This window comes from Butyrivibrio sp. INlla16 (assembly GCF_900104155.1).
Taxonomy (GTDB): Bacteria; Bacillota; Clostridia; order Lachnospirales; family Lachnospiraceae; genus Butyrivibrio.
On record NZ_FMYB01000014.1, the window covers coordinates 1 to 57,671 of the forward strand.

Annotated in this window: 49 protein-coding genes and 2 pseudogenes (1 of these 51 running past the window's edge); 10 read left to right on the top strand and 41 right to left on the bottom strand. The window is 45.7% G+C overall.

The window, feature by feature from the left end:
- Window positions 1-240: pseudogene (locus BLR42_RS23270) on the top strand (IS110 family transposase); the annotation flags it as partial.
- A 118-nt stretch (window positions 241-358) separates the two neighbouring features.
- Here BLR42_RS23270 and BLR42_RS08360 read toward each other — a convergent pair.
- From BLR42_RS08360 to mtaB, 18 genes and pseudogenes are all read right to left on the bottom strand, one after another.
- Window positions 359-1,471: an ABC transporter ATP-binding protein gene (locus BLR42_RS08360; RefSeq protein ID WP_170832689.1), complete on the bottom strand. Its 1,113-nt coding sequence runs from the start codon at window positions 1,469-1,471 to the stop codon at window positions 359-361.
- 33 nt (window positions 1,472-1,504) lie between these two features.
- A complete protein-coding gene (locus tag BLR42_RS08365; RefSeq protein WP_091820028.1) occupies window positions 1,505-2,506 on the bottom strand; it encodes an ABC transporter permease in 1,002 nt (333 codons plus the stop codon).
- Window position 2,507: 1 nt separating this feature from the next.
- Window positions 2,508-3,440, bottom strand: a complete 933-nt coding sequence (locus BLR42_RS08370) for an ABC transporter permease (protein WP_091868222.1) — start codon at window positions 3,438-3,440, stop codon at window positions 2,508-2,510.
- An 18-nt stretch (window positions 3,441-3,458) separates the two neighbouring features.
- Window positions 3,459-4,148 carry a cytidylate kinase-like family protein gene (locus tag BLR42_RS08375; RefSeq protein ID WP_091820024.1) on the bottom strand — a complete coding sequence of 230 codons (690 nt, stop codon included), beginning with the start codon at window positions 4,146-4,148 and terminating at the stop codon, window positions 3,459-3,461.
- Window positions 4,149-4,177: 29 nt separating this feature from the next.
- Window positions 4,178-5,284, bottom strand: a complete 1,107-nt coding sequence (locus tag BLR42_RS08380) for a pyridoxal phosphate-dependent aminotransferase (protein ID WP_091868224.1) — start codon at window positions 5,282-5,284, stop codon at window positions 4,178-4,180.
- 79 nt (window positions 5,285-5,363) lie between these two features.
- Window positions 5,364-6,371: a 2-hydroxyacid dehydrogenase gene (locus tag BLR42_RS08385; RefSeq protein ID WP_091868226.1), complete on the bottom strand. Its 1,008-nt coding sequence runs from the start codon at window positions 6,369-6,371 to the stop codon at window positions 5,364-5,366.
- 24 nt (window positions 6,372-6,395) lie between these two features.
- Window positions 6,396-7,769 carry an MATE family efflux transporter gene (locus BLR42_RS08390; protein WP_091868228.1) on the bottom strand — a complete coding sequence of 458 codons (1,374 nt, stop codon included), beginning with the start codon at window positions 7,767-7,769 and terminating at the stop codon, window positions 6,396-6,398.
- Window positions 7,770-7,926: 157 nt separating this feature from the next.
- Window positions 7,927-9,054 (bottom strand): pyridoxal phosphate-dependent aminotransferase, encoded by a 1,128-nt coding sequence (locus BLR42_RS08395; protein WP_091868230.1) that lies wholly within the window; start codon window positions 9,052-9,054, stop codon window positions 7,927-7,929.
- Between the two features lie 209 nt (window positions 9,055-9,263).
- Entirely contained in the window at window positions 9,264-11,375 is a 2,112-nt protein-coding gene (locus tag BLR42_RS08400) for a glutamine synthetase III family protein (protein WP_091868232.1), read from the bottom strand.
- A 311-nt stretch (window positions 11,376-11,686) separates the two neighbouring features.
- A pseudogene (locus BLR42_RS24205) lies at window positions 11,687-11,752 on the bottom strand (helix-turn-helix domain-containing protein); the annotation flags it as partial.
- 363 nt (window positions 11,753-12,115) lie between these two features.
- Entirely contained in the window at window positions 12,116-13,372 is a 1,257-nt protein-coding gene (locus BLR42_RS08405; RefSeq protein ID WP_026498335.1) for a peptidase U32 family protein, read from the bottom strand.
- Window positions 13,373-13,458: 86 nt separating this feature from the next.
- Window positions 13,459-14,100 (bottom strand): O-methyltransferase, encoded by a 642-nt coding sequence (locus tag BLR42_RS08410; RefSeq protein WP_091868234.1) that lies wholly within the window; start codon window positions 14,098-14,100, stop codon window positions 13,459-13,461.
- A complete protein-coding gene (locus BLR42_RS08415) occupies window positions 14,090-14,488 on the bottom strand; it encodes an endolytic transglycosylase MltG (protein ID WP_022760356.1) in 399 nt (132 codons plus the stop codon). The genes BLR42_RS08410 and BLR42_RS08415 overlap by 11 nt, the downstream gene beginning before the upstream one ends.
- A gap of 18 nt (window positions 14,489-14,506) precedes the next feature.
- Complete coding sequence (locus BLR42_RS08420) at window positions 14,507-16,189, bottom strand: ribonuclease J (RefSeq protein WP_091868236.1); 1,683 nt, start codon at window positions 16,187-16,189, stop codon at window positions 14,507-14,509.
- A 120-nt stretch (window positions 16,190-16,309) separates the two neighbouring features.
- On the bottom strand, window positions 16,310-16,570 hold the full coding sequence (locus BLR42_RS08425) for a DUF1292 domain-containing protein (RefSeq protein WP_022760358.1): 261 nt from the start codon (window positions 16,568-16,570) through the stop codon (window positions 16,310-16,312).
- 3 nt (window positions 16,571-16,573) lie between these two features.
- Window positions 16,574-17,008 carry a Holliday junction resolvase RuvX gene (gene ruvX / locus BLR42_RS08430; RefSeq protein WP_091868238.1) on the bottom strand — a complete coding sequence of 145 codons (435 nt, stop codon included), beginning with the start codon at window positions 17,006-17,008 and terminating at the stop codon, window positions 16,574-16,576.
- Window positions 17,008-17,283 (bottom strand): IreB family regulatory phosphoprotein, encoded by a 276-nt coding sequence (locus BLR42_RS08435; RefSeq protein WP_026498337.1) that lies wholly within the window; start codon window positions 17,281-17,283, stop codon window positions 17,008-17,010. Before BLR42_RS08435 ends, ruvX begins: the two co-directional genes overlap by 1 nt.
- Window positions 17,284-17,365: 82 nt before the next feature.
- A complete protein-coding gene (gene mtaB / locus BLR42_RS08440; RefSeq protein ID WP_091868240.1) occupies window positions 17,366-18,715 on the bottom strand; it encodes a tRNA (N(6)-L-threonylcarbamoyladenosine(37)-C(2))-methylthiotransferase MtaB in 1,350 nt (449 codons plus the stop codon).
- 89 nt (window positions 18,716-18,804) lie between these two features.
- Between mtaB and BLR42_RS08445 the strand changes: the two genes are divergently transcribed.
- Entirely contained in the window at window positions 18,805-19,035 is a 231-nt protein-coding gene (locus tag BLR42_RS08445; protein WP_022760362.1) for an HPr family phosphocarrier protein, read from the top strand.
- A gap of 49 nt (window positions 19,036-19,084) precedes the next feature.
- On the opposite strand, the gene thiI is transcribed toward BLR42_RS08445, so the two are convergent.
- The 15 genes from thiI to asnB form a co-directional block, all read right to left on the bottom strand.
- Entirely contained in the window at window positions 19,085-20,287 is a 1,203-nt protein-coding gene (gene thiI / locus BLR42_RS08450) for a tRNA uracil 4-sulfurtransferase ThiI (protein WP_022760363.1), read from the bottom strand.
- A 3-nt stretch (window positions 20,288-20,290) separates the two neighbouring features.
- The gene (locus tag BLR42_RS08455) at window positions 20,291-21,499 is read right to left on the bottom strand and encodes a cysteine desulfurase family protein (RefSeq protein ID WP_091868321.1); all 1,209 of its coding nucleotides are present in this window, start codon (window positions 21,497-21,499) and stop codon (window positions 20,291-20,293) included.
- Between the two features lie 73 nt (window positions 21,500-21,572).
- Complete coding sequence (locus tag BLR42_RS08460; RefSeq protein ID WP_091868242.1) at window positions 21,573-22,331, bottom strand: RsmE family RNA methyltransferase; 759 nt, start codon at window positions 22,329-22,331, stop codon at window positions 21,573-21,575.
- 6 nt (window positions 22,332-22,337) lie between these two features.
- Complete coding sequence (locus BLR42_RS08465; RefSeq protein ID WP_091868244.1) at window positions 22,338-23,399, bottom strand: 50S ribosomal protein L11 methyltransferase; 1,062 nt, start codon at window positions 23,397-23,399, stop codon at window positions 22,338-22,340.
- A gap of 102 nt (window positions 23,400-23,501) precedes the next feature.
- Window positions 23,502-24,680, bottom strand: a complete 1,179-nt coding sequence (dnaJ, locus tag BLR42_RS08470; RefSeq protein WP_022760367.1) for a molecular chaperone DnaJ — start codon at window positions 24,678-24,680, stop codon at window positions 23,502-23,504.
- A gap of 94 nt (window positions 24,681-24,774) precedes the next feature.
- Window positions 24,775-26,655 (bottom strand): molecular chaperone DnaK, encoded by a 1,881-nt coding sequence (dnaK, locus tag BLR42_RS08475; protein ID WP_091868247.1) that lies wholly within the window; start codon window positions 26,653-26,655, stop codon window positions 24,775-24,777.
- Between the two features lie 127 nt (window positions 26,656-26,782).
- Window positions 26,783-27,463 (bottom strand): nucleotide exchange factor GrpE, encoded by a 681-nt coding sequence (gene grpE, locus BLR42_RS08480; protein ID WP_242829918.1) that lies wholly within the window; start codon window positions 27,461-27,463, stop codon window positions 26,783-26,785.
- A gap of 19 nt (window positions 27,464-27,482) precedes the next feature.
- Window positions 27,483-28,514, bottom strand: coding sequence for a heat-inducible transcriptional repressor HrcA (gene hrcA, locus BLR42_RS08485; RefSeq protein WP_044959000.1), 1,032 nt, complete (start codon window positions 28,512-28,514; stop codon window positions 27,483-27,485).
- A gap of 202 nt (window positions 28,515-28,716) precedes the next feature.
- On the bottom strand, window positions 28,717-29,373 hold the full coding sequence (locus BLR42_RS23275) for a DUF6465 family protein (RefSeq protein WP_207648528.1): 657 nt from the start codon (window positions 29,371-29,373) through the stop codon (window positions 28,717-28,719).
- A 90-nt stretch (window positions 29,374-29,463) separates the two neighbouring features.
- Complete coding sequence (locus BLR42_RS08495; RefSeq protein ID WP_242879273.1) at window positions 29,464-30,660, bottom strand: pyridoxal phosphate-dependent aminotransferase; 1,197 nt, start codon at window positions 30,658-30,660, stop codon at window positions 29,464-29,466.
- Window positions 30,661-30,732: 72 nt separating this feature from the next.
- On the bottom strand, window positions 30,733-31,686 hold the full coding sequence (locus BLR42_RS08500) for a glycosyltransferase family 17 protein (protein ID WP_091868249.1): 954 nt from the start codon (window positions 31,684-31,686) through the stop codon (window positions 30,733-30,735).
- The gene (locus BLR42_RS08505; RefSeq protein ID WP_091868251.1) at window positions 31,676-32,731 is read right to left on the bottom strand and encodes a glycosyltransferase family 2 protein; all 1,056 of its coding nucleotides are present in this window, start codon (window positions 32,729-32,731) and stop codon (window positions 31,676-31,678) included. Before BLR42_RS08505 ends, BLR42_RS08500 begins: the two co-directional genes overlap by 11 nt.
- Window positions 32,728-33,495, bottom strand: coding sequence for a DUF5672 family protein (locus BLR42_RS08510; RefSeq protein ID WP_242879275.1), 768 nt, complete (start codon window positions 33,493-33,495; stop codon window positions 32,728-32,730). Before BLR42_RS08510 ends, BLR42_RS08505 begins: the two co-directional genes overlap by 4 nt.
- Before the next feature lie 11 nt (window positions 33,496-33,506).
- On the bottom strand, window positions 33,507-34,547 hold the full coding sequence (locus BLR42_RS08515; protein ID WP_091868253.1) for an O-fucosyltransferase family protein: 1,041 nt from the start codon (window positions 34,545-34,547) through the stop codon (window positions 33,507-33,509).
- The gene (gene asnB / locus BLR42_RS08520; RefSeq protein WP_091868255.1) at window positions 34,544-36,427 is read right to left on the bottom strand and encodes an asparagine synthase (glutamine-hydrolyzing); all 1,884 of its coding nucleotides are present in this window, start codon (window positions 36,425-36,427) and stop codon (window positions 34,544-34,546) included. Before asnB ends, BLR42_RS08515 begins: the two co-directional genes overlap by 4 nt.
- 559 nt (window positions 36,428-36,986) lie before the next feature.
- Between asnB and BLR42_RS08525 the strand changes: the two genes are divergently transcribed.
- From BLR42_RS08525 to BLR42_RS08535, 3 genes are all read left to right on the top strand, one after another.
- Window positions 36,987-37,757 (top strand): hypothetical protein, encoded by a 771-nt coding sequence (locus tag BLR42_RS08525; protein ID WP_091868257.1) that lies wholly within the window; start codon window positions 36,987-36,989, stop codon window positions 37,755-37,757.
- Between the two features lie 128 nt (window positions 37,758-37,885).
- Window positions 37,886-38,188, top strand: coding sequence for a hypothetical protein (locus BLR42_RS08530; protein ID WP_091868260.1), 303 nt, complete (start codon window positions 37,886-37,888; stop codon window positions 38,186-38,188).
- A gap of 232 nt (window positions 38,189-38,420) precedes the next feature.
- On the top strand, window positions 38,421-40,106 hold the full coding sequence (locus tag BLR42_RS08535) for a hypothetical protein (RefSeq protein ID WP_091868262.1): 1,686 nt from the start codon (window positions 38,421-38,423) through the stop codon (window positions 40,104-40,106).
- Window positions 40,107-40,690: 584 nt separating this feature from the next.
- On the opposite strand, the gene BLR42_RS08540 is transcribed toward BLR42_RS08535, so the two are convergent.
- From BLR42_RS08540 to BLR42_RS08565, 6 genes are all read right to left on the bottom strand, one after another.
- Complete coding sequence (locus tag BLR42_RS08540; protein WP_022760384.1) at window positions 40,691-41,650, bottom strand: prephenate dehydratase; 960 nt, start codon at window positions 41,648-41,650, stop codon at window positions 40,691-40,693.
- Window positions 41,647-45,216 (bottom strand): transcription-repair coupling factor, encoded by a 3,570-nt coding sequence (gene mfd / locus BLR42_RS08545; protein WP_091868264.1) that lies wholly within the window; start codon window positions 45,214-45,216, stop codon window positions 41,647-41,649. The genes BLR42_RS08540 and mfd overlap by 4 nt, the downstream gene beginning before the upstream one ends.
- A gap of 7 nt (window positions 45,217-45,223) precedes the next feature.
- Window positions 45,224-45,799: an aminoacyl-tRNA hydrolase gene (gene pth, locus BLR42_RS08550; protein ID WP_091868266.1), complete on the bottom strand. Its 576-nt coding sequence runs from the start codon at window positions 45,797-45,799 to the stop codon at window positions 45,224-45,226.
- Window positions 45,800-45,911: 112 nt separating this feature from the next.
- Window positions 45,912-46,232 carry a septation regulator SpoVG gene (spoVG, locus tag BLR42_RS08555; RefSeq protein ID WP_091868268.1) on the bottom strand — a complete coding sequence of 107 codons (321 nt, stop codon included), beginning with the start codon at window positions 46,230-46,232 and terminating at the stop codon, window positions 45,912-45,914.
- Between the two features lie 40 nt (window positions 46,233-46,272).
- Window positions 46,273-47,391, bottom strand: a complete 1,119-nt coding sequence (gene glgD, locus BLR42_RS08560; protein WP_091868271.1) for a glucose-1-phosphate adenylyltransferase subunit GlgD — start codon at window positions 47,389-47,391, stop codon at window positions 46,273-46,275.
- Window positions 47,391-48,662, bottom strand: a complete 1,272-nt coding sequence (locus tag BLR42_RS08565; RefSeq protein ID WP_091868274.1) for a glucose-1-phosphate adenylyltransferase — start codon at window positions 48,660-48,662, stop codon at window positions 47,391-47,393. The genes glgD and BLR42_RS08565 overlap by 1 nt, the downstream gene beginning before the upstream one ends.
- Before the next feature lie 293 nt (window positions 48,663-48,955).
- On the opposite strand from BLR42_RS08565, the gene murC reads away from it, so the two are divergent.
- The 4 genes from murC (at window position 48,956) to BLR42_RS08585 (ending at window position 53,850) form a co-directional block, all read left to right on the top strand.
- The gene (gene murC, locus BLR42_RS08570; RefSeq protein WP_091868276.1) at window positions 48,956-50,341 is read left to right on the top strand and encodes a UDP-N-acetylmuramate--L-alanine ligase; all 1,386 of its coding nucleotides are present in this window, start codon (window positions 48,956-48,958) and stop codon (window positions 50,339-50,341) included.
- A 284-nt stretch (window positions 50,342-50,625) separates the two neighbouring features.
- Complete coding sequence (locus tag BLR42_RS08575) at window positions 50,626-51,657, top strand: DnaD domain protein (protein ID WP_091868277.1); 1,032 nt, start codon at window positions 50,626-50,628, stop codon at window positions 51,655-51,657.
- Between the two features lie 21 nt (window positions 51,658-51,678).
- Window positions 51,679-52,647, top strand: a complete 969-nt coding sequence (locus BLR42_RS08580) for an ATP-binding protein (protein WP_091868278.1) — start codon at window positions 51,679-51,681, stop codon at window positions 52,645-52,647.
- Window positions 52,648-52,659: 12 nt separating this feature from the next.
- The gene (locus tag BLR42_RS08585) at window positions 52,660-53,850 is read left to right on the top strand and encodes a ribose-phosphate pyrophosphokinase (RefSeq protein WP_022760394.1); all 1,191 of its coding nucleotides are present in this window, start codon (window positions 52,660-52,662) and stop codon (window positions 53,848-53,850) included.
- Window positions 53,851-53,887: 37 nt separating this feature from the next.
- Here the strand turns inward: BLR42_RS08585 and BLR42_RS08590 are convergent, their stop codons facing one another.
- Window positions 53,888-56,446, bottom strand: coding sequence for a hypothetical protein (locus tag BLR42_RS08590; RefSeq protein ID WP_091868280.1), 2,559 nt, complete (start codon window positions 56,444-56,446; stop codon window positions 53,888-53,890).
- A gap of 108 nt (window positions 56,447-56,554) precedes the next feature.
- Between BLR42_RS08590 and BLR42_RS08595 the strand changes: the two genes are divergently transcribed.
- Window positions 56,555-57,034: a ribonuclease FAU-1 family protein gene (locus tag BLR42_RS08595; RefSeq protein WP_026498357.1), complete on the top strand. Its 480-nt coding sequence runs from the start codon at window positions 56,555-56,557 to the stop codon at window positions 57,032-57,034.
- Here the strand turns inward: BLR42_RS08595 and BLR42_RS08600 are convergent.
- Window positions 57,031-57,671, bottom strand: the 3' portion of a protein-coding gene (locus BLR42_RS08600) for a cell wall hydrolase (protein WP_026498358.1). Its footprint extends 577 nt past the window's final position; the window shows 641 of its 1,218 coding nt (coding positions 578-1,218); the start codon falls outside the window, past its right edge; its stop codon occupies window positions 57,031-57,033. The two genes, BLR42_RS08595 and BLR42_RS08600, sit on opposite strands and share 4 nt — an antisense overlap.

Consider the following 57,671-nt stretch of genomic DNA (forward strand, 5'->3'; position numbering starts at 1 on the left):
AATGCTGCTTCAAAATGTGGTCCATCAAGGCTCAGGAAGACTCTTTTTCAGCTTATGAGCACTATCCTTCAGAATAAACCAGCTAACGATCCGGTATATCAATTCCTTGACCGAAAACGCTCTGAAGGTAAGAATTACTATGTCTACATGACTGCTGGGGCTAATAAGTTTCTCCGTATTTACTATGGCAAAGTGAAAGCTCATTACAGAGAACTCGAAGCACAATCCCAAGAGCAATAATCAGTTGTCCAATATCAAGTCTTTCAAACCGGCAAATCATGGCGGTTTGTTTGTCATACAATTTTTCATACTTGCAACTTTCTTCAATTTTCTATTGACTTTTTATTAGTAGGCTTTCTCAGCTGGCTGCATAGGTTTCTTCCGGTGCTTCCACAGCTGCCTTATCAATCATCACTTCTATTCGTTCCTGAAGTTCTGCCGGAATCTTAACAACCGGTGCCTGAGGATTTTCGAGCCAGGATCTTACCACATGGGTCTCGGAAATCTGGTATTCCGGCGGCTCCTCCTCGTAGTCAATATTCAGAGCGTATCTGTTTCTCGGAGCAAATGCATCGCCCACGATTTTCTTAAGGAGGTTAGGCGGTGTTCCCGGAATCGCATACAGCCTGTCCGATGTTGTCTCCAATGTCGGAAGTGCCAGAAGAAGCCCCCAGGTATACGGGTGTCTCGGCTTTAGATAAATCTCCTCCGCCGTACCTCTTTCCACGATTTTTCCTGCATACATGACACAGACATAATCTGCAACCTTAGCAACAACTCCAAGATCATGCGTGATGAAAATTACGGAAATTCCTCTCTTTTCCTGCATCGTCTTGATAAGATCAAGGATTCTGGCCTGAATTGTCACATCCAGCGCCGTTGTAGGCTCGTCGCAAATGAGAATGTCCGGATTACAGGAAAGAGCAATTGCTATAACAACTCTCTGTCTCATACCTCCTGACAGCTGGTGCGGATAATTCTCCATACACAGCTTCGGATTCGGTATACCGACCTCATCAAGCAACTCTACTCCTCTCTCCCATGCATCCTTTTTACTCATCTTCAGATGCCTGATCATGCCCTCTGTAAGCTGATCACCTATTGAAAGAAGCGGATTCAGCGCAGTCATGGGATCCTGGAAGATCATCGCTATTTTTTGTCCGTTGAACTTTGCAATCTTTTCTCTTCTTGAAAACTTCAGAAGATCCACTGTTTTCTTCATTCCGTTTTCAATAAATGTATAAAGAATCTCTCCGTCGTTAATCTTCTGATTGGAACTTTCTATTCCCACAACAGACTTTACTGTTATGGATTTACCGCTTCCGGACTCCCCGACGATCGCCACCGTCTCTCCCTTATGAAGTGTGAAGCTCACGCCTCTAATAGCGTTGAGATTACCTGAAGATGTCCGAAACGAAATAGACAGATTTTTCACTTCGAGAATAGGTTCTCTGTAATTGATTTCTTTCATAACAGTCTCCTCTCCGGTTTAACCCATAATCCGTTAAACCCTTTTCTGCTTCGGATCAAGTGCATCTCGAAGTCCGTCTCCGATGAGATTAAGTGACAACATGAGCACTGCGAAGAACACTGCAGGTATTGCCAACTGATACGGATAGGTGAGCATATGATTGTATCCGTCATTTATGAGACTTCCAAGGGATGCCTGCGGTGCAGGAATTCCAAGACCAATAAAGGAAAGGAAGGATTCCATGAAAATCGCATTCGGAACCGACATCATAGCCATTACGATTACCGAGCTTAGAAGGTTCGGGAATATTTCTCTGAAAAGAATTGTTAAGGTTCCGGTTCCCAGTGTTCTGGATGCCATGATATGTTCACTCTGCTTAAGTCTTAATGTGTTTGCTCGAACCAGTCGGCTCATTCCGGTCCAGCCTGAAATTGTCATGGATACGATGATGGATGTAAGTCCGGGCTTTAAAACAACTACCAGGAGTGAAACGACAACCAGTGAAGGTATACCGTTAATTATCTCTATCACTCTCATCATTCCCGTATCCACTTTTCCTCCGTAATATCCGGCTATAAGTCCGTAGCCGACACCGATAAGGATATCAAGGACAGCGCTTATGGCTGCGATTATGAGTGAAATTCTTGTGCCCTGACAGAATCTTGTAAAAAGATCTCTTCCCAGGGTATCTGTACCAAACCAGTGATATACTCCGTCATTTCCTGTGAACTCGTACATATCCACGCCCTTGACGGTGCCGTTAAAGATTCCGAAATTTTCAAAAGCTGCTATTCTCGGCGGAAGGTTCTGCGCATCCACATTTACCTCATCATAGGTGTAGGCTGTCATCATCGGTCCGAACACCGCCAGAAGAATCATGAATACAAGAAATACTGTTCCGAAGACGGCGCCTTTATTCTGTGCAAAAATGTGAAGTGATTCTTTCCAGGATGCCTGTACTGCATAGGCATCATCTCTGTAAATCCCATCCCTGTTTGCAAATGCATACCTTTGTACATCAGCGTGTGCTACCATATCAATCACCTCCTGCCAGGCGAATTCTGGGATCGATCAGACCATACAGAATATCTATTACCAAAAGTGTAACTATGTACATTGCACTGAAGATAAATGCCAGTGTAATAACAACGTTGTAATCATTTGTTTCTATTGCCGTGATGAATAGTGATCCGATACCGGGTATTGAAAAAATCTGCTCAGCTACTGTGGAGCCTGTCATCATTCCCATCAGCATGGGTCCCATTACCGTTACCAGCGGAACCATCGCATTTTTAAGTCCGTGTACACCCACTACTCTCCATCTCGGCATGCCCTTTGTTTCAGCAAGCTGTATGTAATCCGAATCCATAACCTCTATCATCTCGTTTCTCGTAAATCTCGCCGTCATCGCCATGGGTGCGATTGAAAGAGCAAGTGTCGGAAGAATCGATGATAAAAACGGATGCTCCGACGAATAGGTAAGAGGGAAAAGCCCTGCTTTATATGCCAGGAAATATACCAGCCCGAGTGCTACAACGTAGGATGGAATACTTGAACCGATCATCGAAAATACCGTTGTTCCCGTATCCAGTGCTCCGTTGTGGTGAAGTGCTGCAATGATTCCGAGAATCAGTCCGAATATCACTCCTACCACGAAGGCCTGAACTCCGATTCGTATCGTTATAGGGAATCTGGTGGATAAAAGACTTGCCACCGGATAATTTTGCTGAATGTTATATGATACGCCGAAGTTTCCTGTCAGCATGTTTTTCACATATAGCACTATCTGTATCGGCACCGGCTTATCCAGCCCGTACTTTTCATACAGAACCTGGAGCTGAGTTTCTGTAAGTCTCTCATTATTAAATGGGGATCCCGGCATCAGCTGAAGCAGGAAGAAAAGTATGATGATGATGACCAGTGTTGTGCCGACTGCCATCAATGCTCTTTTTAAAATATACTTAGCCATATAGCTCCTCCTTCCCCGTTATGCATTCTTTGAAAATGTAAAGAGATTGCTCTCTGATGCCTTGGCCGGATAAACAACATCCTCACCGAACTTAAGAACCAGGTAATCCTTTATTGTTTCAACACATTTATCCTCGCCAACCCTCGCCATGTTGAAGGTCATATCGTAGTTGACGGGATTGGTCCAGTAATTTCCGTCAGTGTAATACTCGTAATACTTAGCTCTGTATTTATCAGTCTTTTCTATGAGCTTTGCTGCTTCTTCCTCATCAACATGCATCCTCTTTGTTATGCGCTCCAGACAATAAGCTCTGGGAGCTTCCACATAGAAGGAAGCAACATTGTCATAATTCTTTAATACAAAATCCGCACATTTTCCTATGATGATGCAGGATTCCGTATCAGCCAGATTCCTGATGATGTCGCACTGGGCTCTGAAAATCTCTTCATCCGATTCAAATTTCTTCTGAACCGCTTTGGGTTCTGTGGTTCTCGGAAGCTTTCGAAGAAGAGCATTTATGGATCCTTTTCTAAGCTTTTCATCTATCTCTATGAGCTCTGCCGTTTCTTTTCCTGTCATCTTGGATGCAAGTGCCAGAATTGTATTTTCATAGCAGCTAATCCCCAGCTCATCCGCCAGCCTCATCCCCAGCGCTTTTCCTCCGGATCCAAAGCCTCTTGCTATGGTAACCACGAAGTTCTTTTTCATATTCCTCACCTCTCCTTCGGGAGTGTTTCTTATGCCGTTGCCTTTAGTGCATGCATTATCTCCGCAAGATACATAATGAATCTCTCACAGTCCTCCATATATGAGACGGAGACTCTGTTCATGCCTGCCTGAGCAGATATGAAGATTCCTTTCTCCATCATCCTGTACTGGACTTCAACCGGATCCACATGAGCATTGAAGAAAATGAAATTCGTCTGGGAATCATATACATCACATCCAAGAGCCTTCATTTCTTTTGCGAGATAATCGCGCCCCCTTACTACCTGCTCATGTACATAAGCTCCATGCTCCTTATCCTTGATTGCTGCAGCAGCTGCTGCCTGTGAGGTCTTTGATACGCCAAACTGTGTTCCGCATTTTGCAAGCCATGTACTGATCTCAGGCTGAGCCAGTGCATATCCTACTCTCACACCTGCCATACCATAGAACTTTGAAAAAGTCTTAAGTGCGATAATCGGTTTCTCCGGCAATTCCTTCATACACTCCACTATGCTCTGACAATCCGGAGCATCCGAAAATTCGATGTAGGCTTCGTCGTATACCTGGATAACATCATCGGGACAGCTTTCCGCAAATCTTCTTAGTTCATCTATTCCGATGTATGTTCCGGTGGGGTTATTCGGGTTACAGATGTAAACCATCTTGGTCTTTTCGGTTATTTCAAGGAGCATCTTTGCAAGATCAAACTTGAGATCATCCTTCATCTGAATTATCTTCACTGTTGCTCCATGCATCTGTGCGGTATCAATAATTGCGGGGAAGGTCGGCATACACAGCATCAGCTCATCCCCGGGATCAAGAAAAGCTGTTCCCATAGCATCTATCATTGCGCTTGATCCGCATCCTGTTGTGACATATTCAGTTGTAAGTCCGAAGTTTTCGGCGATTGCTTCCTTAAGATCCTTCTGAGTCCAGTCTGCATAGAGATTTGAAACAGGACTCGCCTCGCTGATTGCTTCCAGCGCCTTGGGCGACATTCCGAATACATTTTCATTGAGTCCCATGTGTCTTAACTTGGCAAAATCGATATTTCCCATCTTTCTGCTGGCACGCAGTGTCTCGGGCTTCTCCCTGAGGGCCTTACATAATAAACTCTTAACTTCTGTAGTATTCATAATTGTCTCCTCCTTGTGATTGTTTTCCCCTCATCCGGTCCTTCGGACCACCTTCCCCCCAAGGGGAAGGCTTGTATATTCAGGCCACTACGCTTGTGGGGTGGCCTTCCTTCCAGTTGAGGAAGTTTTCGCCGGCAATTTTTATGCTTCTGATCTTGGCTTCAATTGGCATCCAGGCGATATGCTCCGTAATTCTAGTGTTCTGACATTTCATCAGTTCACAGGGTTCTGAGAGGGGTTCGCCTGCTACGACGTCAAGTCCTGCTGCGTAGATCTTTCCGCTGTCGAGTGCTTCCTTTAATGCAGCCTCGTCGATGATTGCACCTCTTGCTGTATTTATAAGAATTACTCCGTCCTTCATCTTTGCTATCGCTGCTGCATCGATGAGACCCTTGGTCTCAGGTGTAAGCGGACAGTGAATTGAAATCACATCACTCCGTTCAAGGACTTCCTCCAGACTCACCTGCTCTATTCCTTCGTATTCGGGGCCGGTCTTTACATGTCTGCTGTTGGCTACAACCTTCATTCCAAAGCCTTTTGCCATCTTCGCTGCGCAAAGTCCGATATTACCAAGTCCAACTATTCCGAAGGTCTTATTGTAGAGCTCAATCTGTCTTGTGAACTGTCTCTTTCCTTCATTTCCGGGTTCCCACTGGGTTACCCTGTAGAAATAATCGTTTTTACTTATGTTGTGGCAGATATCCATCAGAAGTGCCCAGGCATATTCTGCAATTGTGGTATCTCCGTACACTGTATTGGTAACCGTGCAGTGATGCTTATGGCAGGCATCTTCATCGATTTCTCCAAAGCCGTGTGCCAGTGTGGATACATATTTAAGTCTGGGGTGCTCTGTAAGGAGCTTTTCGGATATCATTCCATCCTGGATCCAGGCTCCTATTACCGCGTCGTAATCGGAAACAGTCTCGTCAAAATTTCTAAGCTTCATGAAATCTATCCATTCAACTTCATCCGAGGGTTCCAGCTTTTCGATGAGCGACTTTTCCCAAAGTCTCTCAAAAAATGCCTCATCATATCCCGGACCGTAAGTCGATTCCATTGATTTTTGTTTTACAATTGCTATTTTCATAATGCTCCTCCTTCTGCCAGATATTTATGATGCAGCAGCTGCCTTCTTATCAGGCATTGGCGATACGCTCGCCTTAACAACCGCTTTTGTCTCCCATTTATGACCATGAAATCTGATCGTATTCATCACAGCTCTGAAAGCCCAGTCTATTGTCATTGCTATCCAGACTCCGAGGACTCCCATTTCAAGGCCCTTTGCAATGATGTATGCAAAGCCGATTCTGAAAATCCACATTGAAACTATACTTGTTGTCATCGTGAACTTCGCATCTCCAGCACTCCTAAGCACGCTTGCTATTGTGAAGGACAGTGGCCAGATTGCCATGCAGCAGATGCTGTGATATCTGATAAGCTGCAATGCGTAATGTGTTCCAAGCTCTGTCAGGTTGTACATTCCGGCTATATTTCCCGCCAGTATGAAAAGGATAATATTAAGTGTTATCAAAAATGCGTAGGTGATTTTCAAAAGCTTTTTCACATATCCTCTTGCCAGATCATATCTTCCGGCTCCGACGCACTGACCAACTACTGTTACAAGTGCGAGTCCCATTGCCGATCCGGGGATATCCGCCAACATCTCAACTGTGTTAGCACAGGCGTTTGCGGCAATTGCAGCAGTTCCAAAACCGGAAATGAGCGATTGTGTAAGGAGTTTTCCAATCTGGAACATGCTGTTTTCCATTGCCTGCGGTACTCCGATTGATAGGACCTTCCTAAGCATGTCCGGATGCCATCCGAATCTGAAGTACTTATCTATATGAACCGGAAGCGTCTGCTTCCTGATCATAGTCAGAATCACTGTCGCCGCTACTGCTCTTGATACGAGTGTTGCATAGGCCACACCGGAAACCTGCATTCCCATTTTGAATACCAGGATGTAATTCAGCCCGATGTTAATGCCGTTCATTATTGCTGACATAACCATTGATATATGTGCATTGTTCATTACTCTGAAAAGAGCTGCTCCTGCGTTATAGGTTGCAAGGAAAGGAAAAGAACAAGCTACAATGTAGAAATAGGTGATAGCATTTTTCATTACCAGCTCATCTACATTTCCGTATATAAGCTTTAGTATCTGTCTGTTGAAAAGAAGTGCCACCACTGTGAGTACCCCTGAAAGGAGTATGCAAATAAACATCTGCTGGTTGGCGCCTTCGCAGGCCTTCTTTTTATCTCCCGCTCCGATGAGCTGTGCTACTACTACAGATCCTCCGGATGCCATAGCTGCAAATGCCATGATCAGGAGTACGCATATGGAATTGACAAGTGATATTCCCGATACTGCTTCCTCACCGGCTCCTGATACCATGATCATGTCTGCCATGCCTACCGTAACTGCCAGGAGCTGTTCTATTACCATCGGGATGATCAGCTTCATAAGTTTTTCTCTGCTAAACATTTCCTGCTCTCCTCCCTGTCAAACTTTCCGTATCCTTATAACAAAAAAGGCGCCGGATGTTTTATCTCCGACGCCGTTGTCTTTGCTATGGGTGTATTATATGGGCATCTGTTTTGTATGACAAATACCTGTTAATTTATACCTCATAATTTTTTTGTTATACCGCTATCTTCCGATACTGCCTAAGGTAATCGGTAAGCACATTCAAGAACTGCTTATTCTGCCAGGGTAATCCGATACTCACACGAATATACTCCTCTGAGAAATATCTGATGAAAACTCCCCTGGATTCAAGGTAGTCCATACACTCTTTGGTATCGCAGTGAGGAGCAAAGTAGATAAAGCTTGCCGAACTCGGAACCACTGTGATTCCAAGCTTTTCCATCTCCTCAGTAAGGTAGGTTCTCTGTGAAGTATTGTTTTCCTTAGCTGCATTGTAATACTCATAGTCCTCCAGGGCCGCTGCTGCCCCCGCTGCGCCAATTCTGTTGGGCCCCATAAAGCCTGCAATTGATCCAAGGCACTGCGTAACCTCGGCGTTAGCCACTGCATATCCAACCCTGCAGCCCGCAAGTCCATATATTTTTGAGAAGGTCCTCAGAATAATAAGATTCCTTCCGTCCTCGACCATCTTAAGCGCACTTGGATATGAGTCATCAGCTATCCAGTCAATATAGGCCTCATCCACCACAGTGATCACGTGCTCAGGCAACTTTTTTATAAAATCAAACAGCTTATCCGGATCCAGCAAAGTGCCCGTGGGATTATTCGGATTGCAGATGAAAATGAGCTTAGTCTTATCGTTTATCGCTTCGTATATTTTATCAAGGTCCGTACTTACTCCGTCCTCGGCTTCCACCTCTACAAGTTTTGCTCCGAATCTTTTCGGAAGTATGTAATATGCCATATATGTCGGAGAGCAGACCAGCATCTCATCATCAGGGTTCAGAAAGGCCTCGCCAATTGCCTGAATTCCGCTACCGGAACCGCTAAAGGTTGTTATGCACTCCAGCGGAAATCCCACATGCTTTGAGATTTTCCTTTTAAGATTAAGTATCGTCTCCATGGGATATAAATTCCCCTGCCCCAGCTCAGCAGACATGGCCATCATCGCCTTGGGGCCCGGTCCCATCTGGTTCTCATTGGCATTGAGCTTAATTACCGGCATTCCGGAATCAAATTTGAACTGCTTTCCTCCGGCGACATAGGCTGTGAAATCTTTAAGTGGTTCTCTCATCAAATCTCTTGTTGTCATGACTGTTTCTCCTTTCCTGACTGTTTTCATATTGCCTCCCGCTTTCTCCTATTGGTAAATTACAAATACATTTCAATAAGAGAAAAAGGCGCAACCTCTTACTGAGATTACGCCTTTGCATCTGTAATGCTTGTATTATAATTAGCACAATATTACAAAAACAAATATCTGTTGTTTTATACCTTATAACTATTTAGTTATAGGGCTTTGTCATTATCCGAGATGCGATATGTTTTATATCAGCCTTCAAAGAGAAGATCCGCATAGGTCGGGAACGGCCAGTCGTTCTTATCCACAAGCATTTCCAGCTTATCCGCGGGAGTTCTGAGCGCTGTCATTGCGGGAACTACCTTATCCTTGCAATAATATGCTCTCTTTCTGGGTTCGGATATGCTTCTTGCCTTTTTCTCTTCCTTAGTGAGCTTATCAAGAGCCTTCTTCATTGCTGCGAGCTCTTTTGTAACTTCTGTAAGTTCACTTGTCATAACCGAAACATCGCAGCCTGCTGCCTTGACTTCGTTGATATTTGAAGCAAGTCCGCCTGCGTACTTCATAACCGCAGGAATGATCTGCTTACTTGCCATATCAATCATGGTGAGTGCTTCGATATTGATAGTCTTGGAATATGTCTCGAAAATAATCTCCTGACGTGCCTCCAGCTCTGTCTTTGTAAATACGCCAAACTTCTTAAAGAGGTCGATTGCCTTCTTGGTTGTGAGAACTTCAGCTGCCTCGATGGTCGAAGGAATGTTGGGAAGTCCTCTTCTCTCTGCTTCCTTCTTCCACTCCTCTGAATATCCGTCGCCATTGAAGATTACTCTCTGGTGCTTTGTCAGGTACTCCTTGATGATATCGTGTACTTCCATATCAAAATCAGAAGCCTTCTCAAGTCTGTCTGCTGCCTCGCTGAATGCTTCTGCAACAATTGTATTAAGCGCTGTATTTGAGCTTGCCATAGAGTCGGAGGAACCAACCATACGGAACTCAAACTTATTTCCGGTAAAGGCGAAGGGTGAAGTACGGTTTCTGTCCGTAGCATCCTTCTCAAATTCGGGAAGTGTTGAAACACCTGTCTTAAGCTTTCCGCCGCGCTTGGACCTCTTGGCTTCACCTGTCTCAATAAGCTGGTGAACAACATCCTCAAGCTGCTCTCCAAGGAACATGGAAATAATAGCCGGAGGTGCCTCATCAGCGCCGAGACGGTGGTCATTTCCAACGTCAGATGCGCTCTGTCTAAGGATATCAGCATGTCTGTCGACAGCCTTAACTATGCAGGCAAGTACAAACAAAAACTGAATATTTTCATTTGGTGTATCACCGGGATCAAGGAGATTAACTCCTGTATCCGTGCAAAGAGACCAGTTATCGTGCTTACCCGAACCATTAACGCCCTGGAACGGCTTTTCGTGCAGAAGGCATCTCATGTTGTGATGCTCCGCAACTCTCTTCATGGTCTCCATGATGATCTGGTTGTGATCTACTGCGATATTAGCTTCCTCGTAAATCGGGGCAAGCTCGTGCTGTCCGGGAGCAACCTCGTTGTGCTGAGTTTTTCCGGGAACTCCGAGCTTCCAGAGCTCGTTGTTAAGATCCTTCATGAACTCTCCGACGCGCTCTCTGATTACGCCGAAGTAATGATCCTCCATCTCCTGTCCCTTGGGCGGCTGAGCTCCGAAAAGTGTACGGCCCGTGAAGATAAGGTCGGGGCGCTGCAGGCTCTTCTTCCAGTCCACAAGGAAGTACTCCTGCTCGGGACCAACTGATACATTTATTTTCTTTGCCTCGGTATTGCCGAAAAGATGAACGATCCTCAAAGCCTGCTCACTTACAGCCTGCATGGATCTAAGAAGGGGAGTCTTTTTATCAAGAGCCTCTCCGTTATAAGAACAAAATGCGGTGGGTATGCAGAGTGTTACGCCTGCACCTGTCTCCTTAAGGAAAGCGGGAGATGTGATATCCCATGCTGTATAACCTCTTGCCTCGAAGGTTGCGCGAAGTCCTCCTGAAGGGAAGGATGAAGCATCCGGCTCGCCCTTAATGAGATCTTTTCCTGAAAAAGATGTCATCATGTGTCCGTCGCCTCTGGCGCTTGTGATAAATGCATCGTGCTTCTCGGCAGTAATACCGGTAAGCGGCTGGAACCAGTGAGTATAGTGCGTTGCACCGTGCTCCATCGCCCAGTTTTTCATTGCGTTTGCTACAGCATCCGCAGAAGCCAGTGAGAGATCTCCGCCCTTTTCCATGACCTGGATGACCTCTTTGTACACACTCTTGGGCAGACGCTCGCGCATTCTCTCAAGTGTGAACACATTTTTACCGAAAAGTTCCTCAACCATGACCTGCTTACTCATATACACCTCATTTTCATTTTTTGATATTCAAGAGTATTTCGCCAATGATTGTACTATATTAGTTCGAATTACACAAATTCAAAATCACAGGAATACTACTTATAAATGAACTCATAGGGGCAAAATGCAAATCCTGCCTTCATTTTTTATTACACCTTATTACTACTTAATTACAGGTTTCATTTTCCATTACATCTTATTACTACTTATTACAGGTTTGTTATTTATTAATTCTTATTAATACTTTCAAAAAATCTCAGCAAGTAATTTAATTACTTCCTGAGATTCTTGTATTATTACCATATATATTTTTATCCTTTAGGTGGAACATATTCAAGAATATCTGTAATATCACATTCTAGAGCATGACATAGATTATTATTACCAGAACATCATCGGATTATCCTGACAAGAAACCATTGACGCATTACTCCGGAAAAGTTAATGAAGTAAATTTTCAGGCATTTTGGTATACCTATTGAGGCCTTTATGAAGCTTGTTTCATTGAAAAAGTAAATAGAACGCTGATTTTTCCGTTTTAGTATCCCTATTTTGAAAATTCATGGGTACCATAGTCCCGAAAAAGACATTTCATTTACAAATAGTCATGGAAAAGTCTTAAAACAAGCCTAAAAGGTATACCAAAATGGTAAAATCGCTCTCGCATTTACAAATACAGCTTCCGCCCGATGAAAAGGTTACCGGAAGTGGTTACGGCACCAATACTATAGTGACTCAAATCAACACGAAATATTCTCGCTTGACCCCGTGTGTACTCTCAAGATATCGTACTTCTCGGTCTCCTGATCAAGCTTGATATAAAGTACCTGCTTGGGATGAGGACAGCTCTCCATCTCATCTCCGTCTTCGTTAATGATCCCGAGGACCTTGGTCTCGATGTCGCGTCCGTCTGGCTTCATTATCTCAATGGTATCGCCCACGCAGAACTTATTTCTCTGCTCAATCTTAGCAAGGCCACGCTCATTGACCTCACCGACAATACCGAGGTAGGTATACTCATTGACATAAGTATTTGCGTCATAAATCTGAGCATCGTCTGAGGGCTTGCCAAAATAGAAGCCTGTGGTGAACTGTCTGTAGGTACATCTTGAAATCTCATCAAGGTACCAGGGCATGTTCTCGCGGTATTTTTCCTCGGATTCGAAGTAATCATCAATAGCCTTGCGGTAGGTTCTGGCAACGGTTGCAACATAAAGAGCTGTCTTCATGCGGCCCTCAATCTTGCAGCTGTCGACACCTGCATCCACAAGCTCCGGAATATGCTCAATCATGCACAGATCCTTGGAGTTGAAAATGAAGGAGCCTCTCTCGTTCTCGTATACCGGAAGGTATTCGCCGGGTCTTGTCTCCTCAACCACCGCATATTTCCAGCGGCAGGGATGTGTACACTCGCCGTGGTTGGCATCGCGGCCCGTGAAATAGTTTGATAAAAGGCAGCGGCCGGAATAGCTTATGCACATTGCGCCGTGGATAAAGCTCTCAATCTCAAGATCATCGGGGATATTTTCACGAATCTCCTTGATCTCTTTAAGTGAAAGCTCTCTTGCGGCAACTACTCTCTTTGCGCCCTGGTCTGCCCAGAATTTATAGGTCTCGTAGTTTGTATTATTGGCCTGAGTTGATACGTGGATATCAATTTCGGGACAAATTCTTCTTGCCATCATGAACATGCCGGGATCTGCGATGATAAGTGCGTCAGGTCCAAGCTCCTTTAATTCATGAAAATATTCCTCTGCCCCTTTAAGGTCATCGTTGTGCGCAAGGATATTTGCTGTGACATGCACATGTACTCCATGCTCATGGGCAAACTTAATGCCCTCAGCCATATCGTCGTGGCTGAAGTTTTTAGCCTTTGCGCGAAGACCAAAGGAGTTCCCGCCGATGTATACGGCATCTGCTCCGAAAATTACTGCTGTTTTTAATACTTCAAGGCTGCTGGCAGGGATTAGCAGCTCTGGTTTGTGTTTTTCTCTCATATAACCCTCATCCGGCGCTTCGCGCCACCTTCCCCCAGTGGGGGAAGGCATATTATCTACTTTCTACCCTCTCAGGGAAGGCTTGTTTACAATTTCAGCGACATGGCCATGCCATCGCCCACGTTCAAAATAACGCTTTGGAGCTCGGGATCATGCTTGATTGCAAACAGGTACTCCCGCATTCTCTCATGAATCGTGCGGTTGCGCCTTGTAACAGCGAATCTCGACTCCATCACATTTCCGTCCTGGAGCACGTTGTCGGACAAAAGGAGTCCTCCCTTTACAAGGAGCCTCTTGCAGTCCGGCAAAAAGTTGATATATTGACCCTTTGCGGCGTCCATAAAAATAAAATCATACTGCCCGGAAAGCTGCGCCAGAATATCTGCTGCATCCCCCTCAAGCAGTGTGATTTTATGGTTTGTATCATATTTATCGAAGTTTGCATGAGCGACAGGTATGCGCTTTTCAAACTTCTCTATTGTGGCTATCTTAGTATCATCGTCTGAATAGGTCGCCATCAGAAGTGCGGAGAAGCCCACCGCACAGCCGACTTCCAATATGTTCTTCGGATGATTCATCTGAAGGAGAAACCTTATAAGGCTCTGGGTATCCTTCCTTATTATCGGCACGTCATCCGCAAGAGATTTTCTCTCAAGCTCATCAAGAAAAGGGGCATTGCCCTGATCAAGCGAATTGATGAAGGTGCTTATTCTCTCATCACTGATCACCTGAATCCTCCTCGCTCTCTGCGATAGAAGATGCACTCATTATCCCTATAATCTCATCCGGCGTCATTGACGGGCTGAGTTCATAGGTACCGGGTGCTATCATTCCGTGATACTCCGAAAATCTCTCCTGAAGCCAAAACAGCTTGCTGTTATTGATGATTCCCCTGTTTTCAAGGAGCTCAGCTATCTCTCCCACAGACATACTGTCCGTTATCGATACCGACACGGTTCTGGTATCATACTTAGAAGCCGGAACCTGATTATAAATATTGTATCCGTATGTATAGGCCTCAGATGCGTACTTACTTATCAGCATCACGGCAACTATAACAAGCAGAACCTTGACTAAAGTATCAAGAATTCCAAGTCCTATTCCCCTTGCGTCCATAGTTCCTCTTTTCTGTCATTAGTAGTTAGAATCCATGATAATAGGAAGAATCATGGGTCTTCTCTTTGTCTTCTTCCAGATAAAATCTGATAAAACATCTTTAACTATGTTTTTAAGCTTATTCCAGTCTGTAATATTTCTGTCAAGTGCCTCGGTAACCTCATCGAGCACAAGGTCTGTTGCATCCTCGATCAGCTGATCGGACTCTCTAACATATACGAATCCCCTGGATACAATGCTGGGCCCTGATACGATCTGCGCATTTTCTCTGTCTATTCCGAACACAACAATTACAATACCATCCTCTGCAAGTCTTTGTCTATCACGGAGAACCACATTTCCAACGTCTCCGACACCGAGACCGTCAACAAGAATAGTTCCTACAGGCACTTTTCCAACGACCTTAGCCTTCTCCTCAGTCAGCTCCAGAATATCTCCGGACTTTATTATGAAAATATCATCCTTATCCATTCCGAGGCCCATCGCAATGTTCTTCTGGGCTATCAGATGTTTGTACTCACCGTGAACGGGAATCGCGTACTTAGGATGAACAAGTGTGTAGATAAGCTTTATATCCTCCTGGCAGGCATGTCCGGAAACATGAACATCCTGGAAAATAACATCAGCGCCTCTCACAAGGAGGTCGTTTATGATATTTGTAACCGCCTTCTCATTACCCGGAATCGGATGTGATGAAAAGATGATTGTATCGCCGGGTCTGATGCTTATCTTCTTGTGCTGTCCGCTCGCCATACGGCTAAGAGCAGCCATGGACTCACCCTGGCTTCCCGTTGTGATAATAACTGTCTTGTTATCGGGATAATTGTTAAGCTGATCAATCTCAATCAGCGTATTGTCCGGTATTTTGATGCATTCGAGCTTCTGGGCAATATCGATGATATTGACCATACTTCTGCCCTCGACTACAACCTTCCTGCCGAATTTATACGCAGTATTTATGATCTGCTGAACACGGTCAACATTGGAAGCAAAGGTTGCAACGATGATTCTCGAATCCGAATGCTCCTCAAAAAGTGAATCGAAGGTCTTACCCACGGTTCTCTCAGACGCCGTAAATCCGGGTCTCTCGGCATTGGTGGAATCACACATAAGTGCAAGAACGCCCTTTTTACCAATCTCTCCAAATCTCTGAAGATCAATGGGATCTCCGAAAACAGGAGTATAATCCACCTTGAAGTCACCGGTGTGAACCACGATTCCTGCAGGTGAATATATAGCAAGTGCAGCCGCATCAACAATCGAATGGTTGGTGCGAATAAACTCAACTCTGAAGTCTCCAAGGTTGATGGACTGTCCGAATTTAACAACCTTTCTTCTGACCTTCTTTAAAAGTCCGTGCTCTTCAAGCTTATGCTCAATGATGCCCATTGTAAGCCTTGTGGCGTAAATCGGAACCCCTATCTCTTTAAGTACATAGGGAAGCGCACCGATATGATCCTCATGTCCGTGAGTTATCACAAAGCCCTTTATTTTATCAATGTTGTTCTTAAGATAAGTAATGTCGGGGATTACCAGGTCGATTCCCAGCATATCATCATCGGGGAATGACAAACCGCAATCCACTACAATAATACTGTCCTCATATCTGAAGGCAGTAATGTTCATTCCAATCTGCTCAAGGCCTCCAAGCGGTATAACCTGAAGCCCTGACGCGGATTTATTAATATTCTTTTTATTCAATCAGTTTTCCTCCAAAATTGTTTCGATGGCCGAAAAGATAATCCCATGATCTGAGCCTGCCGGTCTTTTCCCCAGTCCTGAACTACCGGTATAAAGCGATTCACGGATTAAATCCCCGGATCAATCGAGTCCTATATCATCTTCTTCAAGAAGTTTTCTGAAAACAACAGCAACTGCTTCAAGCTCACTGTCATCATCTACAATTGTATAATTAGCCTCGGTTTCACCCTCAGCTGAATCATCGCGAAGTATCAGCGCCTCGCCGTCTCCATCCTCGACATCAGTCACAAGAATGTAGGACTTGGCACCTATTACAGTCTGTTCCAAAACAAAAAAATCCACCGGCTCCTCGCCTTCGGGACGAAATGTTATCTTTTCCATTTATTACTCATTTACCTCTTTATCCCTGTTATCAAGGTAGTCCTGTAAAATGATCTGCGCTGCGATCATATCCACATACTCCTTGCGGTCTGCTTTTTTAATTCCAACCTCGTCCATTATGGCGTCAGCTTCAACAGTAGTAAGCCTCTCATCCCACATGATAACGGGAAGGGATGTGCGTCTCTCGAGCTTCTCCTTGAACTCCAAGGATAAACCTGAACGCACAGATTCAGACTGATCCATGTGCAAAGGCAGGCCCAAAACTATAAGCTCAACCTTGTACTCCTGAATCAGCTCTTCAATTCTAGCCAGTGTTTTACGAAGCTTATTCTCTTCTTTTCTACGGATAATCTCTTTGGCCTGTGCCGTCATCAAAAGCTCATCGCTAAGAGCAACGCCCACAGTCCTTGATCCGTAATCCAATCCCATTATTCGCATTATTTTCTGGACCAGTTATTATTCTTTATATACTCCGTGAGCATCTCTTCCACAAGCTCATCACGCTCAACCTTCATGATAAGACTTCTGGCGCCCATATGGCTCGTAATATATGTAGGATCTCCGGACATGATATATCCGACGATCTGGTTAACCGGATTGTACCCCTTCTCCAGAAGCGCCTCATATACAACGGAGAGAACCTTCTTGACCCCTGTCTCAGGATCAACATCTACTTTAAAAAATTGTGTATTTCCAAGATTAGTATCAGACATATAGCTATCCTCACATATTAAAATTGCGCCTTTTTCTCCATCATTATCGGCACATACTTGATTTTATCATAACGCATATAACTTAAATAAGCAATGTATCGTCTCTTAAGAAACTATTAAACGTGTGCTCCGTAATATCTCCGGACTTTATTCCAAGCTCATCCGCCTTATCCTTCGGAGCCGCAATCCTGATGTATCTTGTGGTGAGACCAATAAGGTATTCATTGCCATCAATGGTTTCAAAGTCCTCCCAGAGAACCTTCTCTGTCGCACCTATGAAGCTTTCTCTGTAGCGCTTTGACTGTTCCTTCGTCATTGTGAGAAGAACGTTACTTCTTGCAGTCTTTTCCCTGTCAGTCAGCTGATCCTCCATTTTGGCAGCCACCGTACCCTTTCTCGGAGAGTATTTGAACACATGCATTTCATAAAAATCGATATCCTCCGCGAACTGCCTGCTCTCCTCGAAGGTCTCCTCTGTTTCACCGGGGAATCCAACGATGATATCCGTCGTTATTGCGGGTTTATCGTATACCTTCCTCAAAAGGCGTACGCTCTCGGCATATTCCTCAGCGCTGTAGTGTCTGTTCATGCGCTTAAGGGTGTCATTGCTGCCGCTTTGAAGTGAGAGGTGGAAATGCGGACAAACCTTGGGAAGCGCCGCCATACCTTCCGCCATCTCCTCAGTGATAATGCGGGGTTCAAGGGAACTAAGTCTTATTCTGTCGATACCTTCTATATCATTGAGCTTTTGTAAAAGTGAAAGCAGCGCAGATTCTCCCTTATCAAGGCCATAGGAACTGATATGTATTCCGGTGAGAACTATCTCCCTGCAGCCATCAGCCGCAAGCTTCCTGACCTCACACAGAATCTCAGCCTCATCCCTGCTCCTGATGCGCCCTCTTGCATAAGGAATTATGCAGTAGCTGCAGAACTGGTTACAGCCGTCCTGAATCTTAATATAGGCTCTTGTGTGCCCGGGCATGTTTTTTAATTCCATGCGCTCATATTCCTGCGCAGGATCGTTAATCTCAGTCATGCTCTCGCCGCCAAGAAGCTTATCCACCTTAAGACCGGTCTGTTCCTCTTTCTTTTCAAAATAGTCCCTTAAAATCTCGACTATTTCTGTCTTCTTATTGTTTCCTACAATAAGATCGATGCTGTCGTCGGCCTTCACACCCTCTTTATCAGTCTCAACATAGCATCCGCACGCCACAACCACAGCCTCAGGATTCTTCCTCTTAGCCCTGTGGAGCATCTGTCTGCTCTTATGGTCCGCGATCGAGGTAACAGAACAGGTATTGATGATATACACATCTGCCTTCTCGTCAAATGCCACAATATTGTATCCGCTCTCTTGTAACTTTTGCCCCATAACATCTGTCTCATATCGGTTTACTTTACAACCGAGACTGTGTAAGGCGACACTTTTCATATTAAACCTCCGCTAATTTCGACGTATTATATCATTGACTTTTAACGTCCTTCCGTTTATCATGAAGAAAAGAAGGAGGTATTTGCGCAATGAAAACCGTAAAAATTTCTTTAAATTCTATCGATAAGGTTAAGTCTTTTGTAAACGATATTACAAAGTTCGATTATGATTTCGACCTTGTATCCGGTAGATATGTAATTGACGCAAAGTCCATCATGGGTATTTTCTCACTTGATCTTTCTAAGCCGATTGATCTTAACATCCATGCTGAAGACGGCGCCGATGAAGTGCTTTCAATCTTAAAGCCTTACATGATCTAATTTTAAAATCTACTGAAACCTGCGACAGCGTCGCAGGTTTTTTTAGATTTCAGGCTTCCAACACAATAATCTCATCCGTATCCAGTGCGGTCTGCACCAGTTCATCAATCTTCTCATCAAGTCTGTGCTCGTGAGCCCTGATAACCTCAAGCCTCGGCTTTGTTACGGGATGCTTTGCCACGAAAATTGTACAGCAATCCTCGTAAGGAAGTATCGAAGTCTCATAGGCATCAATTTTCAGTGAAATATCAACAATATCCTGCTTATCAAACGCGATCAGCGGTCTGTATACAGGCATATCCGTTACAACCTCGTTGGTCGCCATAAGGCTCTCCATTGTCTGTGATGCAACCTGTCCGATACTCTCACCGGTTACAAGTCCCATGCACTTATTCTGAGCTGCAATTGTGTCTGCAATTCTCATCATATATCTGCGCATGATGATAGTAAGCTCATCGTGCGGACACTGCTTGTAGATATACATCTGAATATCGGTAAAGTTGATAACATGAAGTCTGACTTTCCCCGTAAATCTCGCGATAACCTTAGCAAGATCAACAACCTTCTGCTTTGCCCTCTCACTTGTATAAGGCGGAGCATTAAAATAAACCGCCTCAATCTCGGCGCCGCGCTTTGCGATCATGTAGCCCGCAACGGGAGAATCGATACCGCCTGAAAGAAGAAGACAAGCCTTACCGCTGGTTCCGATCGGCATTCCGCCGGGACCGGGAATGATCTCGGAGTAGATGTTAACCTTCTCACGGATCTCAACACTTACGAGAATATCGGGCTCTCTGACATCAACCTTCATCTCCGGGAATGCATCAAGTACCTGCGCGCCGATCTCGGCTGCTGCCTCCATCGAATCGAGAGGATAGGTCTTATCCACACGTCTGCACTTAATCTTGAAGGTCTTGTTTTTATCCGGATAAACTCCGTCAAGGAATTTTATAACCTCAGCTGACAAGCCGTTAATATCGGGAAGCTTTCCGTCTCCGTCCCTCTCAATGCATACTGCGGGACAAATTCCGGTGATTCCGAACACTGTCTGAAGAGCAGCCACGGTCTCATCAAAATCAAAGCCCTTCGCATTTAAGTAAATTCTTCCGGAAACTCTGAAAATGCTGAACTCACCCTCGCACTTTTCAAGAACGCGCTCCATCTGTTTTACCAGCGCCTCCTCGAAGAGGTATCTGTTCTTACCCTTAATTCCTATCTCTGCGTACTTAATTATAAATGCATGGTACTGCATGGTTTATCTCCTTGAAAACTGTCTGAGCATCGGCACTATCTCGGCAAATGCTTTCACTGTGGTATCAATTTCTTCCTTAGTCGTAAGCTCCGACATACTGATTCTGACGGTGCTTCCGTAGAAATCCTTGGAAATTCCGATAGCCTTTAAGGTACCGGACACGGAAGGATGATTTGACGAGCAGGCACTTCCCGCTGATACGTAAATCTCCTTATCCTCCAGAGCATGGAGCAGCACCTCTGCCCTCACACCCTTCACAGACACACTTATAATATGCGGAGCAGTCTCTGCTATAGCTTCTGTCAGCTCGTCCTCTGAAAAATCGTAGATACTCTTTTCCGAGGTATCAAGTCCGTTAATCCTTATATCCTGAAGAGCCCCTGTAAGGCCTGAAATTAGCTGCTTTTTAAGATCATAAAGAGCCTTTATTTTTTCATCAAAACCCTCGTAAATCTCCTGCGCTGCCCGGCCAAGTCCGACAATTCCGGGAACGTTCAAAGTGCCCGAGCGCATGCCGCCCTGCTGACCGCCGCCGTAGCTTATGGGAAGAATTCGAACTCCGTCTCTTACATATAAAAAGCCGATGCCCTTGGGACCGTGTATCTTATGACCGCTGACGGACATCATATCTATTCCGAGGTTCTTGGGAATAATCATCTGTTTCCCGTATCCCTGAACGGCGTCCACATGGAATAGAATCTTGGGATTAGCCGCATGAATGATTTTTCCTGCTTCCTCAAGAGGCATCACTGAACCTAGCTCATTGTTGACCGCCATGATTGAGACAAGGATAGTGTCCTCTCTGATTGCGTTCTTGAGCTCATCAAGGTCTATGACACCCTTCTCGTTAACGCCGAGGTATGTCACCTCAAAGCCCTGATCCTCAAGATATTTCATGGAGTTCAGAATCGCCGGATGCTCAACGCTTGTGGTGATGAGGTGCTTTCCCTCTCTGTGATGAGCCATCGCTCCGCCGATTATGGCTGTATTATCTGACTCCGTGCCGCCTGAGGTGAAAAGTATTTCCTTCGGCTTCGCCTTAAGAGTCTTTGCAATTTTCTCTGTTGCTTCCTTTACAAATTGTTCTGCCACAACTCCCTTGTGATGCATGCTGGAGGGATTGCCATAATCCACAGTCATCATTTGGAGAGTAAGCTTCGCCACGTCATCGTAGACGCGGGTAGTGGCGGAATTATCTAAATATATTTCCATTGTTTGCCTTTCATTCCCCTCATCCGTCAGCTTCGCTGACACCTTCTCCCTGGGAGAAGGCATAGCATTGTATTCAAACTTCAAGATTATACATTAACCATGCGAGCATTGTAAAGCCTGCGGTTTCTGTGCGCAAAATGCGCTTGCCCATGGTGATGGTCTTAAAACCTGCCTCTCCGGCATAGCTTATCTCTTCATCGGCAAAGCCGCCCTCAGGTCCGACGAATATTCCGATGCTCTGCCCGGGCTCTATCGAATCAATAACTTCCCTGGTGTACTCCATACCCTCTGCCATCTCGTAGGGAAGGAGCTTCACATCAAGACTCTCAGCATATTTAACCGCTTCCTTGAAGGTCATGGGCGCTTTTACCTCGGGAATAACTCCGCGCTTACTCTGCTTCGCGGCTGCTTCGGATATGGCATTCCATCTCTTGATTTTGTTGACCGCACGCTTTTCATCTAGCTTCACAACACTTCTTTTCATGGAAACCGGTATTATCTGAAAAGCTCCGAGCTCCACTGCCTTCTGGATTATGAGCTCCATCTTGTCCGCCTTGGGAAGTCCCTGGAACAGATATATCTTCGAAGGAAGCTCTGCTCCGGATTCCTTAATGAATCGCAGCTCTCCGATAAGTTCGGTGTCGGAGATTGATTCAATACCGAATCTGTATTCCTTCTGATCAGCGGCGTCTTCATCCATAAGGCTCACCGAGAATTCCTCGCCCGGTTTCATCCTAAGGACGTTAACCATGTGGTTGTAGTCATCGCCTGTGATTACTATTCTTTTTTGGTTGTCTATAAGTTGGGTGCTGCTTGCAAAAAAATGGTACATAGGCCCTCAATTCTTCTTGGAAATTACACTAACCCACTCGCCCTGCTTGCAGACCTCGATAATATCAAGGCCGGCGTCCTCGTGAGCCTTTCTGATAACATCTTCCTTAGCTTCAATGATTCCGGAGGTGATGTAAATGCCGCCGGTTTTAAGGAGGCCGGGAACGGTGGGTGTAAGCGGAACAAGAACGTAGGGAAGGATATTGGCTACGACGATGTCATACTTCTCCTTGCCAACCTGATCCTGAACCATCTCGTCATCTATAATATTGCCGATTATAAGATCAAAATCCTTATCTGCGATGTCATTGTTCTTCTTGTTGTCGTCAACTGCCGGCTCTGAGCAGGGATCAAGGTCTGTTCCGACGCAGTGTCCCGCTCCGAATTTCATTGCAAGAATGGAAAGCACGCCGCTTCCGGTTCCGATGTCGAGCACCTCTGCTCCGGGAGTCATGTATTTCCTAAGAGCCCTTATGCAAAGCTGAGTGGTCTCGTGCATTCCTGTACCAAACGCGGTTCCGGGATCAATATGAAGTGTGATGTTCGCTTTTTTCTTATCCTCCTCGTCGGGAGTCTCCCAGGAAGGAATTACCAGAACGTCATCCACCAGGAACTTATGGAAGTACTGCTTCCAGTTATTGATCCAGTCGATATCCTCAGTTACATCAACGGAAATCGTTCCGTCGCCTATATCGGAAAAGCTTGAAAGCTCATCGAGAACTCCTCTGATCTCCTGCTTTATCTGATCCGGAGTCTTCTTAACTTCTACCTCTTCACCATTTTCATCGTACTCGTGGACGGTCAGCATATTGTCATCATCGACTTCGAGGAAAAAGTTCAGATACGCAACGCCCTCCTCACCCGGAGCTATTACCGCGCAGCTGTCAACACCTGTCTCCTCATCATCCGCATCCTGAAGATCATCCGTAAACATCTGCTCCTTATCGGCAGCTGTGAGAGGCGCATTGTCCTCTATCTGCGCACCTTCAAGACCGATATCCATCATACTGCTGACGATGATATCCTCTGACTCTTCGTTTGTTCTGATTCTAAAACGCATCCACTTCATAGTTTTACTCCGTTTTTTTCTAATCTATTTTCATGAAAAGTATATATAAGTACAATAACAGAAATAGCGGGGAGCTTGTACTCCCCGCTCTGTAATTATGTTTTATTTCTTCTTACCGAAAAATCCACCCTTTTTCTTACCGCCATCATCATTTCCATCCTTATCTCCGGAAATACTGTCGGCAGCGTGTAAGCTGTCTCCGGTCTTCTCATCAAACTGCTTAAGGAGCTCCTTCGCTTCCTTGGAAAGCTTATCCGGAACCTGAACTACAAGAGTAACATAATGGTCACCTCTTACATCCTTGTTCCTGAGTGTCGGAACACCTTTTCCGCGAAGTCTTACTCTCGTATCTGTCTGAGTACCTGCCTTAACATCATAGAGTACCTTACCGTCAACGGTATCTATAGCAACCGTTCCGCCGAGTGCAGCTATTGCATAAGACATAGGAACTGTTGAGAAAATATCATAATCCTGTCTCTGGAAAATAGGATGATCCTGTACGATAACCTCTACAAGGAGATCTCCTCTCGGTCCGCCGTTTCTGCCCGGCTCACCCTTTTCACGGATACGAACGCTCTGTCCGTTATCAATACCTGCGGGAATTGAAACCTGAATTCTCTTGTTGCTTGCAACATATCCTGTTCCGCCGCAATCGGTACACTTATCCTTAATTACCTTACCGCTTCCGTTACAGTCGGGACATGTCTGAACATTTCTGACTGTGCCGAAGAAGGACTGCTGTGTGAATACAACCTGACCTTTACCACCGCACTTGGGACACATCTGAGCTGTTGTTCCCGGCTTAGCACCGGTTCCCTTACAGGTCGGGCATGGATCCTTAAGTCTAAGTTCCAGTTCCTTCTCACATCCGAAAACTGCTTCCTCAAAGGTTATACGAACGCTGGCACGAATATTTGCTCCCTTTGCAGGGCCGCTTCTCGCACCCTGGCTCCTTCTGCCGCCTCCGAAGAAATCTCCGAATATATCACCGAATATATCGCCAAAGTCTGCTCCACCGAAGTCGAATCCGCCATATCCGCCGGCACCGCCCTCAAATGCAGCGTGACCGAACTGATCATACTGACGTCTCTTCTCAGGATCGCTCAAAACCGCATACGCCTCGGATGCCTCCTTGAACTTGTCTGCTGCAGCTGCATCTCCGGGGTTCATATCCGGATGGTACTTCTTTGCAAGCACACGGTATGCTTTTTTTATCTCATCATCACTGGCTCCCTTGCTTACGCCAAGAACCTCGTAATAATCGCGCTTCTGATCTGCCATGTGTCTCTCCTAATTTACGCTAATTGCCCAATACATCTTATCTGATGTATTGGGCATTAGCAATATTTATATTATTAAAGTTTTATAAAACGGATTAAACCTCTCTATAGTCGCCGTCAACTACGTCGTCTGCATTACCTGCATCTGAGCTCTGAGCTGCGCCGCCCATGCCGCTCATGTCAGGGCCTGCACCCTGAGCACCTGCTGCGCCCTGAGCACTCTCATAAACTTTAGCGAAGAGAGCCTGAGCATCAGTCATGAGTTTCTCCTTCTGGCTCTTGATTGTGTCGATCTCGCTGTCTGTAAGCTCACGATCCTTAGTCTGCTCAAGAGTATCCTTGAGAGCCTTGAGGTCATCCTCTACAGTCTGCTTCTGAGAAGGATCGATCTTGTCGCCAACTTCCTGGATAGCCTTCTCTGTCTGGAATACGAAGGAATCAGCTTCATTTCTAGCGTCAATGCCTTCCTTACGCTTCTTATCCTGAGCTTCGTACTCAGCAGCTTCCTTGATAGCCTTATCGATATCCTCGTCAGACATGTTGGAGCCAGCTGTGATTGTGATGTGCTGCTCTTTACCTGTTCCAAGATCCTTAGCGGATACGTTAACGATACCGTTTGCATCGATATCAAATGTAACCTCGATCTGCGGAACACCTCTCATTGCCGGAGGGATTCCATCAAGACGGAACTGTCCGAGTGACTTGTTGTCCTTAGCGAACTGTCTCTCACCCTGAAGAACGTTGATATCAACGGCTGTCTGGTTATCAGCTGCAGTTGAGAATACCTGGCTCTTCTTTGTAGGAATAGTTGTGTTACGCTCGATAAGTCTTGTAGCAACACCACCCATTGTCTCGATTGAAAGTGAAAGAGGTGTTACATCAAGAAGAAGGATATCGCCTGCACCTGTATCGCCTGCAAGCTTACCACCCTGGATACCTGCACCTACTGCTACGCACTCATCGGGGTTAAGGTTCTTTGAAGGCTCATGTCCTGTGAGCTGCTTAACCTTCTCAACTACGCAGGGAACACGTGTCGAACCACCTACAAGGAGAACTTTTCCAAGGTCTGAATAGTTAAGGCCTGCATCCTTCATAGCGTTCTGTACCGGAATAGCACTTCTCTCTACGAGGTCGTGGATAAGCTCCTCGAACTTAGCTCTTGTGAGATCCATATCAAAGTGCTTGGGGCCTTCTGCTGTAGCTGTGATGAAAGGAAGGTTGATGTTGGTTGTTGTAGAAGAAGAAAGTTCCTTCTTAGCCTTCTCAGCTGCTTCCTTAAGTCTCTGCATAGCCATCTTATCGCTTGAAAGGTCTACGCCTTCCTTAGCCTTGAACTCAGATACCATCCAGTCGATGATCTTCTGGTCAAAGTCGTCACCACCGAGGTGTGTGTCACCGTTTGTTGAAAGAACTTCGATAACACCGTCACCTATATCGATGATTGATACGTCGAAGGTACCACCACCAAGGTCGTATACCATGATCTTCTGCTCTTTTTCGTTATCAAGACCGTAAGCAAGAGCTGCTGCTGTAGGCTCGTTGATAATACGCTTTACTTCAAGACCTGCAATCTTACCTGCATCCTTTGTAGCCTGACGCTGTGCGTCATTGAAGTATGCGGGAACTGTGATTACTGCCTCTGTTACTTTTTCGCCGAGATACTGCTCTGCGTCTGCCTTCAGCTTCTGAAGAATCATAGCTGAAATCTGCTGAGGTGAATACTTCTTGCCGTCGATTGTGCGGCCGTTGTCTGTACCCATATCTCTCTTGATTGATGAGATTGTGTTCTCAGCGTTTGTTACTGCCTGACGCTTAGCGGGCTCACCTACGAGACGCTCGCCATTCTTTGTGAAAGCTACGATTGAAGGTGTTGTTCTTGCACCCTCAGCGTTAGCGATAACGGTGGGCTGACCACCTTCCATAACGGCTACGCAGCTGTTGGTTGTTCCTAAATCGATACCTATGATCTTACTCATTTTATTTTCCTCCGTTTATAAAACTAATGAATAATTAACAATAAAAATCTAATGAAGTTCTGCTCTCACACTTCGTGTTCGACAGAACTAAGTAGTACACTAAGCTCGGCAAAACCTCGCTAAGTGATTACTTAGCAACGGCAACCATGCTGTGTCTGAGCACTGTGTCGTGATACATATAACCCTTCTGAAGCTCCTGTGCCACGAATCCTTCCTCGACATCTTCGCTCTCAACCTGCATTACAGCATTGTGGAAATTAGGATCAAATTCCTTTCCAACGGCTTCGATGGGAGTTACACCAAGATCCTCAATCTGCTTCATAAGCTGCTTGTATATCATATTCATTCCGTCTGCAAAAGCAGAATTCTTCTCTTCTTCAGGGACAGCAGCAAGTCCTCTTTCGAAGTTATCTACAACAGGGAGAATTTTCTCAAGTACACTGGATGCTCCCTGGTTGAACATCTGCGCCTTTTCTCTGTCGGTTCTTGTTCTGAAGTTCTCAAACTCAGCAAGCTGGCGCATGTATTTATCCTGCATCTCTTCGAACTTTTCTTTGTAAGGGTTCTTCTTTTCTTTTTTACCGAAAAGACCTTTCTTCTCACCCTCGGCGTTTTCAGTGTTCTCAGCACCTTCTACGCTCTCAGCTGCCTCTGCTACAGCTTCGGCAGCCTCTTCCTCTGCGGCCTCGGCAACCTTGTTTGCTGCATCAGCTACCTTTTTAGCCTTCTCGGCAACTTCCTGCTGAAGTTCCTTTGCAGTTTTCTTACCGGACACTGTATTTGTATCCTTCTTAACTTCCTTACTCACTTAAATACTCCTTATGGTTCTATTCTTTTTTATATAAATCATCCAGAGCTCTCATCATATTCTTAAGTGCTCCGACAACTTTGTCGTAATCCATTCGCTTAGGTCCGATAACTCCTACCGTTCCTCTCATGCCCTCTCCGAGATCGTAGGTCGCTGTTACAACGCTGCAATCCTTCATGGACTGAACCGGAGACTCATTACCGATGTAAACCTGTATACCTGTCTCCTCTGAGGAGGACTGAAGCGCATTCTCAACGATACTTGTAAGATCGCTCTTATCCTCAAAAGTGGTTATGAGGTCACTTGCTCTCTCCTTATCAGCAAGCTCGGGATATCTGAAAATGTTGTTCGCACCGCTGGTGTAAATCTGAAGGTCCTCATCCTCCGTAATGGCATCTCCGGCTGTATCGAGTATCTTGTCGATTATCTCGCTGTGGATACCCGCCTCCTGCTTCATCGCAGTTATAAGTCCGAGGTTAATGTCCTCTACGGAAAGTCCTGCAAGTCTGGTATTAAGCAGGATATTGAGCTTAAGCATATCCGCTTCGGAAAGCTCCTGCTCCACCTCAACCATTCGGTTCTTAATTACGTTTCCTTCTATTACTATAGTGGTAAGAATGTGTTCCTCATCCACTCTGGAAAGCTGTACGAATTTCAGCTTATTCCTTCTGATCATGGGTGCTGAGATCATCGAAGCGTAGTTGGTATCAACCGCCAGGGTCTTGGCAACCTGCTTAAGGAGCTTCTCAAGCTTCTCTTCTTTATCAAGAAGCATCTCCTTCATGTTCTCAACTTCCTGTTCCTTCTCAGCGAGCATCTCATCTACATAAACTCTGTAGCCCTGATCTGACGGAATACGTCCCGCGGAAGTATGAGGCTGCAATATAAGTCCCATCTCCTCAAGATCCGCCATCTCGTTTCTGATGGTAGCCGAACTGAGATTAAGATCCGTGTACTTGGAAATCGTCCTACTGCCCACCGGCTCGCCTGTCTCGAGGTAATTGCGAACAATTGCATGCAGTATTTTCTTTTTTCTGTCATCCAGTTGCATCACAAACCTCCTTTTTGATGTGTTAGCACTCAACCTCATTGAGTGCTAACATCTTCTGACAATAAATTACCACTATAAATTATTAATGTCAATAAAAAACCCCAAGGATTTCTCCCTGGGGACGAATAATCTACATATATGTGATAAAGTCCCGGCCTGCAGCAAGCAAGCTTGCCAGGCCGGGACCTTCCATCCTTGTTTATCACATCCCAAAATCAGCATGAACCTCGCCGTTAACAACGAAGTATACTCTTTCCTCTTCGGGCTTTACATAAAGCTCAAGAGTCTTGATCTCGGAAACTTTTCTTCCCATATCGTACTGCCATACATTCTTGGCATTCTCGATAAAGGTGTCATATGTAACGCTCTTATCAGAATACTGAAGAACGATATTTGTCTTTGTTGCAGGAGCCTTTGCAGCTGTTGTCTTCTTAGCTGCTGTAGCTTTCTTTGCTGCAGGCTTCTTAGCTGCGGGCTTAGCTGCTGCCTTAGTCTCAGTCTTCTTGGCTGCTGCCTTGGTTGTAGTAGCCTTCTTAGCAGGTGCTGCCTTCTTTGCTGCAGGCTTCTTAGCTGCGGGCTTCTTCTCTTCCTTCTTCTCAGCTGCCTTAGTCTCAGTCTTCTTAGCTGCTGCCTTGGTTGCTGTAGCCTTCTTTGCAGGTGTTGCCTTCTTTGCTGCAGACTTCTTAGCTGTTGCCTTCTTTGCTGCGGGCTTCTTAGCTGCTGTAGCCTTCTTCTCCTCGGCCTTAGGTGCTTCTGCCTCAGCGGGCTTTACTTCATCCTTCTTTTCTGCAGCAATTACCGGTTTCTTGATAGTCGCAATCGGCTTTAAAGCTGCTTCTCTCAACTTGTCTTCAGCCATATCTCCCTCTCTTTCCGTAAGGAACGCATGTTATGCATTTTTGCAAATTTATCATTACGTTTTTGAGTTTAGTACATATTCTAAAAAAAGTCAACATTTATGCGCTTTTAGACCAGATTCTATTCTTGAAAGCGCCTTTTTAAGCACTTCCATGGAGGACGCAAACGAAATTCTCACGAATCCTGGGGCAAAATAAGCACTTCCGGGCATCATTGCAACACCATATTTTTCCAATAAATATTCGCATAAACGTGTATCTTCATCTATAATTCCGTAACCCTCATATTCTTTTCCGAGAAAAGCACGGATATCGAAGAACGCATAGAAGGCTCCCTGGATCTCATGGCAGATGACACCGGGTATCTCGCGCAGTTTTTCCTGAACAAAGTCTCTGCGCTTCTCAAACTCTGATCTCATGAGCTCTACAGACTCCTGGGGCCCGCAAAGCGCCTCAACCGCCGCATACTGAGAAATGCTGGGTGGTGTGGTCGTTGTCTGGCTCTGCACCTTCACCGCTGCGCCAATGACATCAGCTCTGCCGCAGACGTATCCAAGTCTCCATCCTGTCATGGAATAGGTCTTGGAAAAACCGTTAACCACGATAGTCCTGTCCTTCATCCCCTCAAACGCAGAAATGCTTTCGTGGCGATTCTCACCGTATATTATTTTTTCATAGATTTCATCGGAAATAACAAAGATATCCCTGCTGATCGCAAGGTCAGAGAGCCCCTTCAGCTCACCCTCGCCGTAAACCTTGCCGGTGGGATTGTCCGGGGTACATATTATAACAGCCTTGGTGTGCTCGGTTATCGCACTCTCAATGGCTTCAAGATCAAGAGAAAAATCGTCCTTCCTCTTCACAAGAACGGGATTTGCGCCCGCAAGAGCTACCATATCGGGATAGCTGACATAGCACGGAATGGGGATTATGACCTCATCACCCTCGCCCGCAACAGCGCACAGCGCACCAAACAGCGCCTGCTTCGCACCGACGGTCACCGCCACCTCATTCATCTCATAGGTGACGCCGTTGTCCTTTTTCATCTTCTCAATTATCGCCTCCCGAAGCGGTGCGATACCATTTCCGGTGGTGTATTTGGTGAAATTCTCATTGATTGCCCGTATTCCCGCTTCTTTGATATTGTCCGGCGTGGGGAAATCGGGCTCGCCCACATTGAGAGAAACTATGTCCTCTCCCTTCTGCCTAAGCTCCTCCACCTTTCCGAAGAGAGCCGTAGTCGGGGACATTTTTACCGCCGCCATTCTCGTAGATAATGTTGTGCTCATACTTTTTTCATACTCCTCATCCGTCAGCTTCGCTGACACCTTCTCCATAAATGGAGAAGGCATAACTACTTGTTACTTTATAAGCATCCTTCTAATTTTATGGTACGCCTTCCTGATGAACCTTCCCACCGTAATATCCAGCTTATGATACAGCCTTGAAAAAGCTGTAATGGGTGGCATTACCAGATAATCATACTCTCCTATATGCTTAAGAAGGTACTCCGGATAACTTCCGTCGACCTCCGTACGCTCAAATCTCGCATCTCTTCCGAAGATGTCTCTGCCGAGCACCAGATTATCCATGGTCTCAGCCAGAATCTCGCGGTCGTTGTATTCCTGATGCGCAGCCGCTTTTACCTTGACGCCTATCCTCTCGACGGGATTGGTCTCATGCCTTCCGCCCATGTAGCCGAAGTGCCAGCCGCCGTCAGCGACTCTCACAGACCTTTTATCGCATGGCGACACCAGATCGCGTAGCCTTACGATTCCCTCGCGCGGAATATTATCTATGGAAGTAATTTTTGTTCCAAGCCATTTCCTGTCGCTCTCAGCTATCTCCGGGAACTCTCCGGTAATCGAGAGCAGCTTTCCCGACTTTTCTTCCATATTAAGGAATACATAAAAATTCCTCTGCGCAAGGTGGTAGACCTTCGTCTTATCAAAATTCTCTATGATTTTCGTAAGAACCTTGGGATTTGGAATCTCATCCACATCACCGAACAGGATTATGTCGTCGCTCGTCGCGCCGACTTTCTTCAGACCTTCAACCAGCCGGTTTTTCTGAAAATAATCCCTCTCGTGCGTCAACGCATCCACCGGCGAATCAGTGACCACCACATACTCTATGCGGTCCAGATAATCCTTGAAAAGATCCCTGTTCTTTTCAAAACAAAGCTCCTTCTCTTCACCCGAGAAGGTCATTGTTGACTCTTCTATAATGAACTTATCCACATAGGGACTAAGGATTTCTAACCTCAGCCTCAGGATGTCCACTTCATTAAAAAATGGAATGCAATCATATACCATTTTTTCTGATCCTCGCTTTAATTCGGGATTTCAGGCGCGTCTTCCTGCTAAGAAGCATCAGCCGCAAAACCGGCATACCCGCCACCTGATACCTGTAAACATACGCATCCTCCTCGGATGCCCAGGACGGAAGCTTGCCCTTCCCATACTCTTTATAAAAATCGGAACCCATCATCTCCTTCATCTTCCGCTTGATCTCGGAAAAAGGAAGGTCCGAATAGATAAGCTTTTTCATGCCTATCGTGCAGGTCAGGGTCTTGCGCTCGTTTATAACCTCAGTAAAACCACCCTTTGCCCACTTTTTCGCATAATCGTCCAAAACCTCGAAGGCCTTCTCCTGGTTCTTCATAAAGTTTTCATGATAACCGCCCGTAAGCCCCTCTTCGTTTATTCTGTAAAAATACAGTATCCTGTCGAGATATGCAATGCTTTTTGCTTTATCAATTATTTCAGCGGTCTGCAGAAGGTCCTCTCCGTAATTGAGCTTCCTGTTCACCGTCTCCTCGATGCGGCCCGCAAGCTCTTTTCCTATGCACTTGTTCCACATGGCATTTAGCATATCACCGGAGCACATTATTTCATAGAACTTCTTCTTGCCGTCGCCCGAATAAATCTTGCCCTCTTTAAAGGGAAAAGGAAACATCTTCGACTCCGGAGTGCTCATCTCGGCCGCGTTATACAGGATTATCTCCGGTCGCTTACCTTTTCTTTCATATTTAGAAGCCGCTTTCTGAAGCTCAGTGAATATCCCCGGAGCCACGGCGTCATCAGCATCCATGAAAACAAGATAATCTCCCGAAGCTCTCTTTATCCCCTCATGCCTCGCATCGTAGGCGGACGCGGGTCCCATATGCACCGTCTTTACAAATGGAAAACGGTTTGCAAGTTCGCCGCATATATAGCCACTTCTGTCTGTGGAGCCGTTTTCAATAAGAAGAACCTCGATACTGTTCTCCATCCCCTCAGCGGCCTTTACTATAGAAGACGTCGCTTCACTTATGTACTTTTCAGCATTGTGAACAGGCACTATTACCGAAAACTTCATGTTATATTGTGCTCCCTCTTCCACTTTTCACTTCTTCTCCAGAACAGCAAGGGCCTTACGGCCATCTTGAATCTCTTTGCAGGGCTGTAGAAATGCGGATATCCCTCATTTTCTCCCCACCATTTATGAAAAACGAAGGGCTCTACTCCCTTGTTCTCCGGAAGCGGATGCTCCCTTCCAAACTTAACTGCGGTCTCCAGATCAGCCCACTTAAGGCCATCCTTCTCCATCTCATTTTTGCAGTGACAACAAAGGAAAATATCCTCGTTGTAAAAACCGTCATATACCTTAACCCAGGGAAGGTCGTGCTCCTTAGGATAATCAAGAAGTCTCTTGGACCTGATGGATACGCTGTTTCCGACTCTGCAGATGTTGCCCTCGCTGTCCCTGTAGGCATAGTCATTCTTCGGAAGCGGCCAGGGAGAGCCTATATAATCGTAGTTAAGAAAGCTCTCGTCCCAGTTTTCCGGATGTATCACAAAGCCGTCCGCGTGCACGATAAGAACAAAGTCCGTCTTAATGTGATCGCGAAGCTCATATACCATTTTGTAATTGAATTTGTCGATGTCATCGAGTTTTGATGTGTAGCTGAAGCGTATGTCCTTTGGAAGATAAAACGGCTTTTTATCCGTAATCAGGACCGCGTCACCGAATTCGATATCGCGCATGCTGTACTTCATCGCCTGCACGGTCTCATATACATCTACACTTGTCATCGCTGCAATCGTGACTCTCGGAAGCTGCAGCTTCTTTGTATTATTCATATATCCTCTATTTATCCGAAGGTTTTTATTATTCCGGTTCTCCTTAAGAAGGAGCGCCACATTTTCTTAAAGAAGAACACTCCATACAAAAGTCTTCTCCTTATATTCTGGAAAAATTCCCTTACTGCTCCCGGCCTTACATTTCTTCTTGCATAAAGTGCTGAGTGCTTCTTGTATTCCGCCAGTTCAGCTCTGCATTCATCGGCGCTAAAGAGCCTTCCCTTTTTATCCTGATAGGTAAGAAAGCTGTAAATATTCTGCTCCGATGACCAGAAACCGTCAGAAATATTGTGCCTTGCCCAGTACTTCGGCGCAATCGCGTATTTTAATTCTGTGCTCGACATTACGGGCATCATCGCAAAGGATGAATTCGAAAGAATGAGGTATCTCGCATTTTTTATGGTGACGTAGTCCTTACCCATGTCGAAGTGGTGACACTCGTACTCGGGAAGCACCTTCCTTGCGGCCTCCTCATCCTCGGTTATTATCATGAACCTCATATTCGGGTTCACCTTTTTCATGTTCTCGATGGCATTTAGCCAGTACTTTCTATCAAGGAAAAGCTCCTGACAGCTCGTATACTCGCCGCCTCTCATATTGATGATGCAGAGGTCGTCCGCGGTGTATTCGTAGGACTCTGCCTCCTCCTTCACATGGAGCCAGTCCTTAATCTTATCGCGGTACTTCTCAAAATAGGACTGATCCTGGAGATTCCCATATATAAGAGTATTGTCTTCAATTTCAAAAAGTCTCGGGTCAGCCCCCGAAATATAGCAGCCATTGGTCATGTCATGAACCGAATTGCCCATGAAAAGTCTGTCATCCTGCTCATGGAAAATCGTGAATTTATCCATGTCTTCACGCGGGATCTCAGTTCCGAGATCTATGTCCATGAAGTACATGCCCTTATTGGAATGGAAAACGTTGCCGACCTGCCCCGGGTTCACAAACCCGAAGGGGACGCCCCGCTCCTCGGCCATGCATCTTGTGACCACGTAGAAAAACAGCTGATTTCCAAGGCCGTAGCCCTTAATAAATTCTGCACCTATCATAAAAACTCTTCCTCATACCACTGCTGGAACATCAGGATGTACCAGATTTGGATCCTGTAGATGCCCCTCTCGGTAAAGTCTGTCCATATCTTCTCGACAACCTCCGGGTCAAGAATACCCTGCTGTCTGATTTTTTCCTTATTAAGAAGGCCCTCGGCCCAGTCGCGGAGGTCGCTGTCAAGAAGCCACTTCTCAATCGGAATCGAAAAGCCCTTCTTCGGCCGCTCCATCATTTCCTTCGGAACGTAGCGGTAGAGCACGTCACGAAGAACCTTCTTACCCACCTTGTCGTCGCGAAGGTACTGAATCGGAAGGCTCCAGGCGAACTCAATCACATCCCTGTCAAGCATCGGCACACGCGTTTCAAGCGATACCGCCATCGCTGTTCTGTCCACCTTCACAAGGATATCGTCGGGGTGGTAGACCAGCATATCCATAAGCATGCACTGGTGATTTACTTCCTCGAGGAATCCGTTTGGAAGCTCCGTGTATTTATAGGGAATGGTTCCTCTCTTAAGCGCAATCCTCTTTGTAAGCGGATCCGTCTCATGCTCCATTCTATGTATGTCAACGGGTCCCTCGGCGCCAAGAAGCGTTCCCTTTATTCTGTAAATATCTTTATTTTTCAGGGGTGAATTCAAAACCACAGAGCTTGCCACTTTCCTTACGGGATAGGGCACGCCGTGCATCTTCCCCCAGATTCTGCTGATGGATTCATAGGAGGTATAGCCGCAGAACAGCTCATCTCCGCCGTCTCCGGAAAGGGATACGGTCACGTGATCCCTCGTCATCTTGCTCACAAGATATGTGGGAATCTGTGATGAATCCGCAAAAGGCTCGGCAAACATATGCGCAAGTCCTGGAATAACGGCCTTGGCATCTTTTTCCGTAATATAGAGCTCAGTGTGCTCGGTGCCGAGGTGCTTTGCAATCTCAGCTGCGTAAACCGCCTCGTTGTAGGCCTTATCCTCCATGCCGATGGTGAAGGTCTTAACCTTCCCGGGCTCAAGGGACTGCATAAGTGCCACCGTCGTGCTGGAGTCGATTCCCGCTGATAAAAAGGCTCCGACAGGAACATCCGCAACCATCTGGCCTTTTATTGATTCCTTCAGAAGTCTTTCAAGCTCGTTCGCCGCTTCCTCGCTGCTGCCGGTAAACGGATTTTCCTGACCTCTCTTGGCGGTCTCCTTCATAGACCAGTAGGTAGTGGTCTGTGTACCGAGGTCCTTTATGCTGACTGTCATGAAAGTTCCGGCCTCGAGCTTGTTTATTCCTTTATAAATAGTGTAAGGTGCAGGGATATAGCCCTCCACAAAATAGATATCAAGAACGTCAGTGTTTATGGCATTGTCGAAGCCATCCACAACCCTGAGGCACCCCAGATCGGAAGCAAAAGCGAAGGCTCCCGCAACTTTTCCATAATATAAAGGCTTCTCTCCGACTCTGTCTCTGGCAAGAGTAACTGTCTCATTTCTCTTATCATAAACCGCGATGCCGAACATGCCCTTGCACATTGAAAGGGCTTCCTTCATTCCGTAGTGCTCGATCGCCTCAAGAAGAACCTCTGTGTCCGAGCTTCCCCTGAAATCTCCCGCCGCTGCAAAACCGTCATCCAGGAGCTTTTTCTTTACATCTTTGTTGTTATATATCTCGCCGTTGTAGACCATCACAAGGTTCCCGGAATGGCTGACCATAGGCTGGGCACCGTTCTTGGAAAGGTCCACAATAGAAAGGCGCCTGTGTCCAAGCGCCACTTCACTATTTTCACTTACATAAATCCCATCATCATCAGGTCCTCTGTGAATCATGCGGTCATTCATCTTCTGAATATTCGCGCGCGCATCACCTGAGAACTTCAAAAGTCCTGATATTCCACACATACGTAGATGTCCTCATTCCTAGTGCTAACTTTTCCCTAATAGTACCATATATTCGGGGATAATGAAATTTTTAAAAAGTAACTAGTGTATATGGCATCTTTGGGAAAAGTAAATAGAATGCCAATTTTTTCGTTTTGGTATACATTTTAGGTGGTTTTCAGGGGTGTTTTCATGTGGAAAGTAAATAGCGTGGCATTTTTCCGATTTTGGTATACCTGTTTTGTGAAATCATGGGTACCAAATTGCTGAAAATGGCTTCTGATTTACAAATGCTTGCCGAAAGCCTCTGAAAAGTGCCAAAAATGTATACCAAAGTGACCAAAATGCCTTTTTATTTACTTTTTCCGAAAGCAACGCCTCTGTTGAATTCGTAAAAATAACATGTAGCGGCACATTAGACATTTTTATTCAAAATTATTATTTACATTCTCCAATATACATGTTATCATTCACATTACTTCAAGGATATTCATCCAAGTATTCCATTTATTTTTTGACACCATATTTAAAAATTTCTTCTGAGGGGCATTATCTATTTACATTTTTAGGAAGGATTTTTATGACAAACTATTTTCACGAAAGAAAGGAGTATCTAAGCAGGTTACTCGAAAAAAACAAAAACGAAGTTAAAGCATTGCCAGCCGGAACGCTGGTCATGTATGACCACGGTAAAAAATGGTATCGTCAGGAAAAGTCAAAAAAGGGCGGCTATGTGCGCACATATATCCAGAAAAAAGATGAGGAGCTGGCTGCTTTGCTTGCGAGAAAGACACTACTTGTAAATTCCATCACTGATGCTGAAAATGAGTTGGCAGCCATTGATGCATATTTGAAAACAAGAAAACCGGGGAAGCTTAAGAATATCGAGGCCCCGACTTCTGCATACATTACTCTTCTAAAGCCGGAATTTCCATGGTTGGCGGATGATGACTATCCAAGAAATCAAAATCACCCCGAAGCACTTACCATCAAAGCGCCAAAAGGGCAATTCGTGCGTTCAAAGTCAGAAGCGATAATTGCGTATTCGCTGTATGAAAATCACTTGCAATACAGGTATGAATGTGGCTTGGAAATATGTGATGTGATGGTCTATCCCGATTTCACGATAAAGCATCCATTAACCGGCAAGGTTTTCATCTGGGAACACTTCGGACTTGCAGATCAGCCGTCCTATCAAAACAATATGTGCAGCAAAATCAGAAATTATATAAACGCTGGGTATGTACCAGGCGATAACCTGATATTAACCTATGAAACAAAGGACTGTCCTCTTGATATCAGTTATGTTCAGGGAGTAATCAATTTGTATTTCGGACCGTTGGAAAATTGACTGCATAATCAATTCATTTATCTGATATAATATGTAATAGATGTGATTGTTTTAGCGACTAATATCTATCTGTTTTCAGAAAAGAGTTTGGTCGCGCTAACGGTGCCGGCAATACAGGAGGGGGTATTATGTATATTGCGATGCATTGTATTAATGCAAACAATTCCGAACTGGATGAGATTTGCAAGTTTTACGGAATTCACTACGACAACATGTACAAATCATGTGTGATATCTACCGATCACCAGCATCATGATTTTGTAGTATCTATGCTAGAGGAAGATTACAAGAATTTCTATCGCCAGGTTCTTACGGCGCTTGCTGCTGAAGGCGGCCAGGTTATGGAGATTACCAAAGGCAAGGTTTTCAGGTGCAGGAAAAATGAAATCAGGCACGGTGAAAATCAAAAGTGCGAGATTAAAAGATTGTAATTCATTTTAAAATGAGATCGAAAAGATCACTGAAAGAGACCGAAAAAAGGTCTCTTTTTCTTTGCCTTTTTATTGAATGAAAAAAGGCGTTGTGCTAGAATTTCCAAATGAGGGAGCTAATTTAAAAGACTTTTTACTGTCATTGGGAAATCTAATCTATATATTTCCGGGCATTCGTCCGCTCTTTTCCTTGTCAGCAAAAAGCAAAATGTTTTATGGAGGAAATATTAAGATGTATGAAAAAAGATTTGATCCTATGACAGGAAAACCGCTTAACCCGGATTCTGTCAATCAGCAGGCTGAAAATCAACAGCCTGCCAATCAGCAACCAATCAATCAACAGACTTACGGAACACAGCAGACCTATGGACCCCAGCAGACTTACGGAATGCCGCAGAATAATGCTACCCAGCAGACCTACAGTGCGCCGCAGAATTACACATACGATCCTGCAGCAATCGAGAAGGCACAGTCAGATAAGAACAAGAAGCTTGCTTATGTGCTTCTTGGAGTTTGCGCTGTTTTATTTATGGTAGTTCTTGGCTTTGGTGCGTTTACTGTCATGAAGTTTTTTGCTAAGAATTCTTCCGGCAGCGATGCAGATCAGAGAATAGAAGCAGAGTCAGAGGAGCCGGAAACCGATGAATTTGCTTTTGATGAAGAAGGTACCACTGAGGAAGTTACAGATGAAAATGCTACTGATGAAGCTGCTATAGAAGAAGTGCCGGGGCTTCAAATGATAGAGGAACCTAACGCTGAAGATTTCCTGAGTGAAGATACGGATTCTTATACAGAAGAGGATTATACCCAGACTGGTTCTGCAGCGGAGACTGTTCCGGAAAATATCTACAATCTGTATACTGTTCAGTTGGGAGATGATACCTACCATATTCCTGCTAAATTAACTGATTTTCTTGAAAAGGGCTGGACTCTCCCGGATGAGAAGACAGCGCAGGAGGTCCTTGCCAATCGTGAGATGGCCTCTGTTGAACTGTATTCTCCCGATGGCAGTAACAACTACTTAGACGTGGACGTTACGAATTTTGATGTTAATTCGCAGGCACTCAGAGACTGCTATGTTTCAAAAATAAGTCTTGATGACTATGTAACTGAAAAAACAGGCATAGAATTTAAATCCTATAATGGTGACTTGGTAGTTGGTAAGAGTACCAGGGATGACATAATTGCTGCCGCGGGAGAGCCGAGTGACGTAATAGATAGCGCTGGCCATATATCGCTTTTCTATGAAGGAATAGCTGAGACATATCTTGGATCAGAGGTTATATATTATTTGGATGAAAACGATGTGCTGGACTATGCTGTTGTTCGAAGCGATAATGCTCCGGAAGATTTCGTAGCTACTGAGATAAGTGATGAAGCACCTGCTTATCTTGACCAGTATGTGGCTCCTACATCTCTTGGAAATGATCCTTTCTCAGGTAATTACAAGCTTGATGGAGTACTTTACAATCTTCCGACTCCTTTCTATGAGATCACTAATAATGGATGGGATTATCCCGGAAATCCTGATGAAATAGTTGAAGCGGGCCAGATGTATAGTGTTCGTTTCGACAAAGGTGACAGGAGCCTTTATGCAACGGTTTACAATCCCTCTGAAGAGGCTACATATCTTAAGTATTCGATGATCATCAGTGTCAGTGACCCGAGAGGTCTTAGTGCTAACGATTTAGAGTTCCCGGGAGGACTGTCCGGATCCATAACAGAGGAACAGCTTCTGACATATTTGGATAAAAACGGAATCACTAACTATGACTATAACAAGGGACCCGGATGCTACCATATATATTTCGATCAGACCGGTAACGTCAGAAGTATGGCGAATGACTGGTATCAGATTTTTGCAGACGGAAATGAAATAATCGACATTGAAATGCAGAACTACGGATGGCTTAAGTAAGCGAAATAAAGATCATCAAGGAAGAGACTTATCATGTAAATGATACGAGAGACCTATACTATAAGGGTATGGGTCTCTTTTTTTGTAATCTATTTCTGAGATACAGCTTCTGCCGTTACTTCTGGGAATTTGTTTTGCCTGGTTTTTGGAATTCAGCCAGGACTAGTCCAGTGGGCCTCCTAGTTCTCCTCCAGTAAAAAAGTAAATATCACAGCGTTTTTGCCATTTTGGTATACGTTTTCAGCACTTTTCAGAGCCTTCTGGCAAGTATTTGTAAATGAGAAGCCATTTTCAGCAATTTGGTACCCATGATTTCTCAAAATAGGTATACCAAAATGAAAAAATCGGTGTTCTATTTACTTTTCTCGTGAAAACACCCTCTAAAACCGCCCAAAATGTATACCAAAATAGGAAAAGCCCGCGTTTATTTACTTTTCCCAAGAATAACCATGAATAACCATGAACATGTCGCGGGAATAGCGCCTGATCAGGATGCAAGTAGCATCGCGAACAAGCTAAACAAGAAGTGCATGAAAAAGCAGCACTTAAGCATAGCAAAAGTACTGCCGCGAACAAATCATACATTACTCCAGATTCTCTGCGAAGTTGCCGAAAATCCTGATGTCGGTTACGGTGCACATCAGCGCCTCCATAACTCTGTTCATGTCCTCCATCATAAGGTCTCCCGTGAATTCCGCAAAAAACATATACTGCCACTTCTGCTCGGGAATCGGGCGGGACTCTAGCCTTACAAGGTTTAGACCGTAGATTCTGAAAACCGTGAGCGCCTCGTGAAGTGCACCGGCCTTGTGCTCGGTTCTAAAGCTGATACATATCTTGTTTCTGCCCTCGCGAAGCTCCATTCTGGGAGATACAACCACAAATCTTGTGGTGTTGGTGCGGTTGGTATTGATACCTTCCTTGATGATCTTAAGGCCATAGATCTCGGCGGCACGCGATGAACAGATTGCAGCCTTGGTCTTATCTCCAAGCTCGGCAACCATTCTCGCACTGCCCGCGGTGTCAGCCTGCGGCACACGAACCCAATCCCTGTGCTCATTTAAAAACTGCTCGCACTGGAATATTCCCTGCTCATGTGAGAAAACTGTCTGAATATCAGACATCTCCGCATCCGGAAGAACCATCAGACTGTGCTTTACCCTGACTGTGGTTTCGCCCACCATGTAGCACTCGTACTGAGCAAGCAGGTCATACACCTGGCGAATCGCACCGGTTGAAGAATTCTCTATAGGAAGAACCGCGTAGTCAGCCGCTCCGCTCTTCAATGCTTCAAAAGTGTCCTCAAAGTGCACGAGTCCTTCGCTGTTTACATCTTTTCCAAAAAAATCAATTGCAGCCATCTCGCTATAAGCACCGGGCTCACCCTGGTAGACTACCTTGGGGTTCTGCACAGGCTCCCTGACACCGGCAAGTGCGCTGTCCAAAAGCTCGCAGGCGCCGTCGCTCTCGCCGAGCTTTCGCTCCACGCGCTCACGGAGCTGGGTTATGTATTTTTCGTTGATTATCTGAATCTCGTCCATCATACCTCCGACAAAACTTCCATCTTCTCCACAATCTCCTCCACATCCAAAAGCAGCTGTTTCTCGGCCTGCTTGGGATTATTGTCCTTCACATACTTATATAAGAACAGCGAATAGGATGCGGGGCGGAAGGTAATCTTACCCTCGCAGCTCTCGATAAATGCGGGGATGTTCTCCGCCTTGAGTCTTGCATTGTTGTTCATCTTGATGGCAACCTCGCCGTTGCCGCCCTTAATCTCAAGGATGTAGAGTTTATGTGCCTTCTCGCGGACAAGCGATATTCTGATCAGATTGTCCACCGACTCAGGCAGCTCGCCGAAGCGATCCCTCAGCTCATCGCGCATATCATCGCGGTCGCCCTCGTTCTCGATTCCGGCAATTCTCTTGTATATCTCGAGCTTCTGCTCTTCATTAACAATATACTCACTCGGAATGAATGCATCAACATCGATATCGACACTTGTGGAAAAATCTTCCAGAAGGGCATCCTTCTCTTCGCCCTTCTTGCGTCTGACAGCCTCTCCGAGCATTTTGCAGTAAAGATCATATCCGACTGAAGCCATGTGTCCGGACTGGCTCTTTCCGAGAAGATTTCCGGCGCCTCTGATTTCAAGGTCTCGCATCGCAATCTTAAAGCCGGAGCCGAGATCCGTGAACTCACGAATTGCAGACAGCCTCTTTTCCGCAACCTCTCTCAGCATCTTGTTTCTCTTGTACATAAGAAAAGCGTAGGCGGTTCTGTTTGATCTTCCGACACGGCCTCTTAGCTGATAGAGCTGGGAAAGGCCCATCTGGTCGGAGTCGTGGATAATCATCGTGTTTGCATTGGAGATATCAAGTCCCGTCTCAATAATCGTCGTCGAAACCAGCACATTTATCTCGCCGTCTATAAAGTCGTACATGATTCGCTCAAGCTCCGACTCCTTCATCTGCCCGTGTGCAAAGGAGACATTTACCTCGGGCACCAGCTTCTGAATTCTCGCCGCAACATCCGCGATGTCATTAACGCGGTTATAAACATAGTAGACCTGACCGCCGCGCGCCACCTCTCGGGCAATCGCCTCGCGCACCATCTCGTCGTTGTACTCGCAGACGAAGGTCTGAATCGGCTGTCTGTCCATCGGTGCTTCCTCAAGCACGCTCATGTCCCTGATTCCAACCAGTGACATGTGAAGAGTTCTCGGAATAGGCGTTGCGGACAATGTCAGCACGTCCACATTTTCCTTGAGCTTCTTTATCTTTTCCTTATGAGTTACGCCAAATCTCTGCTCCTCGTCAACGACCAGGAGTCCCAAATCCTTGTAGACCACATCCTTTGATAAAAGTCTGTGCGTTCCGATAACGACATCCACAAGACCTTTTCGCAGGTCTTCCACAGTCTTCTTCTGCTCGGACGCCGTCCTGAATCTGGACATCATATCGACTCTTACCGGGAAGTCCTTCATTCTCTCCGTGAAGGTATTGTAATGCTGCTGTGCCAAAATTGTTGTGGGAACAAGTATCGCCACCTGTTTTCCGTCCTGCACCGCCTTGAAAGCTGCGCGGATAGCAATCTCCGTCTTGCCAAATCCAACGTCTCCGCAGATAAGTCTGTCCATGATTCGCTCGGATTCCATGTCGGCTTTGGTGTCCGATATAGCGGTCAGCTGATCTTCTGTCTCATCAAAAGGAAAGGCCTCCTCAAACTCCTGCTGCCAGACAGTGTCTGAACTGAACTGATATCCGTTACTATTCTGCCTCTTCGCATAGAGCTCGACCAGATCGTCCGCGATCTCCTCAACCGCAGTCCTGACCTTATTCTTCGTGCGCTTCCAGTCGCCGGTTCCAAGCTTGTTGAGCTTCGGCTTTCTCGCCTTCCCATCGGCCCCGGCATCACCGCTCGCGTACTTCTGTATTACATTGAGGCCCGTCGCAAGCACATAGAGATTACCGCCGTCAGCATAGCTGATCTTGATGTAATCCCTGACCACCTTGTCGGTCTCAATCTTCTCAATTCCCTTGTAAATACCAAGCCCATGATCCTCGTGAACCACATAGTCGCCCACCGTCAGATCCGAGAAGCCCGAAATCTTCTCGCCGCTGTACTTCGACTTGGAATGCTTTCTCTTTTTCTTCTTATGCTCCGTGAAAATATCGCTCTCTGAAATCACCGCGAATTTCAAGTCGGTATACTCAAACCCCTTGAGGATTCTGCCGTAGTAGGTCATTATCTCCCCGGGCTGAAGCTCGCGCATCGGATTCTCACTGTAAAAAGCGGTAACGCTCTGGTCTCGAAGATCCTCGACAATTCTCTTGGCTCTCGTGCGGGATCCTGAGAGGATAAGCACCCGGTAACCATTTTTCGCAAAGCCCTTGAGGTCGTGTACCAGCGACTCAAAGCTGTTGTTATAGGGTGCTATGCTTCTTGCGTGTACCTCGGTGCTGATATCGGGCTCAAACTCGTTCAGTCCCTTGGGAGCTGCAAGCGCCGAGAGCATTATGCGTCTGGTGCTCTTCATCCTCGCGATGCACTCGTCCTTCGAATACAGAAGGTCCATCTGAGACGGCAGCGCATAGCCGTTCTCTGACCTGTGGATCATGCTCTCCCTGAATTCGTTCTCCACCGCCGATGCGTGCTCAAGCACATGGAGCGGTTCATCTATGAAAACACAGGATTTTCCGGCAGGGAAAAGCTCCAGGAAAGTCACGGTCTCATCGTAAAAATATCTTATATAACTCTCGAGATTCACCTCTAGTTCAAGCTCTGTCAGCTCTTCCTTAAGTTCCTCGAATGAAGTCTTTATGCGGTGCGCCGCCTCAGTCTTGAATTCCTCGCGAAGCTTTTCATAGACGAGCTTCGTCTCGGCCTCCATCTTTTTAAGGCCCTTCGTCTTTTCATCATCCGTCAGGATAATCTCGGCCGCGGGATAAATTTCAATCGATTCGAGTTTGTCTATCGACCTCTGCGTCATGATATCGAAGCTTCTGATGTTCTCGACTTCATCGCCCCAGAGCTCAATTCTGTAGGGATTCTCTTCTGTCAGATCGAACACATCGATGATATCGCCCCTTACGGAAAATTCGCCCGGAGCTCCCACCTGATAGACGCGGTTGTATCCGATCCTTGTGAGGATCTTCGCTACCTCGCGCTCGTTAACAGGTTTTCTCTTATCTATTTTCAGAATGTTATTCTTGATTATATCTATGGGAATCTGCGGCGTCATCAGACTTGAGAAGGTTGTGACCACAGTAACGGGACGCCCTTCGATGAGGCGCCTCAAACATTTTATCCTCTCCCTGACGATTTCGTTGGAGTGAACATCTGCCTGGTAGAATATCAGATCCTTCGCGGGATAAACGGTGACATTTCGGTCGTAAAATCTGTAATCCTCACAGATCTCCTTAACCCGAAGGTCGCTGTAGGTCACGATTATCCTGTACTTGAAGTCCTGCGCAAGTCCGCTGATGAAATGGAGTTTCTGAGAATCCATACAGCCGGAGACCTCCGCGCAGGCGAAAGGCTTTTCCAGATACTTATTTAGTTTGGTAAATGCCTCCAGTTCTGAAAGAGGCGCTTCGATTGCTCGCATTTTTACCTCATTCTGGTTTGTATCCGTTCCACTTATTCATAGCACTGCTGACGCCATCTTCCATGATCACTCGGACGGCGTCGGCTGCGTGGTCCATTGCTTCCATAACAAGAGCTGTGTCCTCGTCGTCGAAGTGTCCGAGAACCCAGTCTGCAAGGTCTATGCGGGGTGGCTTCTTGCCGACTCCGACTCTGACACGCGCGAACTCATCGTGGCCGAGCTGCGCGATTATATTCTTAAGACCGTTGTGACCGCCGGCACTGCCGCTGGGGCGCACTCTGATGCGACCGGGATCAAGGTCGATGTCGTCGGAGAGCACGATGAGCTCAGTCTTCGTATCGATCTTGAAGTAGTCCGCAACGGGCCTTATGGATTCTCCGCTGAGATTCATGTAGGTCAGGGGCTTTAGAAGGATTACCTTTTCGGAGCCGATTCTGCCCTTTCCGTACATACCCTTGAACTTCATCTCGGTCAGGTCTATATCATATTTTTCTGATAAAACATCTATTACGCCAAAGCCAACGTTGTGGCGGGTGGCGTTGTATTTTCGCTCGGGGTTTCCGAGGCCTGCGATTAAATACATAAAAATCCTCATTCGGCGCTGAGCGCCACCTTTTATAATTAAATAAGGAGCAACGAATTCGTCGCTCCCCATATATTAGCACAATTATTCTTTTTGTAGTATAAAAACCCGCTTAGAAAAGACTTCCCACTCCTGTAGGTGCGGCTTCGTTCTCAATCGGTCTTGAATCGATCACTTCGTCTGAAGCCTCATCGTAAGCCTTCAGAATGGTATCCTGAAGCAGCCTTCTCGTATCTGAATTAATCGGATGAGCGATGTCACGATACTCTCCATCGACTGACTTTTTGCTGGGCATTGCGATAAACAAACCCTTGTCGCCCTCGATCACCTTGATGTCATGAACAACGAACTCATTGTCAATGGTGATTGAAACGATGGCACGCATTTTACCCTGCTTTGCAACTTTTCTGACACGAACATCTGTAATATTCATCCTGCTTTGTCCCCCTTTTAGAAATGTAAAAAATGAATACTTAGATTACATACCTCTCATTGTTTTCTACCACTATTTTTATACCGTTCTCTCCCTTGTAATAGGAGTTCGCCTGGATAGTACCATGGCTCTCGACGATACAATTCTCAATGTGCGTGTTATCTCCGATGTAAACATCGTTCAGAATAATCGAATTCTTGATATAGCAGTTATTTCCGATGAATGCACCCTTGAAAATAACCGAATCCTCAACCATTCCGTTTATGATACAACCGCTGGAGATAAGACTGTTGGCAACCTTGACGCCCACATTGTACTTTGCGGGAGGAAGGTCCACAACCTTGGTGTAAACACCCGGGTACTCGTTGAAGAAATAATTTCTAACTTCAGGCTTCAGGAAATCCATGTTGGTTCTGAAGTAATCCTCAACGGAAGCGATGTTGTTCCAATAGGACTTAAGCTTGTAACCGTAGATTCTCTTCATATCCTTGTAACGAACCAGGATATCCCTAACGAAATCGAATCTCTCCTCGGTCTGCGCTTTTTCTATGAGCTCTATGAGCTGACGTCTTCTGATGACATATATACCGCAGGAAATCGTGTTGGATCTGGCCACTACCGGCTTCTCCTCGAACTCCTCGATACGGCTCTCCTCATTCATACGGATGGTTCCGAATCTCTCGGTATCGATGTCTGCCGGCACATCCTTGCATACAACAGTGATGTCAGCCTGCTTATCGATGTGGTACTCAAGGAGCTTGTTGTAATCCATCTTGTACACGCAGTCACCGGAGGTGATAACCACATAGGGTTCATGACAGCTCTTTAAAAAGCTGAGGTTCTGCGCAATGGCATCCGCCGTTCCTCTGTACCAGAGATTTCCGTTTGCCTTGGCTGCGGGAGTGAATACGTAAAGACCTCCCTGCTTACGTCCGAAGTCCCACCACTTCGATGATGACAGGTGGGTGTTAAGGCTTCCTGCATTGTACTGCGTGAAAACCGCCACCGTCTGAATGTGGGAGTTCGTCATATTGCTAAGTGCAAAATCTATGCTTCTGTAAAATCCGGCCACTGGCATAGCACAAACTGCTCTGTTCTTAGAAAGCTCATGCATGCGGTTACTTCCACCACCGGCAAGAATAATTCCAATCGCTCTCACTACCTATCACCTGCCTTATCCAATGTTCTTCCGCTATCCAGACTTCCGTCGGGATAGTCCTTTTCGGTAGTTACTCCGGAGATCATCGTGTTCTTTCCTACGGATACACCGCTCGGAACAACTGACTTCTCTCCGATTGTTACGATTCCGTCTCTGTAAATTCCGGGCTTAGTCTCGTTCGGAACCTCGTCGCCCTCACCGAGTCTTACGTTGTTACCAATCTCAACATGCTCGGCAATTACAGCCTTCTCAATATTACAATTTTCACCGATGACGGTTCCGTTCATGATGATGGAATGGCTCACGATCGTGCCTCTTCCTATCTTAACTCCGCATCCGATTACGGAGTTGTGTACCTCGCCGTAGATCTCCGAGCCCTCGCCGATGATACTCCTTGAGGTGGAACTCTCGGGACCAAGATACTGCGGAGGCTGAACCTCGTTCCTCGTGTAGATCTTCCAATACTCCTCGTAGAGGTTGAACTCCGGAACGATATCGATGAGCTCCATATTGGCCTCCCAGTATGATGTAAGAGTTCCTACATCCTTCCAGTAGCCGTCGAATTCATATGCGTAAAGGGACTGACCCTTCTCCTTACAATAAGGAATGATGTGCTTACCAAAATCGAGACCGGGCTGATCCTGGTTTGTAATAAGCGCTTCCTTCAGCGATTCCCATGAGAAGATATAGATACCCATGGAAGCAAGGTTTGATCTGGGCTTCTCGGGTTTCTCCTCAAAGTCCACAATTTTCCTGTCCTCATCGGTAATCATAATGCCGAATCTGCTGGCCTCCTCGATCGGCACGGGCATAACTGCGATAGTAACATCTGCGCCGTTAGCCTTATGAAAATCGAGCATTGTCTCGTAATCCATCTTATAGATATGGTCTCCAGAAAGGATGAGAACATAATCCGGATGGTAATTCTCCATATACTCAAGGTTCTGGAAAATAGCATTCGCAGTACCTGTATACCACTCACTGTTCGCACTCTTCTCGTACGGAGGCAGAATGGTAACGCCACCGATATTACGGTCAAGATCCCACGGAATACCGATTCCGATATGCGAATTAAGACGCAGCGGTCTGTACTGTGTAAGTACGCCCACTGTATCTACACCTGAATTAATGCAATTACTGAGTGGAAAATCAATGATGCGGTATTTACCGCCAAATGAAACTGCCGGTTTCGCCATCTTGGATGTAAGCACACCAAGTCGGCTGCCCTGTCCGCCTGCCAGTAGCATGGCAATCATCTCTTTTTTTATCATGTTAAGACCTCGTTGTCATAAAAAATATAGAATTTCCTATGAAGTAATATAGTTCCCGCGGTCTATGATCGTGGCTTTTCTATGCCCCCACATAAACCACCATTTAAAGTATATCACACTAATTATTTAAAGGGAACGAGTTTACAAAAATCATGCTGAGTTTTTCTCAAGATTTGGGAGGTATTTCGGGGGAAGGATTTTGACACTTCTTCCTATTAGATGTATTTTTATAGAAAAGAGGAATCCCCTCATCCGGCGCGAAGCGCCGGATGAGGGGACACGAAAGGACACATATGTATCAGATAAGCTTTGATAATCCAATAAACGTATATTTCATCGGCATCGGCGGCATCTCAATGAGCGGCCTCGCCATGGTACTTGCCGACAGAGGCTTCAAGGTCAGCGGCTCTGACAGAGCAGAGTCCGATGTAACAGAGAATCTTGAAAAGGCCGGAATTAAAGTCTACATCGGGCAGAAGGCAGATAACCTCACTGCAGGCGATAAGCCGGAGCTGGTGGTTTACACTGCTGCCATTCATCCCGACAATCCCGAGTTTGCAAAGTCAAAGGAACTCGGAATACCGATGCTGACAAGAGCTGAGCTTCTCGGCCAGATAATGAAGCATTACTATCTTCCTATTAATGTTGCGGGAACACATGGTAAGACCACTACAACCGCAATGGTCTCCAAGATCCTTCTTGAGAACAACATGGATCCCACCATTTCAATCGGAGGAAATTTAAAGGACATCGGCGGCAACATCAGAATCGGTGCTTCCAAATACTTCGTAACCGAAGCCTGCGAATACACCAACAGCTTCCTCAGCTTTTTCCCGGGAGTCGGAATTATACTGAACGTGGATGCGGATCACCTCGACTTCTTCAAAGATCTTGATGATATCAGGAACTCTTTCCACAAGTTTGCGGCTCTCATTCCTGAGGACGGAACTCTTGTCATAAACGGAGAGATCCCGAACCTGTCAGGACTTACAGACGGCTTAAAGTGTAGCATAAAGACCTACGGTTTTACCGATGAATTCGACTACTATCCTACAGATATAACCTACGATGATTTCGGAAACGCTTCTTTCACTATTAATAGAAGAGACGGATCATCCTTCGGTGTAAGCCTCAAGGTACCCGGAAAGCACAACGTAGGCAACGCCCTCGCTGCAGCTGCTGCAGCCGACGTATTTGATGTTCCCGAGGCAGAAATCGCCGTAGGACTTTCCTCCTTTACAGGAACCGGAAGGCGCTTCGAATACAAAGGATGTGTAGACGGACTCACAATCATCGACGACTATGCGCATCATCCGACAGAGATAGCTGCGACACTCAGTGCTGCGAAAAATTATCCGCATAAAACTCTCTGGGTAGTTTTCCAGCCTCACACCTTTACAAGGACAAAGGCACTGATGGACGAGTTTGCAAATGCTCTTCTGCCTGCGGACAAGCTCATAATCGCTGACATCTATGCGGCCAGAGAGACCGACAATCTGGGAATCAGCTCCAGAACCTTAAAGGAAAAAATCGAATCCCTCGGACATGAATGTTTCTATTTTCCGTCCTTTGATGAGATAGAAAAATTTCTTCTGCAAAATTGCACGAAGGATGACATGTTGATAACCATGGGGGCAGGGAATGTGGTAGATATCGCCAATGACCTTTTGGGGCTTTGATTTTCCACTCTATCCACTTACACCTTATGCAATTAAATCGAAATTCCATGTGGATAACATCCGCTGACATCATCTGGCCACCGCCTCTTGATTCAGCGGATTTTTATAAAAAATTTATAAAATAATCCACGTTATCCACATTGTCCACAAGGTTTCGAAAATGTTTAAGCTCAGTCCCCGCCTGACATTTCTTCGTCACTTTTCCCATTTGCAGTCGGCCCTCTTCGGTGTATAATTCAAAACGAATTAGAGAAAAAATATGAAAAAAGTGGGTGAAGCAACACATGATGGGGCGAGTAACTATCAATCAAAATTCTATGATGTCAACGACATCACTTTCCAACATTTTTATAGATGAATATCTTGCGGATGCTAACGATGCTCAGATAAAGGTCTACCTTTATCTGCTTCGTATGATGTGCTCAGGCATGGCTACAAGTGTTTGTGACCTTGCCGATAAATTTAACTACACTGAGAAGGATGTTCAGCGGGCCCTCAGGTATTGGGAGGAACTGGGGCTTATATCCCTCGAGCTCGACGGTTCAGGCATGCTCGTTGGGATTCATATGCAGGACATTTTTCCCAAAAAAGCTGCAAAGATCACAGGTCTGCATTCTGTACGCACACCTGAGCACGAAGCACCATCAAGATACTCTGTAGTGAAAAAAACACCGGAGAAAAAAGCACATCACAAGGACAATCCTCAGATGCTTTTCGTGGCTGAACAGTATTTCGGAAGAACACTCAACAGCAGCGAGATCAAGACAATCTACTACATTCAGGACACGCTTGAATTCTCCGAGGATCTTCTTGACTACCTTCTTCAGCACTGCGTAGGCAAGGGGAAAACTGATTTCGATTATGTACGCAAGGTAGCTATGGCATGGCATGAAAAGGGAATCACATCTCCCGAGCAGGCCGCTCTCGAGATCACAGCCACCAGAACCGCGTATCAGATAATGAAGGAGCTCGGAATGCAGAACGCTCCGACTCCAACAGAGCTTCAGTACTTCGACAGATGGCAGGATGAATACGGCTTTTCCCTCACCATCATCACTGAGGCCTGCAGACGCACCGTTCTTCAGACACAGGTTAAGCGCGTTCAGTACTGTGACGGCATCCTGAAGAGCTGGTTCAAGGCAGGAGTTAAGGCTCTCTCCGATGTAAAGGCACTCGACGGAGCCTTCGGAAAAGAGACAGCCCGCAAAGAGAGCTCCCGCAAGGCAGAAGCCGTAAAAACCAATAACCGTTTTCATCAATTCAAGCAAAATGATTATGATCTATCCAGTCTTGAGAATCAGTTACTTGATAATTAGTCAGGAAGGTAGGGCAGAATTATGGCATTAACAAATACTCAGTACGACGAAATAATGCACGATTATGAGACGCTTCGCACCATTAAGCGCCGCGAGCTCACCAAGCGCATCAAGTACGTAGAGCAGCATGTTCCCGGATACCTTGTACTCGAGCAGGAAACAGGTAAGAGAAGTGCCGCCTTCGGCCGCAGACTTTTAAATGGCGAGAAGCTGGACAGATCCGAGCTCCACAGACAGCTCGTTGAAGTCTCCGAGCAGAAAAAGAGCCTTCTTCGCGAAGCCAATCTGCCCGTAGATTACCTTGAGATGCAGTATGAGTGTCCCCTTTGCAAGGACACCGGCTATGTTGGCAGTGAAAAATGCTCCTGTTTTAAGCAGAGAGTTATAGAGCGTCTCTATGCCCAGTCCAATATCAACAGACTCGCTGAGGACGCCAATTTTGACCTCATGTCCGAGGAATATTATACGGGTGAAGACCTGGATCACTTCCGCGGAGCTGTTAAAACTTCCAAAGAATTTATTAAGAATTTTGAAACTTTATACCCAAATCTGCTCTTTTATGGTACAGTTGGTACTGGTAAATCGTTCCTTTCAATTTGTATAGCCAAGGAGATACTGGATATGGGGCATTCCGTGCTGTATTTCAGCGCTGCTTCCCTGTTCTCGCTTTTGCAGACCAACTCCTTCGATTTTAAAAAGTCGGATGAGCTGCGCACACTCCTGGATGACCTGTACAACACTGAGCTTCTCATTATCGATGATCTCGGAACCGAGCATGTTACCAATAACTCGATTCCGCAGCTTTTCACCTGTATTAATGAGAGACTTATCAGGAACAAATCTACCATAATCACTACTAATTTTTCATTGGACGATATCAAGTCCATGTATTCTGAGCGCGTATCCTCGAGAATTGCGAGCACGTATCATCTGTGCAAGCTTACAGGCAGGGATATACGCATCATGAAAAAGGTCCAGAACAGAAAGTGAGGAATTTTGGCAATGCCAAGACGTGAAGAAAAACGTAACCTTGAAACAATCCCCGTTGGTTCTCTGGGAATTATCCCACTCAAGGGGTGCAAGACACTGGGGGAGAAGGTTGATTACTATCTTGTGAAATGGCGCCAGGAGCGCGAGAACGAGCACAAGGGCAGCCTTGCATTTACAGGTTATGAGCGCCCGTCCTATCTTCTTAAAGCCGAGGTTCCGAGATTCGGAAGCGGCGAGGCCAAGGGTGTTATCAAGCAGTCAGTCAGAGGTGATGACCTCTACATCATGGTCGATGTATGTAACCATTCATTAACTTATTCACTTTTTGGAAAAGAAAATCATATGTCTCCTGACGATCACTATCAGGATCTCAAGAGAATTATCGCAGCCGTAGGCGGTAAGGCGAGAAGAATCACAGTTATCATGCCTTTCCTCTACGAGAGCCGCCAGCATAAGCGCTCCTCAAGAGAATCTCTTGACTGCGCAATCGCTCTTCAGGAGCTTGTGAGCATGGGTGTTGATAACATAATCACCTTCGACGCTCACGATCCCAGAGTACAGAACGCAATCCCGCTCAACGGATTCGAGACAGTTCGTACCACTTATCAGTTTATAAAAGCACTTTTGAGAAATATCAAGGATCTCAAGATTGATTCAGATCACATGATGGTCATCTCCCCCGACGAGGGCGGAATGGGCCGTGCAATCTATCTTGCAAGTGTCATGGGTCTCGATGTAGGAATGTTCTACAAACGCCGCGACTACACTCAGGTTGTAGACGGACGTAACCCCATCGTATCACATGAGTTCCTCGGAACCTCCGTTGAGGGCAAGGATGTCATCATTGTTGACGACATGATCTCCTCCGGCGAGAGTCTCATCGATGTAGCCAAGGCTCTGAAGCAGAGAAAAGCAGCTCACATCTACGCTTTCTCAACCTTCGGCCTCTTCACCAGCGGTCTTGAGAGATTCGACGAAGCCTACAACGAAGGCCTCATCGACAGAATCCTCACCACCAACCTGATCTACCAGACTCCCGAGCTTCTCTCCAGAGAATGGTACATCAGCTGCGATATGAGTAAGTACATTGCTTACCTCATCGACACACTCAACCACGACGCATCCATCAGCGACCTGCTTAATCCGGTTGAGAGAATTAATAGCATCATTGCCAGATATAATAATGGCGAACTTGATAATTAAAAAGGAAGGCCTGCGAGCGTTGCTCGCAGGCCTTTTATTAATTCTCTACCCCCGGTAAGTATGTGACGAAGTGATTTCCGTTGTTCTCAAACAAGTTGTTGGAGTCTTCTCTTCCGAACTTGTAGACTCTTCCGGTGGTGGGTTCCATGAGAACCGTGTTCATCTCATTGAAGCCGATGATAAGTAGGCTGCTGCCGTCGTTTAAGGTTGCCATGACGGGGATGTCCTGGTTTACATAATAGAGCATCGCTTCCATCTTGCAGCCATCGAGTTCTAGAACCTTGGCATTCACGAGACTTTCACTCAAAATATCAACAACAGTTTTGCCCTGTTCCAGCATAGAATCAACGTTAACATTGATTCCTCTGTGCTGGAGGATCATATCAAGGCAGACACTTGTTGAATTCTCGGCGGTCATATTCTCTCTGGTCTCAGCCAGATTGGTTATATACATAATCTGATTTGAAGTCAGCAGGTTACCTCTAACCCAGACATACTGGTTGATGTCGTTTACTACAACTCCAGCAGCGTCATAGGCATCGTTAACTGCTTCGGCAGGGTTGTCATAGATACTCTTTAAACCATTCAGACCGTAGACAAAATAGTAGGGATTATCATCCATGCTTCTGTCAGAGTCTATCTGCACATCTCGGCTTCCCTCAAACAGTGTCATATTGGGAGTCTGCAGAATAAGTGACTTCTTCTTAACATTACTCTTGACGTTTATCTGCGTGATATTCTTGTAATTCTCGGTTGCAGCAACAGATATGAAATTACTTCCAACCTCTTTTTTCAGAGTACTCATGATCTGGTCGTCTATGAGCTCATCATATAACTGGCTGCCCTCATTCCACTGTGCACGGGAAAGCCTAATAACGTTATCTTCAATACGGACACCGGTCACAACGCCCTGGTCGGGGCTGTAATTTTCCAGAATATTACCATCGCTGTCTACGATATGAATGCTGTGCATTCCATATACCGTACTTCCCATGCGGTCACTGTGCACATCATATTCATGCGCCATACCATACACGAGATCCTCACCCATAAAACCAAGAACCTTCACAAAATCACCGCTCTCAGCTTCAATATCGGAAGTAACCTGGGTGCTGAGATTCATGATCTGCACCGTCTTTTTATCTTCTGAATGCCATGCAATAATACTTCCCGATTCAGAAATGCAGTATCTGTCCTCAGACAGATTTTCGATGAGCTTCTTCTGGCTTCTGGAATCCAGGTCGATCATATACACATCACCATCGAGCTTTATGAAAAGCGCACCGCTTGTACTTATATAGAGCACCTTCTCAGAATAAGACCTTATGATATCCTGATGAAGTTTGGATGAGATAAACGCCATCTCCTCTATAGTATTTAGCTGTGAATCATACTTATAAACGGCATTACCCACATAACCCTCATGGTCTCCGCGGTTCATATAGCCAGAAACCACGAATTCAACATTTCCGGCCTCATCCACGCTCAGAATATGAATCGTATTACCCATAAAGGTTGCGCGGTCATCAGTATATTCATCATTATAAAAACCGAAAACCAGAGCGATTTTGTTACCCGTGCCGTTGTAAACGTAGAGCCTGTCCTCACTTACAAAAGCGAAAACACCGCCGCCATCGCTCTCCTTCACGGTAACGTTCGGATCGGTGATCCACAAGCTGATAACATTGTCCGTAATATCCGAAGTGTCCGCATTGAACACATAATTCATCGTTCTGTCAAAATTGAGGAGGTAAATTCTATCGGAAGTATATCTGATTCTGTAAGCCTCTTCTACGTTATAGAGCTTCTCTGTGCCGTCCTCGATTTTCTGAGTCACCTGATAATCAAGCACAATTATGGAAGTCTGGGGATGCACATCCCTTACAAAAACCTTGGGATCTGTGCGCCCTGCGATGTTGAGCCCGCCCCAGGTCACCTGCTCGTAGCTGCTGTTGATCGTAACATGACTAAATGAAGTATTGTCTCCGTCTGCATTGGACTCCAGGTACTTAGCAAGTTCCTCCGAGTGTTCCGCATTATTAAAAGTCATATTCGAGAAATTCAGCGCAAAATCAACGATTTCTCTGGTATGATAAGCGTTATCCTCTTCGGTCCAGATAACCCTCTCATAATATCTTGCAGTTTTGCCGTTTACATTTGCCAGAATAACAAGTATGTACTCTTTTCCCGGATCAATAAGATCCTTCATCTGGAATTTTCCCTTGATAATATCCCCGTCCTGCGAGTAATCGGTGATATCCGAGTTCTCAACCAGGCTGTTACCCGAGACCTGTCTGACCTCAAATTTCAAATCAGAGATGCTCTCACCATAGGTGTTCATCTGAAAAGAAATCGTTCTCTGCGCATCGGTAGGCATAATCTCCCCGTGCATGTGCGCAACATCCATCTCCTGCGCATAGCCGTGGAGCATATTTATCTGTTTTCCGCCCGATTCAAAGGTCACTGTGGGAAAAGTGGGCGCACCCATCCTGGCAGTCATATCAACTGTCTCAACATTGGTGAAATGCCCAATAAGAAGAAGTGAAACAATAAAAACAACGATTGTATATATAATCTTGATGATTGTTTTTTTCATTATAAATCCTTATGCCTTAATTCCATTGACTTCTTACACTCATCGCGGTAATATTTTTCTAACTTAAAAACGTCAGATAAAAGCGCAAGTGCGCAGATAGGGGGAATCATGAGTTACCCTGTTCTATATCGTAAACGTATTATTCCGAATGAATGCATTCTGCTAAAGGACGACCGTATCCTGCAATGTGATGATAACACCATTGTCACAGCGTGGGAAGCGATACACCCACGGTCCGATTTGTCACACGGCTATTCCTGTTATTATTTAAAACGCGGTTATAAGATCAGCAAGTTTTATCGTGCTGACTCCAGTCTCATGTACTGGTACTGCGATATAGTCGAATATCAGCAGGGCCCCGAGGAAAATTCCATCGTAACCCTGGATCTTCTCGCCGACGTAGTCATCTACCCCGACGGCAAAATCCGCATCCTCGACCTGGATGAACTGGCTGAGGCCTTCGAGCAGAAGCTTATTGATGAAAAACAGCTCAAGACCGCGCTTCATTCACTGGGGAATCTGATGGATGCGATTTATGAAAATAGTATCTCGACGCTTGAGGCGCCGATAATTAAAGCGTTACGTTAATAGAACACATGCCCGCCGATATTGATTCCGGTAAGCCCCGGAATCGGAGTTCTGAAATAAACGCAGTTTCCTACGTTTGTTGCGCCGCTCATAGCGGCATCTGCTGCCTGATAGCAGGCCTCGTTTGCATCTCCGTTTGCAAGCGCAAGCGCGAGTCTTCCGCTACCCACGGGTGAAAACTGTGCATTCTGGTAAATAACACCTACAACTGTATCAGGATAAACAGAGCTAAGCACTCTGTTGATAACAACCGCTCCAACGGCGACTTTTCCCTCGTAGGGTTCTCCACCCGCCTCGCAATATATCAGATTTGCCAGAAGATATCTATCTCCTTCCGCAAACTGAACATCCGAAATATTTCTCCACTTTGACTTAGCAGCCAATTTTGACAGACGAATTTCCTCAGCGAGCTTCGCCTCAAGAGCCTTTACATCGGCATTCTGCTCAGCTACCTGATTTTCATACTCCTTCGCCTTGCTCTCGATATTCTTGGCCTCTTCTTCTGCGGTCGAGATATTCTTCTTGTATTCACTTATGCTGCCACTGGTCTTGCTGACAAGCCCCGATACGCGGCTCTGCTCAGCCTCAACTTCAACCTTACACTGATCGAGCTCAGTCTTCTCTGACTGAAGAGTCT

Coding starts and splice junctions, on each gene's coding strand:
- BLR42_RS08360 (WP_170832689.1), bottom strand. CDS start 1,471: ATGAAAGAAATCAATTACAGAGAACCTATTCTCGAAGTGAAAAATCTG.
- BLR42_RS08365 (WP_091820028.1), bottom strand. CDS start 2,506: ATGGTAGCACACGCTGATGTACAAAGGTATGCATTTGCAAACAGGGAT.
- BLR42_RS08370 (WP_091868222.1), bottom strand. CDS start 3,440: ATGGCTAAGTATATTTTAAAAAGAGCATTGATGGCAGTCGGCACAACA.
- BLR42_RS08375 (WP_091820024.1), bottom strand. CDS start 4,148: ATGAAAAAGAACTTCGTGGTTACCATAGCAAGAGGCTTTGGATCCGGA.
- BLR42_RS08380 (WP_091868224.1), bottom strand. CDS start 5,284: ATGAATACTACAGAAGTTAAGAGTTTATTATGTAAGGCCCTCAGGGAG.
- BLR42_RS08385 (WP_091868226.1), bottom strand. CDS start 6,371: ATGAAAATAGCAATTGTAAAACAAAAATCAATGGAATCGACTTACGGT.
- BLR42_RS08390 (WP_091868228.1), bottom strand. CDS start 7,769: ATGTTTAGCAGAGAAAAACTTATGAAGCTGATCATCCCGATGGTAATA.
- BLR42_RS08395 (WP_091868230.1), bottom strand. CDS start 9,054: ATGAAAACAGTCAGGAAAGGAGAAACAGTCATGACAACAAGAGATTTG.
- BLR42_RS08400 (WP_091868232.1), bottom strand. CDS start 11,375: ATGAGTAAGCAGGTCATGGTTGAGGAACTTTTCGGTAAAAATGTGTTC.
- BLR42_RS08405 (WP_026498335.1), bottom strand. CDS start 13,372: ATGAGAGAAAAACACAAACCAGAGCTGCTAATCCCTGCCAGCAGCCTT.
- BLR42_RS08415 (WP_022760356.1), bottom strand. CDS start 14,488: ATGGACGCAAGGGGAATAGGACTTGGAATTCTTGATACTTTAGTCAAG.
- BLR42_RS08425 (WP_022760358.1), bottom strand. CDS start 16,570: ATGGAAAAGATAACATTTCGTCCCGAAGGCGAGGAGCCGGTGGATTTT.
- ruvX (WP_091868238.1), bottom strand. CDS start 17,008: ATGCGAATAATGGGATTGGATTACGGATCAAGGACTGTGGGCGTTGCT.
- BLR42_RS08435 (WP_026498337.1), bottom strand. CDS start 17,283: ATGTCTGATACTAATCTTGGAAATACACAATTTTTTAAAGTAGATGTT.
- mtaB (WP_091868240.1), bottom strand. CDS start 18,715: ATGAAAAGTGTCGCCTTACACAGTCTCGGTTGTAAAGTAAACCGATAT.
- BLR42_RS08445 (WP_022760362.1), top strand. CDS start 18,805: ATGAAAACCGTAAAAATTTCTTTAAATTCTATCGATAAGGTTAAGTCT.
- thiI (WP_022760363.1), bottom strand. CDS start 20,287: ATGCAGTACCATGCATTTATAATTAAGTACGCAGAGATAGGAATTAAG.
- BLR42_RS08455 (WP_091868321.1), bottom strand. CDS start 21,499: ATGGAAATATATTTAGATAATTCCGCCACTACCCGCGTCTACGATGAC.
- BLR42_RS08460 (WP_091868242.1), bottom strand. CDS start 22,331: ATGTACCATTTTTTTGCAAGCAGCACCCAACTTATAGACAACCAAAAA.
- BLR42_RS08465 (WP_091868244.1), bottom strand. CDS start 23,399: ATGAAGTGGATGCGTTTTAGAATCAGAACAAACGAAGAGTCAGAGGAT.
- dnaJ (WP_022760367.1), bottom strand. CDS start 24,680: ATGGCAGATCAGAAGCGCGATTATTACGAGGTTCTTGGCGTAAGCAAG.
- dnaK (WP_091868247.1), bottom strand. CDS start 26,655: ATGAGTAAGATCATAGGTATCGATTTAGGAACAACCAACAGCTGCGTA.
- hrcA (WP_044959000.1), bottom strand. CDS start 28,514: ATGCAACTGGATGACAGAAAAAAGAAAATACTGCATGCAATTGTTCGC.
- BLR42_RS23275 (WP_207648528.1), bottom strand. CDS start 29,373: ATGGCTGAAGACAAGTTGAGAGAAGCAGCTTTAAAGCCGATTGCGACT.
- BLR42_RS08495 (WP_242879273.1), bottom strand. CDS start 30,660: ATGAGCACAACATTATCTACGAGAATGGCGGCGGTAAAAATGTCCCCG.
- BLR42_RS08500 (WP_091868249.1), bottom strand. CDS start 31,686: ATGGTATATGATTGCATTCCATTTTTTAATGAAGTGGACATCCTGAGG.
- BLR42_RS08505 (WP_091868251.1), bottom strand. CDS start 32,731: ATGAAGTTTTCGGTAATAGTGCCTGTTCACAATGCTGAAAAGTACATA.
- BLR42_RS08510 (WP_242879275.1), bottom strand. CDS start 33,495: ATGAATAATACAAAGAAGCTGCAGCTTCCGAGAGTCACGATTGCAGCG.
- BLR42_RS08515 (WP_091868253.1), bottom strand. CDS start 34,547: ATGATAGGTGCAGAATTTATTAAGGGCTACGGCCTTGGAAATCAGCTG.
- asnB (WP_091868255.1), bottom strand. CDS start 36,427: ATGTGTGGAATATCAGGACTTTTGAAGTTCTCAGGTGATGCGCGCGCG.
- BLR42_RS08525 (WP_091868257.1), top strand. CDS start 36,987: ATGACAAACTATTTTCACGAAAGAAAGGAGTATCTAAGCAGGTTACTC.
- BLR42_RS08530 (WP_091868260.1), top strand. CDS start 37,886: ATGTATATTGCGATGCATTGTATTAATGCAAACAATTCCGAACTGGAT.
- BLR42_RS08535 (WP_091868262.1), top strand. CDS start 38,421: ATGTATGAAAAAAGATTTGATCCTATGACAGGAAAACCGCTTAACCCG.
- BLR42_RS08540 (WP_022760384.1), bottom strand. CDS start 41,650: ATGATGGACGAGATTCAGATAATCAACGAAAAATACATAACCCAGCTC.
- mfd (WP_091868264.1), bottom strand. CDS start 45,216: ATGCGAGCAATCGAAGCGCCTCTTTCAGAACTGGAGGCATTTACCAAA.
- pth (WP_091868266.1), bottom strand. CDS start 45,799: ATGTATTTAATCGCAGGCCTCGGAAACCCCGAGCGAAAATACAACGCC.
- spoVG (WP_091868268.1), bottom strand. CDS start 46,232: ATGAATATTACAGATGTTCGTGTCAGAAAAGTTGCAAAGCAGGGTAAA.
- BLR42_RS08565 (WP_091868274.1), bottom strand. CDS start 48,662: ATGATAAAAAAAGAGATGATTGCCATGCTACTGGCAGGCGGACAGGGC.
- murC (WP_091868276.1), top strand. CDS start 48,956: ATGTATCAGATAAGCTTTGATAATCCAATAAACGTATATTTCATCGGC.
- BLR42_RS08575 (WP_091868277.1), top strand. CDS start 50,626: ATGATGGGGCGAGTAACTATCAATCAAAATTCTATGATGTCAACGACA.
- BLR42_RS08580 (WP_091868278.1), top strand. CDS start 51,679: ATGGCATTAACAAATACTCAGTACGACGAAATAATGCACGATTATGAG.
- BLR42_RS08585 (WP_022760394.1), top strand. CDS start 52,660: ATGCCAAGACGTGAAGAAAAACGTAACCTTGAAACAATCCCCGTTGGT.
- BLR42_RS08590 (WP_091868280.1), bottom strand. CDS start 56,446: ATGAAAAAAACAATCATCAAGATTATATATACAATCGTTGTTTTTATT.
- BLR42_RS08595 (WP_026498357.1), top strand. CDS start 56,555: ATGAGTTACCCTGTTCTATATCGTAAACGTATTATTCCGAATGAATGC.